A 57,671-nucleotide genomic window follows, 5' to 3' on the forward strand; every position below is an offset into this window, starting at 1 on the left:
TATTGAAAATTTAGTTCAAAAGTACATAGATAATGGAAGATATTTGGATGAGAATCTAAAAGATGTAAAGGGAGTTGAGTTGATTAAATATTACGAAGGAACAGAACCTTCATATTGGTTGTATACTTTGAAAGTTGATAATCGTGATGAGTTTATAAAAATGATGTCTGGAAATGGAATAATGGCTTCTGAACTTCATAAACGAAATGATTTGCATGATTTTTTAAATGATTTTCCGGCTGAATTACCAAATTTAGATTTATTCTATAGCAAGATGGTTCATTTACCATGTGGATGGTGGGTTACTAAAGAAGATCTTGATAAAATGATTTATTTAATAAAACAAGGCTGGTAATGGTACCAATTTATAAACCTTACATGTCGCAAGGGGTTGATTTTGATGTTGTTAAGATACTTTATTCTGGGCAATTAGGATATGGTAAATATGGACGAGAATTTGAAAATAAGCTGCAAAACTTTATTGAATGCAAATATGTACTTTCTGTAAGTTCTTATAACATTGCGATGCTAATTGTTCTTTCAACTTTAGGATTAAAAAATGGTGATGAGATTATTGCTAGTCCAGTAAGTTGTTTGGCGTCGAATCAGCCATTTGCAGTTAAAGATTTAAAAGTTGTTTGGGTTGATATTAATCCTGAAACGGGAGGTATGTGCCCAAAAGACTTAAAATCTAAAATTACAACCAATACAAAGGCTATTTTTCATAATCATTTTTGTGGTTATTTAGGTAATATAGATGAGATAAACACAATTGGAAATTCTTTTGGCATTCCTGTAATTGATGACGGTATAGAAGCTTTTGGTTCTGAATATAAAAATAGAAAATTAGGAAATGTTGGGACAGACATAACCGTCTTTTCTTTTCAAACTGTGAGATTACCTAATACTATAGATGGTGGTGCGATCGTTTTTAAAGATAAAGAGCTTTATGAAAAAGCCTTGATGATAAGAGATTACGGAATCGATAGAACAAAGTTTAGGACTAATAATGGAGAAATTAATCCTGAGTGCGATATTAAATTAGAGGGCTACGGTGGATTAATGAGTGAATTGAATTCATATTTGGGAACAAAACAGATGGATGATGTTGAAAAATTGCTTGTACATCAAAAGAAAAATGCATTAGTTTGGGATCAAAAAATTATGGAGATGAAAAATTTTAGCTCTCTAAAATTAACAGTAAATTGCGTACCTAACTATTGGGTATATGGGATTTTATGTGATAATAAAGAATTGGCCATTAATTATTTTAAAGAAAATGGCTATTATGCAACTGGAGTTCATATAAATAATAATGTATATTCAGTTTTTAATAATAAGGACTATTTAAAAGGCGTAAATGAATTCATGAACCGATTTTTAGCAATTCCTTCTGGTTGGTGGTTTGAGAATAAATAATTTATAAATGAATACAAATCAAATAGACAGTTCAGCAAAAATACATCCAAATGTTGTTTTGGGTCAATATAATAAAATTGGAAAAAATGTTATTATTGAGATTTTAGGGAATAATCCTAAGGCTATTGCAAATATAGGTGACAACAATATTATAAACGACAATACTAGAATTTTTATTCATGGTGAATTTATAGTTGGAGATTGGAATGTTTTTCACAATGATATGTTAATTATGCCAGAAGATTCGATGCGAATTGGACATAATTGCTGGTTTGGACAAAATACTATCTTAGATGGGGCAGGAGGATTAGAAATTGGAAATGGTGTAAGAGTAGGGATGTATTCTCAAATCTGGACACATGTAGCTAGTGGTGAACAAATCGAGGGATGTATTCTTTATGCAAAGAGAAAAACTATTATAAATGATGATGTTTGGTTAGTTGGTAGTTGTGTTGTTGGTTCAGGAATTGTTCTAGGAAAAAGAAGTACAGCCTTAATTAATTCTGTAATTACAAAAGATACATTACCAGATAGAGCATATTCAGGTAGTCCAGCGAAAATTATGGAACATGTCAAATTCTATTTACCAAAAACTATAGATGAAAAGTTTGATATGTTAAAAATTTGGATGGAGGAATTCATTAAAATCAATAATGAAACTTTTAAATTAGAAGTCAATGAAAATGAATTGGTTCTTTTTAATTTAAAAGAAAATGAGAACGTGATCTTAACAAAATCTGAAACAAAGAAGTTAGATTCAACACAGAGCATTTTTTATTTATTTGATAAAACATTCAATAAAACCAATTCGATAAGCGAAAGAACAATTTATAAGTTTTTGTACAATAATAAAGCAAGATTTATTCCTATCCTGAAACAAGGATTATAGGTTTTGCCATAATTAGTATATAAATTTATTTTCTAAGAATTTAATTAAAAAATGGGAGCAGTTATAACAAATATAGAATATGTTTTTCCTGAACAAAAAATAAGTAATGTTGATTTAGCTAATCGCTTTCCTGATTATGATTTTGGGAAATTTGAGGAAAAAGTAGGCATAATAAATAGATATTGGGTTGAGGATAATGAGACTGCATTTGATTTAGCAAAAAAAGCATGTGAAAAATTATTAAAAAAAATAAACAAGGAAGAAATAGATTATATTTTATACTGTACTCAAAGTCCAGAATATTTTCTACCAACTACAGCTTGTGTTTTACAAAACCATTTGAAATTAAGAAAAGACATAGGTGCTCTTGACTTTAATTTAGGTTGTTCAGGTTACGTTTATGGAGTTAGTATAGCAAAAGGATTAATTAATTCTGGTCAAGCAAAGAAGGTCTTATTAGTAACTGCAGAAACCTATTCTAAATATTTGCATCCAAATGACCGTTCCAATAGAGCAATTTTTGGCGATGCAGCTGCGGCGACATTAATTTCAAATTCAGATAAAGAGTGTATTGGAGAATTTTTATTTGGGACAGACGGTGCGGGATATGATAAATTAATTGTGAAAAATGGATGTAGTAAATCTCCATTTGATCCAGAAGCAAAAGAAGTGAATTATGGATCAAATAACATTTACACGGATAATCATTTGTATATGAATGGTCCTGAAGTTTTTAATTTTACGAGTGAAGTTATCCCTAATTTTACTAAAGAAGTTCTGATAAAAAACAAGAAAGAAATAAGTGATATAAATCAATTTGTTTTTCATCAAGCCAATTCGTTTATGTTAAATTTTATGCGCAAGCGACTAAAAATTGATAGTGAAAAGTTTTATATAAATTTGGAAGATGGTGGGAATACAGTTTCTTGTACTATACCTATAGCACTTAAGAACTATTCAGAGAATATGATCCTTAAAGATCAGGAAATTGCGATCGTAGGTTTTGGAGTAGGGTTGTCGTGGGCTGGAGGATTAATAACAATAAATAATAAATTATAAAATATTTTAATTATGAATAAAAAAGATTTTTTTCTAAGACTGCAAGAAGATTTAGAATTAGAAATAGAAGTTAATGGTGAAACAAATATCAAAGATTTAGACGAGTGGGATTCTATGGCAGCGATGGTTTTAATCGGATTAGTTAATGAAGAGTTCTCTATAACCTTAAATTCAGACGATATCGAAAATATAACAACAGTAAATTCTCTAATTGAAAGAATTGGAATAAATAAGTTTAATTAAAGAGTTTTTAATAATAAGTTATGAACATTCTTTTAACAGGCGCAACATCGGGTATAGGTTTCGAAACTTTAAAGCAATTAATTGCTGATGAACATACTGTTTATGCAATTGGCAGAGATTTTTCGAAAATAGATTCGTTTTTGCAGATTCATAAATCACAAGTTTTTGATTTTAATTTTGATTTTAATAATGTCGATCAAATTGATCAGTTATTTATAAACTTCAATTTAGAAGATAAAAAATTTGATGGGTTAATACATTGTGCAGGAATTGAAGAAACACTTCCTTTGTCGTTATATTCTACAAATAAGATTAGAAGCATATTTGATATAAATGTATTTTCTGGGATTGAATTATTAAGACATTTTACGAAAAAGAAGTATTGTAATGATGGGGCCAGTGTTGTTTTTTTGTCATCTGTAATGGGAACACTTGGACAGCCTGGAAAAGTTGGATATTGTGCAACGAAGTCTGCTTTATTAGGATTAGTAAAAGCTAGCGCTTTAGAATTTGCTAAAAGGAAAATTAGAATTAATGCAGTTTTACCAGGTATTATTAACACGCCAATGACTCAAAAACTGTTTACTCAAATAAATCAGAACCAAATTAAGGAAATTGAAAATATGCATCCTCTTGGTTTTGGTGAAGTTCAAGATGTTGTACCGACCATATTATTCCTTATATCTGAGAATGCAAAATGGATTACAGGACAAAGTATTATTATTGATGGGGGATATTCCATTCAATAATTTTTAAGAGATTTATATTTAAAATATGTTTAAAAACATAATAGCCAACTATGTTGGTAAAATTTGGGGAATTGTATCTGTATTTGTTTTTATACCATTTTACATAAAATTATTAGGAATAGAATCCTATGCTGTAATTAATTTCTACACTGTTATTTTAACAATTATGTACTTCGCGGATGGAGGCTTATCTGCTACTCTTAATAGAGAAGTTGCTAGAAATACAAATAAACAGTATATTGGTAATATGCTTTTTACAATTGAAAGAGTATATATGGCAGTTTGCTTGTTTATAATAATCATTGTTTTTTTATTTTCTAAAATTATTGCCGCTAACTGGTTAAATTCGAATACATTCTCTAATGAAGATTTATCTCTTTACATTAGTTTAATGGGGATTAGTGTTGCTTTCCAATTATTCACTACTTTACAAAGTAGTGGTTTAACAGGTTTAGAAAAACAAGTTTTGTCTAATGGAATTCAAGTGTCGAGCAGTTTTTTTCGATCAGGAGTTGTTCTTTTACCCCTGTTTTTTTTTCCAACATTACTTACATTTTTCATTTGGCAAGTATCTATAAATATAATTTTCTTTTTTGTTACAAGATACAATTTATGGAGATATATAAAAACTGATGTTAAATATACATTTGATAGAGAGATATTAAAAACGGTTGGTCGTTTTGCTGGAGGAATGATGTTGATGTCAATAATTTCTTCATTAAATACACAGATTGATAAACTAGTTATAAGTAAATTATTGTCATTAAAAGAGTTTGGTTATTATGCTCTTGCAGGAACTCTTTCACAAGTGCCAGAGCTAATAATAACCCCAATTGCTGTTGCAATATTACCGAGAATGGTCAAGTATTCTGAGAATAATGAAAAAGATAAAATAAAAAAATTGTTTCATATTAATACTTTTATTCTGTCAACGTTAGCTGTTACAGGAGGGATGCTTCTTTTTCTCTTTACAAAAGACTTTTTACTTATTTGGACTCATGATATTGTTATTGCCAATAAAATCGAAAATGTCACAAAAATTCTTTTAGTTGGAGCAGTATTTTTATCTTTTCAGTTTATGCCATATTACCTTGCTATTGCGAATGGACATACAAGTGTAAATGTCAGACTAGGAATTGCAGCTATAATTTGTATAATACCTGCTTTGATCTTTTTTGTTAAGCAATATGGACTAATAGGAGCAACTTACACATGGTTAATTATGAATGTGTTTGCATATTTTTATCTCGGTTATTTTATAATTTCAAAGTTTTTAAAAGGTGAATTTAAAAGATGGCTAATAAATGGTACAATGATTCCATTAATAATAACTGCTATTATTGGTTTTGTAAGTTATCTGCTTACAATAAATTTACAAAAGGGATATTTTGTGTTTTTATACTCCATAATTATTGGATTAATTTCATTGTATATAAACTTAACAATTTTTAATAAAATGAATCCTGGATATAGAATTAATATACTACAATTAAGAGATGATGAAAAAATATGAAAATTTACTTTCTATAATTATCCCTACTAAAAATAGATATTCAACGCTTTTACCCGTTTTAGATTCTATTGTAGATAATTTAAGTAATGATTATGATTATGAGATAGTTGTGCAGGATAATTCTGATGATAATGAAGTTTGTATAAACTATCTTTTACACAAAAACGATTCTCGAATAAAGTATTTTTACAATAAAGAATCCATTCCTATTGCTGATAATACAGAATTAGCAATAACCAATACAAATGGTAAGTATTTGATTTTTATTGGAGATGATGATTTTATTTGCCCAGATATACTTGAAATTGTAAATATATTAGATAAAAGATCTATCAGTTGTTTAATATATAGCCCTGGCTCATATTGGTGGGAATCAGTGATATTTAAAAAGGAAAATTATTATCATAAATCTGCAAATCTTTGGTTGCCTAAAATGCCTAATAAATTGGAGTTTATAAAAATGAATCCAATATTTGAATTAGATAAAACTTTATCAAAAGGGGCAATGGCATACGATATGCTGCCAAGGTTTTATCACGGAATTGTATTAAGGTCTGAGCTTGAAAAACTAAAGTCAAAGATTGGTCGTTATATAGTAGGTTCTTGTCCTGATATTGATTTTGCAATGTCTTTAGCTATAAACATTGATGAATATTATTATGTAAATTATCCAGTAAGTATTTTTGGTGCTTCCAAGAATAGCGGTGGAGGGTGGACCGCATTAAAAAAACATTTTGGAGATGTTGATAAATTACCTTTTCTTAGACCAGAAATTAGAAATAATTGGAACCCACTTATTCCCAGAATTTGGTCAGAAAAAACTATCTATCCCCAAACAACTAGTGAAGTATTAATAGGATATAATGTTGATAAAAAACTAAATCTAGCTGCTTTACATGCAGCAATGTTGGTTTATGAGCCATTTTTAGAACCTAAGATATTAAAATACATTATAAAGAATTGTGGTGCTAATCCGCTAAATTATTTGAAATTTGGGATTGAATTCTGTAAAAAAATAGCTGGACTAATTGTACAAACGACGAAATATAATTTTAAGTTGTTGCCTGTGAGGGTTTTTGAAAATGTTAAGCATACAGAAGTAATAACAGTTTTAAAAAATAACTTCAAAAGTATTGTATGAGTGGATTTTCATATAGAAATATAATCTTGTATATACTCTTAATCATTGCAAATTCTTTAACACATGAAAAAATTACAGGTATTTTTGTTTCTTTTCCAGAAATAATTACAGTAATTTATTTTCTTTTTAGAGGAAAAACTGAAAAAGCCTTTTTTTTTCATATAGTTTTTACAATAACATGTTTAGCTATACCATTTTCGCAGATAACCAATCCGGAGGATAGTCATTATGGATTGTTTAATTACTCTAAATTAAAATTACTTGGACCTATAGGTGTTTATCATTTAATAATGTTTAGTTTTTTTATTAGAACTATACGTTTAAAAAAACAAATTCCAGTAAAATCTACTTTTTACTCACTTTATAAGACGATAATTTATATTGGAGCTTCAGGAATCTTAGTTGGAGTATTCGGTTTAATATTTATGGGATATTATGTTGAATACTTTATTTTATATACGTCCTATATTCTGACATTATTTTTCACCGCATTCGTTTTGATTAGGATGCCCTTTTTTTCGTTTGTAGGTAAATTATATAAAATGTTGTTAGAAATAATGATTGCAGCACCAATAGCAGCATTGTTTGTATATATTCTAGGATTTACATCACAATATGGAGAAGAGGATGTATCTATTATAATTGAAGTTGTTTATTTTAGTATGGCTTTAATTTTTGCGTATTATCATTTAAAAAGCTACATTTTACCTTTGTTTTCTTTCTTAATAACTGTTTTTCTCCTAATGGATGGAGGAATGGGAGGAAAAGGGATAATATTTATGGGTGTCGTTTTAATAATGTTTATATTAACTGCTTTTAATAAAAATACGACAGGTATAGATATTGTTAAGCGAAAACAAAGACTTCGTTTTATGATGATTCCAATAGTGTTATTTGTAATTATCAAGTTTACATCTTATGTCCAAGATTCTGAATATAATTTATTTTTATATAAATTAGAAAATGTAACATTATTGGTTAATGTTTTCCAAGGATTAGATGGTATTAATTTGATTCCCGAATCACCAAGAGTTCGAATCATTGAAATTATGAGTATTTTTAATGAACTTTTTAGTAATCCAATATATTTACTTTTTGGGAAAGGATATGGTTCTTACTTTTCAGATGATTTTAAGTTATTGTCTGGCTTAGATTTAGTAAATGCTTATAAAGCTGTAGAGATAAGTAATAATAAGTATGGAGGTGTGCACGATTCTTTTTCTAGTATACCGTTAGCAAACGGTTTGATAGGGCTTTTTTTAATTTTTAGACTTACTGTCAAATATGCCAAAATGATAAAACATAATTTCATGGCATATGCGGCTATACCATGGTTGGCATTTACTTTTTACTATAATGTCCAATTTGGTATTATTGCGATGTTTCTTCTTTTTAGCTCAGAATTTTATTCAAAATTTAAATATGAATAAGCATAATAAAATTTTATACATTGATCCTTTATTACAAAAAGGACATGTTAATTTTAATAATATATATATTAAAAGTTTAATCAAAGCTGGATATAATTTAGAGTTTGTTTTTGTTAAAGACTATGAAGAACAATTAGATATTGATAAATCTAAGGTTATATATTCTCTACCTAACACTTTATTTAAAAGAAACTATGGTAAATTGTTTAACAGGCTTGCTTATTTAATTGGATTATTTTTTATAAGATTCTCTGTTAACTTTAAGAAATATGATTTTGTAATTTTTTCTAGTTTTGAGGAAATATCTTTTGCATTATCAGGAATAAAAAAAAGCTATTTAATTAATCATATTAATGTTAGTAATTCTTATGAAAGCAGGATCAAATTTTTCTTTTTAGATCGTATTCTAATGGCTAATTCTTTAATCGTTTTAGATGATAAAACAAAAGAATATTTATCTGCGAGAGGAGATTATGACTTATTTATGGTTCCACATGGACTCCCAAATTCAAAAGTGTTAAATGAAGAATTAAAAGAAGATTTTCATTCTAATATATTGGATGAGTTAAAAAAATATAGAAAGGTTATCTTCTCTCCTTCTGAAAGTAGTTCTGATAAGATCTTTATAAATAATTTAATAGAATCTAATGAGTTTCTAAAGTATCTTGAAGATGAAAAAATATTATTTATTTACAAAAATGATATTCAAAATGATAAGCCTAATGTAATGGCAATCAAAGGTTATTTAAGCCAAGAAGCCTACGATTACTTGTTTTTAAAGTCAGATGTTATATTGATAGCCTATCCTGAAAGGTTTAAATATAGAGTTAGCGGAGTTCTGTTAGAGTGTATCGCTAATAATAAACTATGCGCAATTTCTAGAATTGAGATGTTAGAATCTTTTAATAATTTTTTTAATTACGATCCTTTTTTTTCAAGTATAGAAGAATTAATTCGACTTATCAATAGTTTGGTGAATTATAAAGATGATAATTATTTCAAGAATCTAAATTTACTTGAACCAGATTTTCATGATTTTTTTAATTAAGGATTTAATATTATGTTGCAGAATAAATTAAAAGGTAAGCATATTATCTATATCGGGAGGGAATTAAATTCAATAGATGGCGGATCAATTGTTTCAAAAAGGAATGTTGAAATATTAAAGAAAATGAGCGATGAGAAAATTATTGAATTTTATTTGTCTGATAAAACAATTGCTCATAAATTTTTAAATATCATTTTTGGTAATCCCTGGGGCTATTCTCGTGAAGTTTATAATAAAATAAAAAAAGCTCTATTGCTAAATGAAATTTCTTATATATTTATCGATCATTCTTTGTTAGGAGGGTTTTCAAGTATTTTAAAAAAATTTAATGTTGAAATAGTTGTTTTTTTTCACAACATTGAGGTTAAATATTATAAAGATAAAGCTTCTGTAGATGGTTTTATAAATAAACTAATGGTAAATTATGCAAGGAGAAATGAAAAAAAAATAGTTAAATATGCAGACAAAATAATCTGTCTTACAAATATTGATAGTAATCTTCTCAAATCAATTTATGGAAGAAATGCAGACCTAATCATTCCAATCACAATTGAAGATAAATTTAAAAGTTTGGATAATTTAGAAAATAATAGTAGCTATCACCTATTTGTAGGAAGCTCTTTTTTTGCAAATATTGATGCTATAAAGTGGTATATTAAAAATGTTTTGCCTTTTATTAGTTCAAAATTGATTATAATAGGTACTGGTATGGAGGTGTTGATTGAACAGTATGGCCAAAATTTAAACTTAGAGATTCATGGTTTTGTGGATGACTTAACTCCATATTATCAAGGGGCAGATTTTGTTATAAATCCAGTTAGATTAGGATCAGGAATGAAAACAAAAACGATTGAAGCTTTAATGTATGGGAAAATAATATTAGGTACTCAAGAAGCTTTCTCAGGAATAGAAGATATAGAGAAGCATGAAGCTGGTTACATTTGTAACCAACCAGAAGAATTCATAAAAAAAATAGAGAATTTAGATAGTAAAAAGTTTAACCTAAAATCTCGAGATTATTATTTAAGCAATTTTTCAGCTGAATTTGGGTATAATAAATTGGAAGATTTTTTAGCTTCCTAAAATGTAATTTTTCATCATAATTCATATTACTTCAATGCAATCTAATAAAGTATCAATTATTACTCCACTATATAATTCCGAAAGTTTTATTGCGGAAACAATTCAATCAGTAATCGCACAAACATATAAGGATTGGGAAATGTTAATTGTTGATGACTGTTCAACTGATAATTCTAAATCTATTATTGAAGAATTTATAAAACTCGATTCTAGAATAAAGTATTTTCGAACAAATGCTCCCTCAGGTTCTCCAACTACTCCTAGAAATATTGGAATTGAAATGGCTTCTGGGAGATTTATAGCTTTTTTGGATAGTGATGACTTATGGAAGTGTAATAAACTTCAATTACAAATACCTCTATTTCAAGATAGAAAAGTTGGCATTGTTTTTTCAAATTACGAGAAAATAAATGAAAATGGAGAGTCTAATGAAAGATTTATAATTGCTCCATCTCAAGTTAACTATAAAAAATTATTAAAAGGCAATGTTATAGCATGTTTGACAGCAGTTTATGATAGGGAGAAATTAGGTAAAGTATATTTTACCAAGCAGGGACATGAAGATTATGCTTTTTGGTTAAGCATATTAAAAAGAGGGTATGTTGGAAAAAATGCAGAAAGTGTTTTAGCTAAATATCGTGTTCGAAAATCTTCAGTGTCTTCTAATAAGTTCAAGGTTATAAATTGGTATTATAAGATTTATAGACAAAACGAAAAATTATCTGCAATAATATCACTCTACTATGTAAGTATTGCGTTATTTAAATCATTTTTTAAATACGTTAAATGAAAAGATATCTAAAATAAATAAAGTGAAAATTTTACTAACAGGAGCGACTGGATTTCTTGGAAAAATTATTTCTGACGAACTTAATAAAGATCATGAAATTATAAAATTGTCTAGAACATCAGCAGATTATAATGTGTTATTGGATGAGGAGACTGTAGAATTTAAAGAGTCTTTTGATATGGTAATTCATTCTGCAGGGAAAGCTCATTTTTCTCCAAAAACAGAAATTGAAAACAAAAGTTTTCATAATGTAAATGTTATCGGCACAAAAAATTTATTAAAAAGTTTAGAAAGAGTAGGAGCTCCAAGAGAATTTGTTTTTATTAGTTCAGTTTCAGTCTATGGACAGGATGTTGGCATAGAAATAAATGAGGAATTTCCTTTGAAAGCTTGTGAACCTTACGGATTAAGTAAGATTGAGGCAGAAAAAATAGTAATTAAATGGTGTCAAGAACATAAAGTCGTTTGTACAATTTTAAGATTACCTTTATTGGTAGGTAAAAATCCTCCGGGAAACTTAGGAGCTATGCTGAAAGCGATCAGAAAAGGTTATTATTTCAATATTGATGGGGGTAAAGCGAGAAAAAGTATGGTTTTAGCGAAAGATGTACCATCTTTTATTTTGTTGAGTTGTTCAGCAGGAGGTGTTTATAATCTTACTGATGGTGTGCATCCCAGTTTTACTGAATTAAGTTACGCTATTTCAGATAAATTGTTTTTCAGTTTGCCGTTAAAAATTGCTAGATGTATAAGTAGAATTGGAGATTCTTTGGGTGATAAGGCCCCTCTTAATTCAAATAAATTAAAAAAAATAACTTCAGATTTAACTTTTGACGATTCGAAAGCGAGAGAAATTATAGGATGGAAGCCAGAATCAGTTTTAGAATATTTGAAAAGAGAAAAATTATTATAATTTGATGCATAAATTTTAAAGATATATATGGAATATTGTGTACTTGGCCTACTTTTAATGATTATTATGCTTCTTTATTTTAAAGTAGCAGATAGATTTAATATTATAGATAAACCAAATCAACGAAGTTCACATACTGAAATAACTTTAAGGGGCGGCGGAATCATTTTTTGGTTTTCGGCACTACTTTATTTTGTGCAAAATATTCAAAGTAACTATTTTTTCTTTACTGGAATAACTTTAGTGAGTTTAGTTAGTTTTTGGGATGATATTCAAAATCTATCAAATAAAATTAGAATTTCGATTCATTTTCTTTCGATTACTTTAATTTTTTATAATCTAAATTTATTTCAATTGATGCCTGTTTGGGGAATTGTAGTTTCTTACGTTTTGGCAATTGGACTAATAAATGCCTATAATTTTATGGATGGGATTAATGGTATTACGGGGCTTTATACATTAGTAGTTATGGGGTCTTTATTATATGTCAATAAAAAAATCCAGTTTTTTGCAGATGGAGTGTTTATAAAATATGCAATACTTGCAAGTTTAGTTTTTCTATTTTTTAATTACAGAAAGAAAGCGAAATGCTTTGCTGGTGATGTTGGAAGTATTGCGATAGCTTTTTGGATAATTTATTTAGTATTAAAACTTATTCTAGTAACAGAATCACTTATTTGGTTATTGTTTTTAGCAGTATATGGAGTTGATTCAGTTTGTACAATCTTGCACAGACTTTACCTTAAGCAAAATATTTTTGAAGCACATAGATTACACTTTTATCAAATACTGAGTAATGAATATAAAATACAGCATCGATTGGTATCTCTTTTTTATGGATTAGCTCAGACGGGAATTTCTTTATTAGTTATTTTTCTTTATCATAAAGTTCAAGATGCAATGATTTTCGTAATTGTTATTCTGCCTTTGTTGTTAATTTATTCATCAAAATTTTATTTATTAAACAAAAATAATTTACGATTGGATCATGGAGCCTAAAATAATTCAGGGAGGAAAATTTTCAGATCATCGAGGAAGTATATCATATGTAAACGGTTTTAGTTTTGCAAATATTGAAAGGTTTTATATTATAAGTAATTCTCAAGAAAATCCTATTCGCGCTTGGCAAGGACATAAATTAGATGCTAAAAATTTTTATTGCTTTTCAGGATCTTTTAAAATTCATTTTATAAAGATTGATAATTGGGAGAATCCTTCAAAGAATTTGGTTATTGAGACTGTTTTGGTTTCTGAATCAGACAGCAAAATTGTTCACATACCAGCAGGTTATGCAAATGCTATAGAATCTCTAGAAGTAAATTCAAAATTAGCGTCCTTTTCTACATTACCCTTAGGTAAAGTAAGCGAGGACGATGTTCGTTATCCATCAGATTATTGGATTATTAATAATGGACAGTAAGAGAATCTTTTTGTCGTTATCTCAAGAAAGTGGATTTGAGCAAAAATATATTCAAAGAGCCTTTGAAACAAATTGGATTACTTCTGGTGGTCCAAATGTTGATGAGTTTGAAAATGAACTTCAGAGTTATTTTGAGAATCAAAATTTTGCTATAGCAACAAATTCAGGGACATCAGCGATACATTTAGCATTAATTTTATTGGGTGTGAAAGCTGAAGATGAGGTAATTTGTCAAAGTATGACTTTTTCAGCTTCTGCTAATCCAATTTTATATCAGAACGCTAATCCAATATTTATAGATAGCGAAAGAGATACTTGGAATATTTGTCCAGAGAATCTTGAAATTGCAATAAAAGATAGAATCGGAAAAGGGAAAAAGCCTAAAGCCATTATAGCTGTTCATTTGTATGGAATGCCTTATAAAGTAGATGAAGTACATGCAATTGCTGATAGATACGAAATACCAATTATTGAAGATAGTGCAGAAGCTTTTGGAAGTAGTTATAAAGGGAAAAAATGTGGAAGTTTAGGTACTTTTGGAATTCTTTCTTTTAACGGGAATAAAATTATTACGACTTCAAGCGGTGGAGCGTTAATTACGAATTATAAATACTCAAAAGAGAGAGCAATTTTTTATGCTACTCAATCAAAAGATATAGCAGTGCATTATCAGCATAGCGAAATAGGGTACAATTATAGGATGAGTAATATTTGTGCAGGAATTGGTCTTGGACAAATGAAAATTTTGGAACAAAATATACATTTAAGACAGAATAATCATCTGTTTTATAAAGATGTTTTTAAAGATATTAAAGGTGTACAACTATTTGATAGTCAAAGCGATAATTTTGTTTCTAATTATTGGTTAAATACAATATTATTAGAAACAAAGAAAGAAAGAGAAAGGTTGAGAGTTGCTCTTGAGGAAGTTAATATAGAGAGCCGCCCACTATGGAAGCCAATGCATCTTCAGCCCCTTTTTGAAAAATATGTTTATTATGGAGGGAATATTGCTGAAGAATTGTTTGAGAAAGGATTGTGTCTGCCGTCGGGGTCTAATTTAAGGGTTGAAGAGAAAAGCAGAATAAAAGAGGTTATTATTAATTTCTTTAAATGAATATAAATTTAAAAGATGAAAATCGAAGAAACGTTTATAAAAGACTTGGTAATTGTAGAGCCGATAGTATTTGGTGATGAAAGGGGATACTTTTTTGAGTCTTATAGTAAAACTAAATTTGAAGATCTAGGAATTAATATTGAATTTGTTCAAGATAACCAATCCTTTTCAAAAAAGGGAACTTTGAGAGGTTTGCATTATCAAAATCCTCCCTTTGCTCAAACAAAATTAGTTCGCGTTTTAGAAGGCGAAATTATTGATGTTGCAGTTGATTTGAGAAAAGATTCTCCAACATTTGGAAAATCATTTAGTATTTTACTGTCAGCCGAGAATAAAAAACAGTTGTTAGTTCCTCAAGGATTTGCACATGGCTTTTCGGTTATAAGTGAAACGGCCTCTGTTATGTATAAATGCGATCAGTTTTATAATAAAGCTTCTGAAGGAGGAATTAAATTTGATGATCCATCTCTAAACATTGATTGGGGAATGAATTTAGATGAAGCAATTGTTTCAGAAAAAGATCAAGTTCTTCCATTTATTGATAATTGTAATAGTTTATTTTAATGAAAAAAATTCTAGTAACTGGGAAAACAGGGCAATTAGGATCTGAACTTTCAGTTTTAGTACCTGCTTATCCTCAGTACGAATGGGTATTTGCCGATCGTAATAAAGCAACATTACACAATTTAAAATTGCTTCAATCTCAATTGGAAGATATTAATCCTGATATTATATTTAACTGTGGGGCGTATACGGCAGTTGATAAAGCTGAATCTGAAAGGGATTTAGCTTTTAGAATAAATCAGGAAGCGGTAGAATTAATTGCAAAATATTCTGCAGAAAACAATGTCAAATTAATTCATATTTCAACAGATTATGTATTTGATGGTTCTTCGTCCATTGCTTTAAATGAAGAAGCTAAAACTAACCCTATAAATGTTTATGGAGAGAGTAAGTTGACTGGGGAAATTGCTTGTTTAAAAGAAAATCGTGAATCGATTATTATTAGAACTTCTTGGGTTTACAGTAAGTTTGGAAATAACTTTGTTAAAACGATGCAAAGATTAATGCAGGAAAGAGATGAAATTAATGTTGTAAATGATCAGATTGGTTCACCAACTTATGCTGCAGATCTTGCACAAGTAATGATTGACATAGTTGAATCTCCAAAATGGATTCCTGGAATTTATAATTATTCAAACGAAGGGGAAATTAGTTGGTATGAATTTGCATTAAGTATTAAAGAACTTGGAAATTACAATTGCAGAGTCGGGGGAGTTCCATCCTCATCGTATCCAACTCCAGCAAGAAGACCAAGATTTTCATTATTAAATAAGGAAAAAATAAAGAAAGTTTATAATGTAGATATTCCTCATTATAAAGAAAGTTTAAAAAAAATGTTTATTTAAAAACCTAAGATCAGAATTTTAGAAAACTTGAGAACTCTAAAAATCTAAAATTAATTTTATGAAAGGGATTATATTAGCTGGAGGTTCTGGCACAAGATTGCACCCATTGACATTAGCTGTAAGCAAGCAATTAATGCCTGTCTATGATAAGCCAATGATATATTATCCATTGTCAACTTTAATGATGGCAGGAATTAATGAGATTTTAATTATATCTACTCCACATGATTTGCCACATTTTAAAAAGCTTTTAGGAGATGGTAATACAATTGGTTGTAAATTTAGTTATGCAGAACAACCAGATCCAAATGGTTTAGCACAAGCTTTTGTAATTGGGGAGGAGTTTATAGGTAAAGATAAGGTTGCTTTGGTGCTTGGGGATAATATTTTCTTTGGTACTAATATGCCACAACTTTTAAAAGATAATGCAGATCCTGAAGGAGGAGTTGTTTTTGCTTATCACGTTGCGGATCCAGAAAGATATGGAGTGGTGGAATTTGATGAACATAAAAATGCTATTTCTATTGAAGAAAAACCATTAGAGCCAAAATCTAATTACGCTGTTCCAGGCTTATACTTCTATGATAATTCTGTCGTAGAAATTGCAAAAAATATTAAACCAAGTGCTCGTGGTGAATACGAAATTACAGATGTCAATAAAGTATATCTCGAAAAAGGGAAATTAAAAGTCGCTATATTAAGTAGAGGAACTGCTTGGCTAGATACAGGAACTTTTAACAGTTTGATGCAAGCAGGGCAATTTGTCCAAGTTCTTGAAGAAAGACAGGGTTTAAAAGTAGGCTGTATTGAAGAAATTGCTTGGAGACAAGGATTTATTGATAATGCAAGACTTGAAGAGTTGGCCCAGCCATTACTTAAATCAGGTTATGGAACATATCTTCTAGAGTTTTTGAAACAAAAGAAAAAAGGTGTTAAAGTTTAATTTGCATCACCAAGTAGTTATTTAAAACCTTTAATTTGTATTTTTGTATAAAGTTCAAATTTTACTGACTTAAAAAATGCTAAATTGAATACAGAAAAACCAAATAATATAACCTCGTTACTTTATAAAACCTTTTCTCCAAGAAATCTTAGAGCAAATATTAATAATTTAAGTTATTTGCCTCGATGGATTATCGTTGCTATTGATGTAATGGTTTTGTTCTTTTCATTTTCTTTTACTTATTTGCTTTTTGATGGTACAGCTATAGGATATATTATAACACCGCATGATTTTTATTTTGTAACAAGTTTAATAACTGTCAATATATTTTTCTTTTGGCTTTTTAGAACTTATTCAGGTATTATTAGGCACTCCTCATACATTGATGCGATAAAACTGCTTTTTTCTCAAATGTCAGTTTTAGTGTTTTTCTTATTTGTTAATTTAGTTTTTGAGTTGTATACAGGTCATAAAGCATTTTTAAATACTGCTCTTTTTATCAATTTAGTTTTGTCTTTTTGTGGATTATTTTTATATCGTGTTATTGTAAAACAGACTTTCGAAATGTATTTTTCTGAGAAAGCGACCACAAAGCTTGTTAGAACAGTTATTTATGGTACAGATGCAAATGCAATTTCAGTGGCAAATGCCTTAAAATTTGAAACACCTTCACGATTCAAAATAGTTGGTTTTGTAGATAAGAATAATCAGAATGCATCCAAACGTATGTTGGATTTGCCAATTTTAATCTTAAGAAAGAAGCTTCCTGCTCTTATGAGATCTGTTGCTGCAGAAGGAGTAATTATTGCGGATAAAAGTTTGACAAAAGATGAACAGCTTATTATTGTAGATCAATGTCTAGAGTTTAATTACAGAGTGTATACCGTTCCATTGATTTCTGATTGGGAAAACCAAAAAGAGATTTCGCAAAAAGTAAAAAATATACAGATTGAAGATTTGTTAGAAAGGAAACCCATAGTTCTAGATAGTAAATCAATTTCTAAACAGTTAAAAGATAAAACAATTCTTATTACTGGAGCGGCTGGATCGATAGGTAGCGAGATTGTGAGGCAGGTCCTTAATTTTAATCCAAAGAATGTAATTGTTTTAGATCATGCTGAAACACCTCTGCACAATTTGTGTTTAGAGACACAAGCTATGAATGTCGATACTAAAATTGTAGCTGTAATTGCTGACGTAAGAAGTAAAAAGGCATTAGAGAAAGTTTTTAAAAATTACAATCCTCATGTTGTTTTTCATGCAGCAGCATATAAACATGTGCCTTTGATGGAAGAAAATCCAGCTCAGGCTATTCAGACGAATATAAAGGGAACTAAAAACCTAGCGGATTTAGCTTGTAAATATCGAGTTAAAAAGTTTGTAATGGTTTCTACAGATAAAGCTGTGAATCCGAGCAATGTAATGGGGGCTAGTAAACGTATTGCAGAAAAATATGTACAGTCTTTATTCTTGAAAAATCAAAGAGAAAATGTAGAAGGTGGTACTAAGTTTATCACAACTCGCTTCGGAAATGTTTTAGGTTCAAATGGTTCTGTTGTGCCATTATTTACTAAACAAATTGCAGAAGGAGGTCCAGTAACAATTACACATCAGGATATTATTCGATATTTTATGACCATTCCAGAAGCTTGTCAATTGGTATTAGAGGCGGGAGCAATGGGTAATGGAGGTGAAATCTACATTTTTGATATGGGTAAGCCAGTTAGAATTATAGATTTAGCTCGAAAAATGATTAAGCTAGCTGGTTTTATTCCAGATAAAGAAATCAAAATTAAAATTGTTGGTTTAAGGCCGGGAGAAAAACTTTATGAAGAATTATTAAATGATACTTCAAAGACTCTTCCAACATATCATAATAAGATTATGATTGCACAAGAAATTCAGGATGAGTATGAAACTCTTCATAATGATGTTGATGAATTAATTGGAATAGCTGATTTCTACGAAAACGATGATATTGTAGCTAAAATGAAAAAAATAGTACCAGAATTTAAGAGCATGAATTCTACTTTTGAAGTTTTAGACAAATAAATTAAGTAAAAATATAAATTCAAATATAATCAAAAGGTGTTTTTTAAAAACGCCTTTTGACATTTTTAAACAAATTCTAAAATGTTAAAAATCTTGTTAATTTTTTAAAATAGGATTTTTCAGTTTTTTTTAATGGATTCTAAAAACACAAACGATTGGCTGTTTGAAATAACACCCAAGAATAAATTTTTCTCTCTGAATTTTAAGGAGATTTGGCAGTACAGAGATTTATTAATGCTCTTTGTAAAAAGAGATATAATTACAGTTTATAAGCAGACGGTTTTAGGGCCGCTTTGGTATTTAATACAGCCTTTATTTACTTCTATCACTTTTACTATTATTTTTAATAACGTTGCAGGTATTAAAACAGGCTCCATTCCTCCATTCTTATTTAATTTGGCAGGAATAATGGTTTGGAATTATTTTACAGCATGTTTAAACGGAACTTCAGATACATTTAAATCTAATGCCAGTATATTTGGGAAAGTCTATTTTCCAAGAATTATTACTCCTCTATCTATCGTGATTTCCAATTTAATTAAGTTTGGAATTCAATTTTGCATATTTATTTTCTTTTATATTTTTTTTTATTTTCAAGGAGCTGACCTTAGCTTTAACGGGGCAATATTATTTTTCCCTATTCTAATCGCATTTATGGGAATTTTGGGGTTAGGTTTAGGTATGATGATTTCATCAATGGTTACAAAATATAGAGATTTAAATAATTTAGTTGGCTTTGGAGTACAATTGTTAATGTATATATCTGCAGTAATGTATCCGATGGAATTAATAAAAGAAAAACTTCCCAGATTAGGTTGGATTGTACAGTATAATCCTTTAGCTTATGTAATAGAGACTTCCCGTTACATGCTTTTAAATATTGGTAGCATATCAATTTTAGGTTTAGTGTACGCAATGGCAATTACATTAATTGTATTTTTTGTCGGATTATTGATTTTTAATCGCACTGAAAAAAGTTTTATAGACACTGTATAAATGAAGGACATTATTTTAAAAGCCGAAAATATTTCTAAACAATACCGTTTAGGTGAAGTTGGAACAGGAACTTTAAGTCATGACTTTAACCGCTGGTGGCATAAAATTCGAGGAAAAGAAAATCCATATTTAAAAATTGGTGATATTAACGATCGCTCTACAAAAGGAACTTCAGATTATGTTTGGGCTCTACAAGATATTAATTTTGAGGTTCAGAGAGGAGAGGTCTTAGGAATTATAGGAAAGAACGGCGCAGGAAAGTCTACACTTTTAAAAATACTTTCAAAAGTAACCGCTCCTACAACAGGAAGTATTAAATCTCGAGGGCGTATTGCTTCGTTATTAGAAGTTGGAACTGGATTTAATGGTGAAATGACAGGAAGAGAAAATATTTTTCTTAATGGAGCTATTTTAGGAATGACCAAAAAAGAAATCACATCAAAGCTTGATGAGATTATTGAATTTTCAGGATGTGAACGCTATATAGACACGCCAGTAAAAAGATATAGTTCTGGAATGACAGTTCGTTTAGCGTTTGCCGTTGCAGCTTTTTTAGAACCTGAAATTTTGGTTGTAGATGAGGTTTTAGCGGTTGGTGATGCTGAATTTCAGAAAAAGGCTATTGGTAAAATGCAGGATATTTCTAGAGGAGAGGGAAGGACAGTTTTATTTGTGAGTCATAATATGGCGGCAGTTAAAAGTCTGTGCACTAGAGGGATAGTTTTGGAGCATGGAACTATAAAGTTTGATGGGAATATTGATGAAGCATTGGATGTTTATAATTTAAACTCAAATGAGATTGTTACAGATTTAAAATGGGAAATTGAAGAGGCTCCTGGTAATGAAAATGCAAAGATAACGAGCATAAAACTTAGATCAGACAAACCGTTTTTTTACATTGAAAATCCAATAGAAATGGAAATTGAGTTTGTAAATTTTGTTAAAAATCAAATAATTAATTGCTCTATTTCGATTTTTGACAGTAATGATAACTACGTATTGGCTTCTCCAAATTTGGAAAGAGATCCTTTGGCAGAAGGGACTTATAAAAGTGTTTGTACAATTCCTGAGAATCTTTTAAATAAAGGACAATATTTTTTTACAATAATATTGGTTGGAAATAATTTTGAGATAATTGCGCAGTTAGATAAAATAGTTTCAATTGAACTTGATGAACAGGGGCTATATAGAAAAGAATATTTTGGGTATTGGGGAGGTATCGTAAGACCATATTTGAAATGGAAAAAAATGAAAATAGATTTATAAAAATGGTTTTAAGAAAAATTAAAAAAGTTTTAATTCTCGTTAAGCGTATTTTTTATAAAGATTATTTTATTCTTTTTAAGGGGATAAATAAAAGTGATATACTGATTTTTGATGATATTTTTCCTCACCCCATTTCAGGGTTTAGACTAGAAGAATTTACTATAATACTTAATTATTTTAAATATTCAAAAATTGTTGTAGAACCAACAGCCTATAAAATTGTTAACACTTCAATTGAAAAACATCAAGAGCATATTAAAGAATTTGAAACTCAAAATAAATCAGAGGGCAAAATAAAGCTGAGGAAAGGATTTGTAAATATCAATACAAAGCTTTTTTATTGCATATTTCTAAATAACATTTCGCAAAATTTAGTGTGGTTGGAAAAATACAATATTCCTTTTGTATTTACTCTTTATCCGGGTGGAGGATTTAGCTTAAACGAAATTATTAGTGATAATAAATTAAAAAAAGTTTTAGCTTCTCACATGTTTCGCAAAGTTATAGTAACTCAAAAAATAACTCACGATTATTTGCTTGACAAAAAACTTTGTAATCCTGAAAATATAGAATTCATTTTTGGCGGGGTTGTGCCTCAAATTTCATTGAATAAAGATATAAGAAATAAAAAAAGTTATTTAGTTAATAAGTCTACATTCGATATTTGTTTTTGTGCGGCTAAATATAGTTCAAAAGGCGAAGATAAAGGTTATGATACATTTATTGAGTTTACGAAGATTATTGCGCATAAATATGATTTTATTAATTTTCATGTGGTAGGAGGTTTTAATAAAAATGATATAGATGTTTCTGAAATTAAAGAGAGGATAAAATTTTATGGATATCAGAATTTTGAAGCTCTAGGTGAAATTTATCAAAATATGGATGTTTTAATTTCGCCAAATAAAGCATTTGTTTTGGGCAAAGGAGCATTTGATGGATTTCCTTTAGGGACAGTGGTAGAAGCCGTTTTAAATGGAGTTGTAGCTTTAGTTACTGACGAGTTTGAGCAGAATACTGCTTTTATTTCAAATGAAGATTTAATTATAATAGACAGTAATTCAGGTTCGATTTTGAGTCATGTTGTAAGCTTAATAGAAAATCCTCAAAAACTATATTCAATTTCTCGCAAGGGAAAACAAAAAATCATGGAAGTCTATTCTAATAAAGTTCAAATGGATCCAAGAATCAACTTATTAAAAAATGAAATAGCCAAAATAGAATAATGATAAATGTAACCAAAACGTATCTTCCTCCTTTAGAAGAATACAATAAAATTATTCAACGTGCTTGGAGCAATGAATGGTTGACAAATAGAGGAGAACTTGTATTAGAACTTGAAGAAAAATTAAAAAGTTATTTGAAGGTTTCGAATATAATTATCACCAATAACGGAACTGTGCCACTGCAAATAGCAATTAAGTTATTGGGCGAAAATGGAGAAATTATAACAACACCATTTAGTTATGTGGCTACTACAGCAGCAATAGTTTGGGAAAATTGCACTCCAGTTTTTGTAGATATACATCCCGAATATTTAACTATTGATGAATCTAAAATAGAATCGGCTATTACACCCAAAACTAAAGCTATATTAGCTACACATGTTTTTGGAAACCCATGTAATGTTGATGAGATTGAATTAATTGCAAAAAAACATAACCTAAAGGTTATTTATGATGCTGCACATTGCTTTGGTGTAAAATTCGATAATAAATCTATATTTGATTATGGTGATCTCAGTACTTGCAGTTTCCATGCAACAAAGTTATTTCATACTGGAGAAGGTGGCGCAATGTTTGCTAATGATGTAGATTTACAACATAAGCTGTTTTTTTCTCATAATTTTGGTCACAATGGCCCATTAGCTTTTCATGGCTTAGGTATAAATGGAAAGATATCTGAATTGCAGGCTGCAATGGGTTTAGCTGTTTTTCCATACATGAATAAAATAATTAATGAGAGAAAAAAGGTAGTTGACTTTTATAATAATAAACTGAATTTTTCAAAACTGCAAAGCTTAAAAATACGAGATAATACGCAGTGGAATTATAGTTATTATCCAGTGATTTTTAATACTGAAGAACAATTGTTAGAAGTTCAAAAGGAATTAAATAAAAATCAAATTTTCCCAAGACGCTATTTTTATCCGTCGTTAAACACAATTGAATACACAGAAGGTGATGAAATGCCGATTTCAGAAAGCATTGCTTCAAGAATATTGTGTTTGCCACTTTATGCAGAGTTACAATTAGAGGAATTAGAAAAAATTGTTTTACTTATTAATACTATTTTATGTTGATTATTGGCGGCAAAGGTTTTGCAAAAGAAGTTTTAGAAGTACTCCATCAATTAAACCAATTAGATAACTTGGCATTTTATGATGATGTTAATGAAGACGTATGCGGAAATTTATATAATAAATTCCCCATTCTGAAAAATATTGATGATGCTTCAGCTTATTTTAAAACAATTGATAATAGATTTACGATCGGAATTGGCAATCCAATTTTAAGAAAAAAACTTTATGATAAATTCATTGAAATAGGTGGCGTTTTCTCTTCGACAGTTAGTCCATATGCACATATTGGTAGTTTCGGTAACGAAATTCAAAAAGGATGTAATATTATGACGGGAACAGTTATCACATCAGATGTTATTATAAAACAAGGTTCTTTAATCAATTTAAATTGTACAGTAGGACATGACTCTATAATAGGTGAATTTGTAGAGTTATCTCCGGGGGTAAGTATTTCTGGTAATTGTATAGTTGGAAATTATAGTGTTTTAGGAACCAATGCAACTGTATTGCCTAAAGTTAAAATTGGTAAGAATGTAATTATTGGTGCTGGATCTGTGGTAACAAAAGATGTTCCTGATAATTCTCTAGTTGTTGGCATACCAGGTAAAGTTCTTAAAGAATTAGAGCCTTTAGATTTCTAGACATGCAAAATACTGTGAAAGTAAGTGTTTGTATGATTACCTATGGGCATGAAAAATACATTCATCAAGCCATAGAAGGCGTATTAATGCAAGAATGTGATTTTGAAATAGAATTGATTATTGCCAACGATAGCTCTCCAGATCAAACAGATAAAGTTATTGAGGAGATTTTAAGGAGTAATCCCAAAGCCTCAAAAATAAAATATTTTAAGCAGGAGAAAAATATCGGAATGATGCCTAATTTTATTTTTGCTCTCAAACAATGTTCAGGTACTTACATAGCTTTGTGTGAAGGGGACGATTATTGGACAGACTCCCTAAAACTACAAAAACAAGTTGATTTTTTAGAGAACAATTTAGATTATGTAGTGTGCTATCATGATTGTTCTGTAGTTGACCAATTTAATAACTTTAAAGTTAAATCATTTCTACAAAGTTATAAAAGTGATTACAACGAAAATGACTTGAAAAAAGGAGCTTGGCTTCCAACACTAACAAGGTGTTTTAGGAATGTGATAAAAGAATTTCCTTCTTTTTATGACAAAGTTAATTGTGGCGATTTGTTTTTAACCTCTTTTTTAGGAAGTTGTGGTAAAGCAAAATATTTAGATTTTAACGGAGCTTGTTATCGAGAACACAGTGGTGGAGTATGGAGTAAAATTGATGAGGATTTAAAGACCAAAAAAATGATTTCTGATTACAGATATTTCTGCGATTTTTATAAAAATCAAGATAAAGAGATTTATAAATTTTACAAGAACAGCCTCAATAAAAGTTTTTTAAAAGATTTTAAAGCTGGTTTATCAATTGGAAATATGTTTTCTAATCTTAAAAAATTTAAATTCTATTATTTAGCATTTTTATTTTGGGTAATTAAAAATAAAATAAAAAGTATATTTTGATCAAAGTCGGTTATCTCGTTTCTTATGATTATTACATGTTTTTAACATCAGTTAAGCAATTGTATAATTATGTAGATAAAATTGTTGTTGGTATAGATAGTGATTATAAAACATGGAGCGGGAATCCTTTTGAAATTCCTGATTCTTTTTTTCAGGAAGTTAAAGCTTTTGACATCCGAAATATAATAGAATTTTATTTCGATACTTTTTACATCCCTTCTTTGACTCCAATGGAGTGTGAATCCAGAGAAAGAAATATGGTTTTGAAAAAATTAGGAAAGGGTTGGAAATTACAATTAGATGTAGATGAATACATATTTGATTTTAAAAAAACATCTAAATATTTAAATAAATATTGGTACTTAAATATTTTTCCTACTGTTACGCCTATTTGCTTAAGAGGAGAATTGATTACTTTATTTAAAGAATTGTCAGATGGGTATTTGTATATAGAAAGTAATGAAAGGTTTCCTTTCATTACGAATCAAAAGATTAATACCAATACAAGAAGAAATGACAATATTAGAAATCATTTTTCTAATATAAAGGTCATTCATCAGTCTTGGGCTAGAAATGAAGATCAAATCCATTTTAAAATTAAAAATTGGGGGCATAGAGATGATTTTGATACTGAAGAATATTTCCAATTTTGGAGATCTTTGGATAGTATTAATCACATCAATTTTAAAAATATTCACCCTATTGAACCAACAGTATGGAAAGAATTAAAATTTATGTCTTCAAAATCTATTGATGAGTTTATAGAAAGATTTGCAATTAATAACAAGCAAAATCTAAACAATATATCAGTTAAGAAGATTATTAAAGATTTCATTAAAAAAATAATTAGGAAGAAATAAATGCTGGCAATAGTTATTCCATATTATAAACTTACTTTCTTTGAAGAGACATTACAATCATTGGCAAACCAGACAGATAAAAGGTTTGTGGTTTATATTGGTGACGATGCAAGTTATGAATCTCCACATCATTTACTGGAAAAATTCAAAGAAACACTAAATTTTAACTATTATCGATTTGAAAAAAATTTAGGCAGTACTTCTTTAGTAAAACAATGGCAGAGATGCATTGATTTGTCAAAAGAAGAAGAATGGATAATGATTTTAGGAGATGATGATTTTCTATCTAATAATGTTGTAGAAGAGTTTTATTTGAATCTACAAGAATTTCAGAGTAAAACCAATGTTGTGCGATTTGCATCTAAAACATTTTCTGAAGGTGCTAAGAAAACTTCAGAAAAATTTGAGCATCAAAAATGGGAAACAGCTTTCGAATTTTATTATAAACGTTACAGCGGAATAACAAGAAGCTCTCTGTCGGAATACATTTTTACTAAAAAATCGTATTTAAAACATGGATTTAGAGAATACCCTTTGGCATGGCATAGTGATGATATGGCTTGGATAGATTTTAGCGAAAATGGACAGATATATGCAATTAATAACTCTTATGTTATTGTTAGACTTTCTGAAATAAATATTACGGGTAAGAAAGATAATTATGAACTTAAAAATAAGGCAGAACAATTGTTTTTTACAGATATAGTTCGTGAAAAATTAAAATTTTTTAATTCTATCCAGAGAAATAAGTTGTTAATGAATTATGAAATTGTCATTAAAAAAAATAGAAAAGTAACTTTTGAGGAATGGATTTTTTTATTAAAAGAATATTTCAAAAATTGCAAAATAGTACCTTTCTTAAAATGTATTCGTAGATTTTTTAAGGATAATTTGACCGTATGAAATCTTTAATTTCCATAATAATTCCAACATATAATAGGGCACATTTAATTCTTGAAACATTAGATAGCATATTATTGCAAAGTTATCAAAACTGGGAATGTATAATAATCGATGATGGTTCGACAGATGAAACTGATGTGGTTTTGAGAAAGTACATTCAGCAAGATTCTAGATTTCAATATTTTAAAAGACCTGATGGAATTCTAAAAGGCCCGAACTCATGTAGAAATTATGGATTTGATTTAAGTAACGGTAATTATATTAAATGGTTTGATAGTGATGATATTTTACTGCCAAATGCTCTTGAGTATATTAGTAATAATTTTTCAAATAGCCCTGATTTAATTGTTTCATCATTACAATATGTTGACTTCAATAAAAATGTACTGAAGAAAAAACATGTTTTCTTATCTAAAGATGTACTTCATGATTATTTTAAAGGAAAAATTGCATACTATATATGTACTCCAACATGGAAAAAAAGTTTTTTAGAAAAGCAGTCTTATTTATTTGATGAAACAATTACAAATTTAGACGATTGGGATTTTAATCTCCGAATGCTGTATAAAGAACCGACAGTAATTTATTTGGATGAGGAACTTATTCAATATCGTATACATGATAGCTCTTTGTCTCATGAAATAGGTAAACTAAATTTCGATGAAATAAAATCAGAATTTAAAGCTATTAAAAAGCATATATCCATAATTGAAAAAAATAAAAAACTAAGTCCGAATATTTTAAAAGAACATTTAAAAGTGCGTTGTAAATTTATTCTCAGGCAAGCTTTAGTTGAAAATAATAAGTATAAAGTTTATTATTTTGTAGAACTTTTGAGTATACAACTTAAGCTTTTTAAATTTTCAGAAGCTATAAAAACAACAATTGGATTTACAATTTATAGTATTTTTAAAAAAGGATATAGACTGTTATAGATTTATTTTAAACAAATTAGCTATCAGAGGAATAAAAGATAAAACCATGCAAATTGCTAGTAAATTATTCAAAAGTCTGATTTAAGAAAAAAAATAAGAATTATGAAAATTCTGCTAATTTCAATGCCATCTATTCATATACTAAGATGGATGGAAAACTTGCAAGATAGTGATTTCGAGTTATATTGGTTTGATGTTTTAGGAAGAGGAAAGCTAGAAACTTTTGATTCTGTAAAGCAGTTTGTTGGATGGAAAAAAAGAAAAACGCCTTATATCAAAGGAGAATTTTTTTTGAGTAAAAATTATCCCAATTTATACGAAAAAATTCTTCCTTATTTAGAAGTGACAGCAAACGAAGCCCTAGAGAAAATAATTTTAGAAATAAAACCAGATGTAATTCATAGTTTTGAAATGCATAGTTCTTCATATCCTATTTTGAAAACAATGAAGAAGTTTCCAAAAGCAAAATGGCTGTATTCTTGTTGGGGTAGTGATATTTTTTACTTTATGAACTTTAAAGCGTATAATTATAAAATCAGGAATGTTTTAAAAAGGGTTGATTTTCTGCATACAGATTGTAAAAGAGATTTTGACCTGGCTGTCCAGTTAAACTTTTCCGGAAAATTTTTAGGTGTAATTCCTGGCGGGACAGGTTATAAAATGCAAGAGGTGGAAACTTTAAAACTACCCGTTTCTGAAAGAAAAATTATTTTAGTTAAAGGATATGAACATCATTTAGGTAGAGGTCTAAATATTGTAAAGGCATTGCAATCTATAGAAACACAAATACAAGGATATCAAGTGGTTGTTTTTGGTTCACACTCAAAGGTGAAAGAATATATAAAAAATAATCAGTTAAATTTTAGTTCTTTTGATAGACATGAGCTTTCGCATAGCGAATTGATTGAGCTAATGGGAAAATCTTTAATTTATATAGGAAATAGTATCTCCGATGGAATGCCAAATACATTATTAGAAGCAATTCTTATGGGGGCTTTCCCAATACAATCAAATCCTGGTGGTGTTACGGAAGAGGTAATTTCAAATAATGAAAATGGGTTTTTAATTCAAAATCCAGAATCTATCGAAGAAATTAAAGAAAATATTCTAAAAGCAATTTCAAATTTAAATTTGCTTGAAAATGCATCATTAAAAAACCAACAAATAGCAAATGAAAGATTGGATTATTTTGAGAACAAATTGAAAGTTGTTCAAATGTATAAAACTATAATGAAATGAGATTAGGTTTTAATCCGAACAAAGATCAGGAAACGGCTAGTTTGACATATTCTCATCAAATTATTATTCCAGTTTATATTCCAAACCAAAATGATTATTTTAAAAATAGTCTGGCTATTCTTAAGCTATGTTTAGAGTCTTTATTTCATACGGTTCATAAAAAAACTTTTATAACCGTTGTCAATAATGGAAGTTGTGATGAGGTGAAGAATTATTTGCAGGAATTGTACTCGGAGAAAAAAATCCATGAAATTTTAGAAACAACAAACATTGGAAAATTAAATGCGATTTTAAAAGGTATAGTTGGGCATAATTTTCCATTAATTACAATTACAGATTCAGATGTGTTATTTCTGAATGGCTGGCAAAAAGCGACGTATTCTATTTTTGAAAATTTTCCTAAAGCTGGAGTAGTTTGCCCTACACCATCATCTCGCTCATTAAGAACCCATACTTCCAATATTTATTGGGATAATTTTTTTTCAAAAAAACTGGCTTTTTCAAAAGTTAAAACCCCGTCAGCTTTAAAAAACTTTGCCATTAGTGTTGGAAATCCTGATTTTTACAATAGAGCTCATTTAGAAAAATATTTTACATTGTCGAGTAACAGCAATAAAGCTGTTATTGGAGCTGGACATTTTGTAGGAACATATAGGGGAGAAATTTTTGACAGCTTGGAAGCAAAATATTCTAATTATAAATTAGGAGGAGACAGCGAAAGTAAAATCTTAGATATTCCGGTGGTACAAAATGGTTTTTGGCGTTTATCTACGGAAGATAATTATGCTTTTCATATGGGGAATGTCGTAGAAGAATGGATGTATGATGAAGTGTCGAAATTAAAAAAAGATTCCTCAGAAATTGATTTTAAACTCAAATCAATAGAGCCTAGCTCAAAATGGCTTTATATTATAAAAAGTAAAATCTTTGGAAAAATCATTTTAAATAAAAAATTGATGAGGTATTTTTTAAGATGGAAAGGACTTTCAAAAGAGGAAGCTAGCAATTATTTGATTTAAAATAGATATGCAAAATAAAATTAAAATCGCTTATCTCATAACGGCTTATCATGATTATGAGCATTTAAAAAGATTGATAGCTGCTTTAAATGACAAGAATGTTTATTTTTTCATTCATATTGATAAAAATTCTTTAATGCCTACAAACTTGAATGAATTTGAAAATATTAAATTCATCAAAAGGCATAAAGTTTGGTGGGGAGGCTGGTCACACCAAAAAGCCATTCTTAATTTAATGGCAGAAGCGCTTAAAGGAAGTTATGATTATTACGCTTTAATTAGCGGAAGCGATTACCCAATAAAAAACAATGATTTTCTGTATTCATTATTAAACGAGGGCGGAGAGTTTGTGAGTATAAAAGAAGGATTTCCTGCCGAATTTAAAAAAGGTTGGATAACCAATTTTTATTTTGATCTGTTTTACAGAAGAAAACCGAACAAACCCGTTTGGATAAAAGTCTTATTGCGTTTGGAGAAAAAAATCAGTTTATATTTTCCTAAAAAAAACTTTCCTTTTGAGAGAGTTTTTTTTGGTCCTACATGGTGGGTTTTAACACATTCAACCGTTAATTATATTTTAGACTTTTTAGAAGATAATCCAAAATATGAGAGATTTTTTAAAAATTCATTTTGTAGTGAAGAGATCCTAATACCTACAATTATTGGGAATTCGGATATTAAAAATCTGAAAGGAAACTTAACTTATGTTGATTGGAGAATTGCTCCCGGTCCTGCTTTTATTTCAAAGAAACATCGTGAGATTTTTGAAAATAGTATTGTGAATAATGAATATGGTGACAATTGTGCATTTTTTGCTAGAAAGTTTAAAAATGAAAATTCAGAAATTTTGAAATATATTGACAATTATCTTAGAATTTAATTTATGATCACTATAATTTATCCATATAGAAATAGAGAGTCTGAGAGGGTTAAGCGTTCTTTAGATTCACTTAAGGAGCAGACAAATTCTGAGTTTGAAGTTCTTTTAGTAGATTATGGTTCAGATTCACTCTCGGCATCTATTATTAAGGAATTAGTTTCTAATTATAAATTTGTAAAATATATTTATAATTACTCTGAATTTCAGCCTTGGTCAAGGGCTAAAGCAATTAACATAGGATTGAAAAATGTTACCACAGAATACATTTTTACAGCTGATGTTGATATGATTTTTAGCTCAAATTTTATTTCTAAACTTTATGAATTAAAAAATCCAATTAAAGGTTATTATTTTAAAGTTGGTTTTCTCAATGAAAAAGAATCTAAGTCGGATAAGAAATTTGAAGATTTTAAAATTGATTTCAGTAGTGAAGTTGGAGCACAGGGATTATCATTATTTAATCTGGAAAGTTTAAAAGCAGTAACTGCATACGATGAATTTTTGCATTTTTGGGGCGCAGAAGACATCGATGTACACAATCGATTAGAAAAAAATGGAACTGAAAGTGTTTTTTATTCCGAAGAAATTTTAATGCTTCATCAATGGCATACTAGTTATAGAAAAGCTGAAAAAAAAGTTCTTACAAAAGATTTGCAATTGACAGATATTGTGAGAATTAATTATCAAAAGCTATTAGGAAATATTCAAAATAAAAGAGCAGAGGTAAATAATTCAAATTGGGGAATAGGTATTTCAGAAAATGATTTTGAAGACTTAAAAAAGGATGACAAAGAAATATTAATGTTTAATAAAAAGGAAATTATCACTCATTTTCTGTTTAGTGAATTGCCTAATTTTAAAGATGGAATTTTAAATCTTCGTTTTATAAAAGATCCTTTCCAAAATTCATTGAAATATAAAATGAAGAAACTTTTAGGTAAGAAAGTCCCTAAATATTACACTTTAAAAGAAATTAATGATTTGCTGTTGTTGCATACTATTTCATTTTATCATACACTTCCATATTTTTTAGAGGTTAGTGATGATTTGAATAGTATTTCATTCAAAATAAAAAAATAAGAAAGATAACAAAGTCCCAAAATGTCAAAAGTAATTCTGATTTCCCAAATTCCATTACCTTACTCTCATATTGGGAGCTGGACAACCCTATATCATAATTATTTAAGCAGTAATCATGCTATTGATTATATTATTTGTGAGAAGCCTGAAACTTTATACAATGGAATAGATTATGGCTTGGTTAAAAATAATAATCTATTAAAAGTTCGAAAGAAATTTTTTAAGAATCCTTACTTAGGATATTTTAATGTGCTTGAAAAAATTCTTGAAAAGAATGACAAGTGTATAATTCAAATCATTGATAATTTTGGAATTGTAAAACCGTTACTTGAATTTTTAAAAATTAAAAAAAAAAAGAATCAATGTTATTTGCAATTCTTTTACCATGGGTTTCCTCCATTTTATGAGAATTTTTTAGGGAGATGGTTTTTTGAAGGGATAGATGAAATGGTTTTGTTGACTCATGATTCATATAAAGCACATAAAAAATATTATACTGTTCTACCCACAAAATTTTCAGTTTTACACAACGGAATTGATACCTCTAAATTTCATAAAGTAACTTTTGAAGAAAAAGAAAATATAAGGAAACAGTTAAATATTACAAACAAAAAAGTATTTATCTGGTGTTCTCAAGATCGCCCGAAAAAAGGATTAGATTTTATTTTAGACGTTTGGAAAAGAATTAATGCAGCCAAGAATGACGCTATTCTTTTAGTAATTGGTGCAAATCGAGATGTAAAAATAGAAGGGGTGTCTTTTTTAGGAAGAATACCCAATAATGATTTGCCAAAGTATTATCAATTAGCAGATTGTTATTTGTTTCCAACGCTTTGGCATGAAGGTTTTGGATTGAGTTTAATTGAAGCTTTACATTGTGGCTGTTATTGCATTGCTTCTGCAAATGGAGGAGTTCCGGAAGTTTTACAGTATGGAAAATTAGGAAAACTGATTGAAAACCCTAATTTTATTGAAGATTGGGTACAAGCCATAGAATCATTTTTAGAGGAAAAAGAAACACCTACAATTTCAATTCCTGAAAATTTATATTCTACAAAAAGCTGGAATGAAGGAATGAATACCATTATCGAAAACGCAAAATTGAATTTTAGTTAATGAAAACTATTGCAATAATACCTGCGCGAGGAGGCTCTAAACGATTGCCAGAAAAAAACACCAAATTTCTTGGTGAAATTCCTCTTTTGGCTCATTCAATTTTATATGCAAAAAAAAATAATGAAATAATTGATGAGATTTATGTTTCAACAAACGATGATAAAATCAAGAAAATTGCATTAGAATACGGTGTAAAAGTAATTGATCGCCCAGAATCATTATCAGGAGATTTGGAACCGACAGTGACAGCATTAAAGCATGTATTAGAATCAATTGGAGAAGAAGTAAAAAATGTAATTTTATTACAGCCAACAAATCCGTTACGTCCAGAAAACTTGCTTGAAGATGCATTTGATCTTTATTTAAAAGGAAATTATGACAGCTTATTTACAGTTTCCCAGAATCATCAGAAATTTGGAAAAATAACTGATGGTAAGTTCGTTCCATTTAATTATGAGATAGGACAAAGAAGCCAAGATCTTGAACCACTTTTCTTTGAAAACGGCTTACTTTATATTACAAAATCTGAAAAAATTTTAAATAATATAATTATATCAAAAGATGCTTGCCCATTTGAGATAAATCATATTTTTGCCACCGTTGATATCGATACGCAAGAAGATTTTGACTATGCTCAATATTTATTAAAAACAAATAAAAAATGAATCCATATATAGAAATAGCAGGCCGTAAAATTGGCCCAGATTACCCGCCATTAGTGATTGCCGAAATCGGAATTAATCATGAAGGATCTCTTCAAGTTGCTAAAGAAATGGTAGATGCGGCTAAGAGAGCTGGTGTAGAAGTTGTAAAACATCAAACGCATATCGTGGAAGACGAAATGACTGGTGCAGCAAAAAAAGTCATTCCAGGAAATGCTGATGTCTCTATTTATGAAATTATGGAACGCTGTTCGCTTAACGAAGCAGAGGAGTTAGAACTTAAAAATTATGTAGAAAGCAAAGGCATGATTTTTATTTCGACACCATTTTCTCGTGCAGCAGCCGAAAGACTAAAAAAGTTTGATATTCCAGCTTACAAAATAGGATCTGGTGAATGCAATAATTATCCGCTTTTAGAGCATATTGCTTCTTTTGGAAAACCTGTCATTTTAAGTACAGGAATGAATACAATTGAAAGCATTCAAAAAGCAGTAGCGGTATTTGATAAATATAATGTTCCAGTTGCTTTATTGCACACTACAAATTTATATCCAACACCAATTCATTTAGTTCGTTTTGGAGCTATGGTCGAATTGAATCAAGCTTTTCCAAATAAAGTTTTCGGTTTAAGCGATCATACTTTAAATAACAATGCTTGTTTGGGAGCCGTTGCTTTAGGAGCAAGTATTTTAGAAAGACATTTTACAGACCACATGCAACGTACAGGACCAGATATTGTGTGCAGTATGGATGAAAATGCTTGTCGCGAATTAATCATTTCAAGTGCAGAAATTGCCCAAATGCGTGGAGGTTCCAAAATACCTGCAGATGAAGAGCAAGTAACTATAGACTTTGCTTTTGCAACAGTTTGTTCTATTGCTTCAATTAAAAAAGGAAAAGTTTTTACCAAAGAAAATATCTGGGTAAAAAGACCTGGAACCGGAAAAATTTTGGCTGAAAGTTTTAATGATATAATCGGCAAGATGGCAACAAGAGATATTGAGAATGATGAACAATTAACTTGGGAAGATATTCAATAATATCGATGAAAAAAATCCTTTTTTTAACGGGTACCAGAGCCGATTTTGGGAAAATAAAATCCCTAATCACAATTCTTGAAAAACAGCAAGAATTTGAAGTCTTTGTATTTGTAACAGGTATGCATTTGCAAGAAGAGTACGGGTACACCCTAATTGAAATTGAACGATGCAATTTTAAAAACATTCATACCTTCGTGAATCATACTCATGAAACCACAATGGATCTCACTCTTGCAAAAACTATAGAAGGATTTTCAAGCTATTGCAATACTATAAAGCCAGATATGATAGTCGTTCATGGAGATCGTGTTGAGACTTTGGCAGGAGCAATAGTTGGATCTCTTAACAATATTCTTGTAGCACATATTGAAGGAGGCGAAGTTTCGGGAACTGTTGACGAATTAATAAGGCATAGTGTAAGCAAATTGAGTCATATACATTTTGCATCTAATGCTGAAGCAAAGAAAAGACTCATCCAAATGGGTGAAATAAAAGAATCTGTCTTTACAATTGGTTCTCCAGATATTGATATCATGTTTTCGGAAAAACTGCCAGATTTAGTAACGGTAAAAGAGTATTATAAAATTCCATATGCCGATTTTTCAATTGTAATGTTTCATCCTGTTACAACAGAAATAAATGCAATGAAACAATATGCAGAAAATTTTGTTTCTGCCTTGCTAAATGATAATCACAATTATGTGGTCATTTATCCAAACAATGATTTAGGAAGCCAATTTATTTTGGATAACTACGAGAAGTTAAAAAATAATGTACGATTTAAAATTTTTCCATCACTTCGTTTTGAGTACTTTTTGACTCTTTTAAAAAACAGCAAATTTATTATTGGAAACAGCAGCGCAGGTATTCGCGAAGCGCCTTATTACGGCATTCCAATTATCAATATTGGTACTAGACAACAAAATAGAGCAATACATGCTGATATAATAAATGTGGATTATTCTGAAAGAGAAATCGAAGGAGCTCTTTCAATTATAGACTCTCATCGAGTGCAAAAAACAGAGAATGATTTTGGTCAAGGAAATAGTGCAGAATTATTTCTTAGTTGTCTTCAGAAATCGGATATTTGGCAACTTAATCACCAAAAACAATTCAAAGACAGCTAATGCCTAAAAAGATTTTTATTTTATTGCCAGACGGAGTTGGACTTAGAAATTTTGCTTTTTCTAATTTTTATAAAATTGGATTAGAGAAAAATTTTGATATAACGTATTGGAATAATACGCCATTTGATTTAAAAAAAATCGGTTTTGAAGAAATCAAAATTAAAAATGCTAAGCCAAATCCTCTAACAGATAGTTACAAAAATGCTCGAAAGCATATTGAGCTAAATCTTAGTATAAAAAAAGAAAAAGATACTGTTTACGATTCTTATCGTTTTCCTTTTTCTTTTAAAAGTATAAAAGGTACAGTTAAAAGTTGTTTTGCAAAATTCTTCATCTCAATAAATAATTCCGAAAAAGGCTTAGAAAAAGTTAGAGAGAAGATAAAAAAGCAAGAAAGGGAAACGGAGTTTTACAAAGGTTGTTTAGAAACGCTTCGAAAGGAAAAACCAGACTTTGTATTTTGTACCAACCAGCGTCCTGTTTTGGCAATAGCTCCTTTATTAGCGGCCAACGAACTTAAGATACCAACAGGAACTTTTATTTTTTCGTGGGATAATTTGCCAAAAGCAACAATGGTGGTTGAAACGGATTATTATTTTGTATGGAGCGAACACATGAAGTCTGAACTTCAAAAGTATTATCCATATATAAACGAAAACCAGATTTTTGTTGTAGGAACACCACAATTTGAAAGTCATTTTGATCAAGACATTATTGAAGATAGGGCTCAATTCTTTGGCAGGCATAAGATGGATTTAAGTAAAAAATACATCTGCTATTCTGGAGATGATGCTGTTACTTGTCCAGATGATCCAAAATATTTATCTGATTTTGCCAATGCAGTGCGAAAATTAAACGAAGAGAAGAATCATTCATTAGGCATTATATTTAGACGTTGTCCCGTTGATTTTTCAGGGAGATATGATGAGGTTTTAGCTAAGAATAAAGATTTAATTGTTTCAATTGATCCGAGTTGGGAAAAAATAGGAGAAGGTTGGAATACTGTTTTGCCAACTCAGGATGATGTTAAGTTGCTTGTCAATACCATTTTTCATACAGAAATGGTTGTAAATTTAGGATCTTCAATGGCGTTTGATTATGCTTGTTTGAAAAAGCCATGTGCTTATTTAAATTACGATGTCTCAAATAAAGTTGATCCAGATTTTTCTGTTTCTAAAATCTATAACTACGTGCATTTTCGATCAATGCCAGATCAGAAAGCTGTTATCTGGTTAAATTCTGCAGACGAAATTGCTGCTAAAATTAAGGATGGATTGGAGAAAAACGAGACTTTAGAAAGTGTCGAAAAGTGGTTCGAAATTATCAATCAACACCCGCCTCAATTAGCTTCTCAACGTACTTGGGAAGCAATAATGCAAATAGTAAAATGAAAAATTTTTTACGAAAAATAGCGTGGAAAGTCCTCGGGAATGAATACTATACATTCTTAAAAGGACAAAATAAACATTATTTGCATCTTGCTAAAAATGTTTCTATAGGATACAAAACCTATCATAATGGAGCATTTGTTTGGCAGTGGCACAACAATTCTGAACTAGAAATAGGAAAATATTGCTCTATTGCTAACGATGTCAATTTTATATTAGATTCAGGACACCATCAAGTTAGTGAGATTACTACTTTTCCGCATTTTAATCATTTGAGAAATGACAGTGTGTTTTTGAATGAAGAATCAAAAAATAAAATAAAACAAAACATCGTTACTCCAGAAAGTAAAACTATAATTGGAAATGACGTTTGGATCGGTATGAATGTTATTATTTTACCAAACGTTAAAATAGGAAATGGAGTTACAATTTTGGCCGGTTCGGTTGTGTCAAAAGATGTTCCTGATTATGCTATTGTAGGCGGAATTCCAGGAACAGTAATAAAGATGAAATACAATCCTGAGATCATTAGTAAACTGCAGCAAATCGCATGGTGGAATTGGGAACCTGAAAAAGTGGAGGAAAATGTTCAAGATTTTTATCTTCCAATTCAGGAATTCATTAACAAATGGTATAGCTAAATGATCGAGAGACTTTTGCTGTGTTTTATTTAAGCAGATCTTAAATTTATGTTTTTCAACTCTTTGGCTTTTGCCATATTTTTGCCAATAGTTTTTTTCTTGTATTGGTTTGTCTTCAATAAAACCAAAAGCACACAAAATGCTTTATTAATTGTTGCGAGTTATTATTTTTATTCCTGTTGGGACTGGAGATTTTTATTTCTGCTAGTTTTTTCTACATTTTTAGATTATTTCACAGGAATTCAAATCGAGAAAAGCAATTCAGATAAAAGGCGAAAATTCTGGTTTTGGCTTAGTATTTTAGTGAATTTAGGATTTTTAGGAATCTTTAAATATTATAATTTCTTTGCCAGTTCATTTGCAGAAATGCTTTCTTCTTTTGGCTTTAAGGTAAGTCCGATGTTATTAAATGTGATTCTTCCTGTTGGAATCTCATTTTACACTTTCCACGGATTATCTTATGTAATTGATATTTATAATAAAAGAATTAAAGCAGAATACAATTTTGTAGATTATTCTTTGTTTGTAAGCTACTTTCCGCTTCTAGTTGCAGGGCCGATAGAAAGAGCAACACATTTATTGCCTCAAGTAAAAGTAAAAAGAGAATTTAATTTTGAAAAAGCCAAAGAAGGACTTTCTCAAATTGTTTGGGGGATATTTAAAAAAGTAGTCATTGCAGACAATTGTGCTGTTTTTGCAAATAAAATATTTGATAATTATGCCGCAATGGATTCGTTTTCATTGATTTTAGGATCAGTTTATTTTGCTTTTCAGATTTATGGAGACTTCTCAGGTTATTCAGATATTGCCTTAGGCGTTTCAAAATTGTTTGGTATTGATTTATTGCGCAACTTTAATTATCCTTATTTTTCGAGAGATATTGCAGAATTTTGGCGTCGTTGGCACATTTCGCTTTCCTCTTGGTTTCGAGATTATTTATACATTCCACTTGGAGGAAGTAAAGGCTCAAAACTAAAACAAGTGCGAAATGTTTTTGTTATTTTTCTAGTCAGCGGTTTTTGGCATGGAGCAAATTGGACTTATATCGCTTGGGGATTTATTAATGCACTTTACTTTTTGCCTTTATTACTTCTAAAAATAAATCGAAATAATTTAGAAGAAACAGCTCTTTCATGGAATAGTTCTTCATTTAAAGTACTTGCAAGTATGTTATTTACTTTTGCATTGACTTGTTTTGCTTGGATTTTTTTTAGATCAGAAAATATACAAATGGCATTAGATTATATTAAAAGAATAGTCTCATTTACTTTTAATATAAGCGATTTAAAAAACCAAGTAAGCTATATTATTGTGATTGTTTTGTCTTATTTGATTTTATTGGAATGGATGAATAGAAAAGAAGAATGTCCTTTATTTAATCAATTCTCGAGAGTCAAAATAATAATAACAGTTTTGCTAATTCTATTGTTTGGACAGTTCGATATTCAAAGTAAGTTTATTTATTTTCAGTTTTAATACAAGTTTTTAATGAAGGCTTTTTTGAAATATATTATTGAAATTATTGTAGTAATTTTTATAGTTGCTTTTGGTATTCAATATTTTTTAGACAACGGTTTACGTAATCTAAAAAATACTCAAATTAATGATTGGAAAAATATTTTAGATGGAAAAATAAATAGTGATATTATAATTAATGGTTCTTCAAGAGGTTTCGTGGGTTATAATTCTAATATTATTGGAGAAAAACTAAAATCTAGTTGTTTCAATTTAAGTTTCAATGCGGGTGGCTATAATTTACAGCAGGACAAATTTGATATCTATATTAAAAAGAATAAAATTCCTAAAGTAGTAATTCAAAATATTGATTTAGCCTATTTTATAAAAAACAATGCAATTCCAGAGGAGTGGCAGTTTTATCCCTTTTTGTATAATAAAGATTTAGAATCTTTAACTTCAAAATTTGATACTAAATTTAATTATTTTAAAATTTTCCCATTACTTAAATACAATCAAAATTTTGGTTTAATAAAAGAAGGGATGATGGCTAATTTCTCAAATCAAGTAAAGAAAAATGCTAAAACTTTAAATGGGTTTTGTCCTCAAAATAGAGCCTTTAAAGTGGATGACCATAACTTGAAAAGATTTCAAAACCAAGAAGTAAAATCTAACAATGAAAAAGAAATAAAACTTTTGCATCAAATGATAGCGTTTTATAGATCAAGATTAAAATTTGATTCAAAAATTATATTGGTTTGGATGCCTGAGCATAAATTGAGATTAACAGAAAACTATAATCAGCAAAGAAAATTTATAGTTAATGAATTAAATTTGCTGCAAAAAAAGGATAAGAACATATTATTTATCGATATGGCTTATGATGATATTTCAAATTTTGATGATAATTATTACGATACATTTCATTTAACTGAAAAAGGGGCTAATGAATTCTCAAAGAAAATAGCAGTAAGAATTAATAATTTTTTAAATTAAGTTATGTTTTTTAACTCTTTGGCTTTTGCCATATTCTTACCAATCGTTTTTTTTCTGTATTGGTTTGTCTTCAATAAAACTAAAAGCACGCAAAATGCTTTGTTAATTGTTGCGAGTTATTATTTTTATTCCTGTTGGGACTGGAGATTTCTATTTCTGCTCGTTTTTTCTACATTTTTAGATTATTTCACTGGGATCCAAATTGAAAAAAGCGACTCAGAAAAAAAGCGTAAATTTTGGTTTTGGCTTAGTGTTTTGGTGAATTTAGGATTCTTAGGAATTTTTAAATACTATAACTTCTTTGCAACTTCATTTGCAGAAATGTTTACTTCATTTGGGTTTAAAGTAAATCCATTTTTGTTAAATGTAATTTTACCAGTCGGAATTTCATTCTATACTTTCCACGGATTATCATATGTAATTGATATTTACTATAAAAGAATAAAAGCTGAATACAACTTTATAGACTACTCCCTTTTTGTGAGCTATTTTCCACTTTTAGTTGCAGGACCAATAGAAAGAGCAACGCATTTATTGCCTGAGTTAAAAGAAAAACGTGAATTTAATTTAGAGAAAGCAAAAGAAGGAGTCTATCAAATTGTTTGGGGACTGGTAAAAAAGGTGGTCATTGCGGATACTTGCGCCGTTTATGCGAACGCCATTTTTGATCATTATTCTTCAATGAATTCCTTTTCATTGATTTTGGGAGCAATTTATTTTGCATTTCAGATTTATGGAGATTTTTCGGGATATTCAGATATTGCGTTAGGGGTTTCTAAATTATTTGGTTTAGATCTGTTGAGGAATTTCAATTACCCTTATTTCTCAAGAGATATTGCCGAGTTTTGGCGCCGCTGGCATATTTCGCTTTCTTCTTGGTTTAGAGATTATTTGTACATTCCGTTAGGAGGTAGTAAAGGCGGACTTTGGATGAAAATTAGAAATACGTTCATCATTTTCATCGTAAGCGGATTTTGGCATGGTGCCAATTGGACTTACATTGTTTGGGGATTTATAAATGCGGTTTATTTCCTTCCTTTACTGTTGTCTAATAGCAATCGGAACAATATGGATTCTATTACTTTAAAATGGAATTTCGATTCTGTAAAAGTACTTTTTAGCATTCTCACTACTTTTTTATTGACTTGTGTAGCATGGGTATTTTTTAGAGCACGTACCATCACAGATGCCGTTTTATATCTAAAAAGAATATTTACTAATGGAGAATTCAGTTCTCAATATTTAGATAATGAAAGGTATAATTATGAATTATTATTGATGATTGGCTTATTTGTTTTAGTTGAATGGAATAATAAAACTAAAGTTGAGCCAATTTCAGGAAAAAGAAGCATGTTAAAAATGGCTCTCGCTATTATCGCTATTATTGCTTTTGGAACTTATTCAGATTATAAAGAATTTATTTATTTTCAATTTTAATGAAGAAGTTTTTATTATACATATTAGGAATTTTTCTTTTAATAGTTTTGGTCGCGGTTGTTTTTGACGGATTGTATACTTATGTTTTTATGCAGTCCAGAAATCGTGGAAAAATCGAAACTGTTTTTAATTCTACAGCAAAAAAATATGATGTAGTGATTTTAGGTTCTTCAAGAGCAAATAATCATTTTGTGTCACAAATGTTTGAAAACAAAGGGTTAACGACATTTAACTATGGAATGAGCGGAGGACATTTGTTTGAAGCTTCATTAATGTTGAAATTGATGATCGAAAGAAAATATGAAATCAAAAATGTAATTCTAGAAGCAGATCTAAATCTTTCTAATGATCAAGAATCTGAAGGGGTAGCAGCCAAGTTTTTACCTTACATGCATTGCTCAAAGGTTATTAAAGATCATTTTTCGACAGAAGAAAATTTTGAAGAGTTATATTATATACCTTTTTATAGATATGTGAAATTTGATTCTAAGATTGGTTTTCGCGAAATCTATAAAATAGCATCAAAAGAAAAAACCAATGCTTTAGATAATTTAGGATATTATCCTTTAGAAAAACATAAAAATGGCAATATGAAAAATAATATTGTCAATTTAAATCCTTTGCCACATAATAAATACTACGAAGAGATTAAAGAAATTTGCAAAAAAAATAAAATCAATTTTATTGCTGTTACAACTCCTATGTGCGAAAATGTTGTGGGGATGAATTATTTTGATAAAATAAAAAAAGCATATCCAGAAATTCATAATTACGAGAATACAGTTATCGAAAATAAATATTTTTCTTCATGTGGACATATGACAGATGAAGGGGCAAGATTATTTACAGCAAGAATTATTAAAGATTTTTTTAATAAATAATAGTTCTTTTCAACATTAAAGATGATAACATTTAGTAAAATAGGGAAGAAAGGTAATTTGGGAAATCAGCTTTTTCAAATAGCCTCGACTATTGGTTTAGCGACCAGAAATAATCATGAATTCTCTTTTTTAGAATGGAAACATCAAAACGCCTTTAAAAATGGACTGCCTCTTTTGTCTTTAGATCAATCTTTGTTTAATCAGATTGAAGAAAAAGAATACCATTATCATCAATGGACTTTTGGAACTAATCATTATGATATTATTGGCTGGCTGCAAACAGAAAAATATTTTGATATTGAATTGACAAAACACTATTTCGAGTTTTCAGATTCTTTAAAAGAAAAAATAAAGAAAAGATATAGCGAAGCTTTTAAAAAGCGTACAATTTTAATTTCTATTCGCAGAGGAGATTTTGTAAACCACAAAGACTATTTTCAGCTTCCGATAAATTATTACTTGAATAGCTTAGCAATATTTTTTCCTGAATGGGATTCTTGTAATCTTATTGTTTTGAGCGACGACATCAATTATTGCAAATATCATTTTTCATTTTTAGAAAATGCATTTTTTGGAAATGATTTAAATGAAACAGAACAACTTTGTTTAGGAGCAATGTGCGATGATTTTATAATTAGTAATTCTACTTTTTCTTGGTGGACAGCGTGGCTGGGAGAAAAAAGTGACTCAAAAATTATAAGGCCATTCAAAAATTTTGATGGAGAAAAAAGCAAAGAGCTTAATGATAAAGATTATTATCCTGAAAGGTGGACAAAATACAATCATTTAGATGAAAAACTTAAGTTTTCCGATTTAGCTTTTTCTATAAATATGGACAGGAATAATGATGAAATAAAAACATATTTGTCAAATTATTTTGAGGCTGAATTTGTTTCAAATGAGAACAATCTTGAGCCTTCAAAAAATATTTATTTCATAAATAAAGATTATTTTTTGCCTCCGCTTTTAGTTTATTTCTCTTTCTTAAAGCTTAAAAAAACTAAGATAGACTTGGTTATTAATAATGCTGTGGAAGTATTTGGGGTATCAAAAGTATTAAACTATAAAGAATTTGTTGAACAAAAAGATTTTGGTTTTTTTTCAAAAATCTTTTCATTCTCCAAAAGAGAGAAGAAAAAGAAAAATTTTAAACAGGAGATTTATTTAAAGAAAAGCGTTGCTTTAAATTCGAATAAGAGTGCCGAAAATGAGTTTTTACTATGTTTTTCCGCAGGTAGATTTCTTACTATTGGAGGTTACAAATTTAGTTTTAAAAGATTTTTAAAAACAAAAGAGAGACAGTTAAAACGCAGCGTGAAGAAAAAATTGAACAAAATAAAAAAATGAAACCAAATCTACATGTTGCTTACATTGTTTCTCATTATCCTCATAATGCCTTTGGTCACGATGGAGGAATTGGTACAAGTGTTTTTACTTTGGCCGAAAAGCTAAAAGAATTTAATGTGCAAGTTTCTGTTTTTGTATATGGGCAAAAAGAAGAATTTGTTATTAAAGAAGAGAATGCTACAATTTATAGTTTGAATAATAGAAAAGGAAAATTCTTTAACTTTTATTGGAATAGAAAAAAGATAAATAAATTCATTAATAAAATTATTCTCCAAGAAAAAATTGACATCATTGAAGCTCCAGATTGGACAGGAATTACAGCATTTATGGGTTTTAAAATTCCGTTGATAATTCGTTTTCATGGAAGTGATGCTTATTTCTGCTATTTGGAAAATAGAAAACAAAAGCTTAAGAATTTCTGGTTTGAAAAATTAGCAATCAATAACGCAGATGCATTTATTGCCCCAACAAAATTTGCGGGAGAAGTTTCGAGTAAGCTTTTTAAGATAAAAGCAAAAGAAATTAAAACAATTCATAATGGTTTGAATCTTCAAAACTTTGAAAACGAAAAACCAGAAGAATTTGAAAAAAACCTGATTTTATATGCTGGAACTTTAGTTAGAAAAAAAGGAGTTTTAGAGCTTCCTGAAATTTTTAAGGATGTGCGCAAAGATTTTCCTGATGCAAAATTAATTTTAATTGGCGGCGATGCTCCAGATATAAAAACAAACTCTAAATCAACTTGGGAGTTAATGAAAACGTTATTTACCGTAGATGATTTGAAGAATGTAAATTATCTAGGTAAAATTCCATACAGCGAAATTCAAAATTACATAAAGAAAGCAAACGTCTGTGTGTTTCCAACTTTTGCAGAAACACTCGGGATGGTAACAATTGAATCTATGGCCATGCAAAAAGTAGTTGTCAATAGTAATATTGGCTGGTCTGAAGAATTGATTATAGATGGAGAGAGTGGTTTTTTGGCACATCCTTCAAATCATGATTTATACGCTAGACGAATTAAAGAGATTTTTGAAGATAAGCAACTAGCCAAAAAAATAGGTGAAGGTGCACGGAGTCGAATAGAAGAAAAATTTGATATAAGTAAACTGCTATTTGAGAATATTGATTTTTACCAAAAAATGATAAACTTTAAAAAACTATAAAGTGGTAATTATTTATCATCAGAATAATAAAATTGTAGAAGTAAGCTCTAAAGGAGAAAATGTTGTATTTTCTGAAAAAAGTATGACTTCCAATTTATTTCAAATCGCAGAGCAATATCCCGATAGTCTCATCGTGTGGTGCCATTTAGATTTAAAATCAAATTTAAATTATACCAAACTTGAAGAAATTTTTCACCATAAAAAAATAATGGCATCTTATAATTTGTCATCAAATTCTTTTTTTTCAGAAGCGATTGGATATTCAGATCTATCTCTATTCTTAAATATTAAAAAAGGAGTTAGTTATCCAACTTGGATTATGAGTAGCCATATCGGCGGAATTCATGCAGAGGTTTTAAATACTTTAAATAATCAAATTTATAAAGATTCAAACTTTGATTATTTATTGCATTCAATAGCAAAATTGGCTATGCCATTAGGGTTATATTGTTACTCTGAACCTAGTTTGCTTGAAAAAACTGATGTAATATTCCCAAAATTTAAAAATGATAATTTTCTTTTATTTCGATTTATTAAGCAACATTATAAAGTAAGTTGGATATTTTTGTTGTTTATAAATTTATTCCTTTACGAAAGAAAGTTTGCTCTTTTACCTCTTTTTTTCTCGCTATTCTACAGTAAACGATATTTAAAAGATGACTTATTACAAGTTGTAGAAAACCAATCGCAAAAAAAAGTAATAGTAGAAGGGACTCTAGATGTCATAATTCCGACAATTGGGCGCAAAAAATACTTGTACGATTTCTTAAAAGATTTAGCATTGCAAACATATTTGCCAAAAAATGTTATAATAGTAGAGCAAAATCCTGCTACTGGTTCCGTTTCAGAATTTGATTTTATTGAAAGTGGCAATTGGCCATTTTACATAAAGCATATTTTTACGCATAAAACAGGAGCGTGTAATGCGAGAAATTTAGCTCTTGTAGAAATAGACAGCGAATGGGTATTTATGGCAGATGATGATATCCGAATTGATAAGAATTTTTTAGAAGAAGCTTTTGAGGTAATAAAAAAAGATGGATTAGAACAAGTAACATTTGGATGTTATGCACCCGATTATGCTGAAAATAAAAAAATCAAGTTTAGATTTCAATCAAGTAATTTTGGCTCTGGATGTAGTATTGTAAAATCAAAAAACATAGAATCTGTATCTTACAACGCAAGTTTTGAATTTGGTTATGGAGAAGATAGTGACTATGGAATGCAACTTAGAAACCAAGGTTCTGATGTAATATTTTCTCCCAAACCAGATATAATTCATCTCAAAGCGCCAATTGGAGGTTTCAGAGAAAAGCATATTTTAGCTTGGTCCAATGATTTAATTCAGCCTAAACCATCTCCAACAGTTATGTTGTACAATCTTTTAAATCTAACCAAACAACAATTAAAAGGTTATAAAACGACTCTGTTCTTTAAGTTCTACAGTGTTCAAAAAATTAAAAATCCTATTAGATATTACAGCAATTACAACATTCAATGGGACAGAAGCTTATATTGGGCGAACAAATTATACAACAAAAAATGAGAGTTTCTTTAATAATCTGCACTTATATGAGGGCTGAGCCTTTGCAGAGACTGCTTGAGTCGGTTAAAATCCAAGAAAATTATCCAAATGAAATTTTAATTATTGACGGATCTATTAATGACCAGACTAGACTAATTTTGCAACAATATGAATATGATAATTTAAAGTATTTCAAAGTTTCGGATCAAGATAGAGGCCTAACGAAACAGAGGAATTTCGGAATTTCAAAAATAGATCCAGAATCTGAAATTGTTTGTTTTTTGGATGATGATACTGTATTAACACCTTCGTATTTTAAGGAAATTTGCAATTCATTTCAGAACGATGCTGATGTTGTTGGTGTTGGAGGAATTGCAATTAATGAAAATAAATGGAAGCCTCAAGAGAAGAACAGAAATTACAATAAAAAGAAGTTCTATTTGTTTGAAGGATATTTTTATAAAGAAGGTTTAAGAAACATTGCAAGAAATTTTCTTGGTTTAGCTTCAAACTTAGGACCAAGTAGAATGCCACTTTATTCGCATGGAAGAACTTGTGGTTTTCCTTTTACGGGTAAAACTTATGAAGTGGATTTGCTGATTGGCATGTCGATGTCCTTTAAAAAGCACATACTTGATAAAATTAAATTTTCAAAATTTTTTGAAGGATATGGTTTGTATGAAGATGCTGATTTTAGTTTAAGAGCTTTGCAATTTGGCAAAAATGTAATTAATACAAATGCCAAGTTGTATCATTATCATGATCCATCAGGGAGACCAAATCAATATAAGTATGGGAAAATGGTAGTTAAAAATGGTTGGTATGTTTGGAGAATTAAAAATCCAAATCCAAAATTCATTGATCGTTTTAAATGGAATGCTATTACTATTGTATTGGCTTTAATTCGGTTTGTTAATGTCTTGACTGAGAAAAATAAGAAAGTTCCATTAACAGAAGCGATTGGAAGGATGGTAGGCTATTTCAGTTTGATTTTTGCTAAACCTGTTTTGCCAATTTCTGATAATTAGAAAATAGAGAATTCTAACGATTGTAAAAAACAAAGATTGAAGTCAATTAAATTTGTTATCATAACCCACGTATCTCATGTTTATAAAAACAATGAATATTTGGGATATTCACCTTATGTTCAAGAAATGAATATTTGGTTGAAGTATGTTGATGAGGTTATTATTGTTGCTCCATTAACAAAACGAGAAATAACTCCAATAGATATTTCGTATCAACATAATAATATAAAATTTAAGACAGCCCCTAATTTTAATTTTATTAGTGTGAAAAATATTTTGGCTTCAGTTTTTAAATTGCCATTTATTTTTTGGAAGATATTTTTGGGAATGAAAGAAGCAGATCACATTCATTTAAGATGTCCTGGAAATATGGGGTTAATTGGTTGTTTTGTTCAAATTCTTTTTCCAAATAAAATTAAAACAGCAAAATATGCCGGAAATTGGGATCCTAAAAGCAAACAGCCTTGGAGCTATCGTTTGCAAAAATGGATTCTTAATAATGCATTTCTAACAAGGAATATGCAGGTGTTGGTATATGGAGATTGGGAAAATCAATCAAAAAATATAAAATCATTTTTCACAGCAACTTATTCAGAATCTGAAAAAGAAAATATTGAAAAAACGGATTTTAAGGATGGAATTGAGTTCATTTTTGTTGGAAGTTTAGTGTCTGGTAAGAATCCTTTATATAGTGTAAAATTAGTTGAGAAATTAATGATAAAGGGGCATAATGTGACATTAGATTTGTATGGGGATGGTGTAGAAAGAGATTCCTTAGAAAATTATGTTCAAATGAATAAATTGGAGAAATATATAATTTTAAAAGGAAATCAGAATAAGGAAACTTTAAAGAAAGCTTATCAACAAAGCCATTTTGTAATTTTGCCTTCAAAAAGTGAAGGATGGCCAAAAGCTATAGCAGAGGGTATGTTTTGGGGATCTATTCCAATAGCAACAAAAGTATCATGTGTTCCTTATATGTTAGATTCAGGTAAACGCGGGAAACTGCTTGAAATGGATTTGGACAAAGATGCTAAGCAGATTGAAGATTTAATAATAAACCAAAGTATTTTTTTTAAAAAAAGTCAAATAGCGATGGAATGGTCACGCAATTTTACAACAGATGTTTTTGAAAAAGAAATCGCAGAATTGCTGATAAAATGAGAATTGTACAGATTATAGATTCGTTAGAAGTTGGCGGTGCAGAACGTATGGCTGTAAACTATGCAAATTCACTTGCTAATAAAATTGAATTTTCAGGATTAGTTGCGACAAGATGTGAAGGTTTGCTTTTAGATTATGTAAATCAAAGAGTCAATTATGCATTCTTAGCAAAAAAATCTGCTCTAGATATAAGTGCAATTTTTAGATTAAGAAGTTACATTAAGAAAAATAAAGTTGAGTTTGTCCATGCACATAGCTCTTCATTCTTTATTGCGGTTTTAGTGAAACTAGCAATGCCAAAGATTAAAATAATTTGGCATGATCATTATGGAATTTCACAGAATCTTTCAGCACGAAAAAATTTGATCTTAAAACTCTCATCTTTTTTCTTTTTAGGAATTATTTCTGTCAACGAAGCTCTAAAAAAGTGGGCGCAAAATTATCTGAATTGCCCCAACGTTATATATTTCCCTAATTTTATAATCGAGTCTACGGCTTCTTTAAACACCTTTAAATTAGAAGGAAAAGATGGTAAAAGAATAATTTGTGTTGCAAATTTGCGGCCTCAAAAAAACCATGAATTGTTAATTAATGGGGCAAAGGAAATTCAAAAAAAAAATCCGGAATGGACTTTTCATTTGATAGGGAAAGATTTTAATGATTCGTATAGTGCTAATCTATTGCAACAGGTTAAAGATAAAGGGTTGTCTGAAGATGTATTTTTTTATGGAGCAGTAAATAATGTCACCGATTTGCTAAAACAGTGCGAAATTGCAGTTTTGACTTCGTTCTCGGAAGGTCTTCCTCTTGCCGTTTTGGAATATGGATTTGCAAGTCTACCAGTTGTTGCAACAAATGTTGGTGAAATTTCAAAAGTTATTCCTTCAGCTAATGAAGGTTTGGTAATTGATTCGAATAATTTAGATCAGTTTGTAACCTCTGTTCAAAAATTGATTGGAGAGCAGGATACCCGAAAATTATTGGGTAATCGTTTGAATTTTTTTGTGAATCAAAATTTTAGCGAAAAAGCAATTTTAGAAGAGTACAGTACATGGTTAGAATCTTTGATTACTTTTGCAGAATAAATATTTTAAAATGAAAAACACAAAACTTACCTATTTAACCATAATTGTTTTTCATGCATTGCTAGCATTAGTTGTATTTGTTCTTCCTTTTATATCCAAGATATATGCTTTACTTATTATTATTATAGGATTTACAATTGTTTATAAACGTAAAAATAAAAACAATGAAGTACTTTTTGTAAGTGCTTATTTAGTAGGAGCAGAGGTTCTTTTACGAATGACAGGAGGAAATTTAAACAATGAATTTGTAAAGTTTTCCGTCATATTCTTCATGATTTGTGGAATGATTTATAGTAATTTTTCGAAAAATGGATTAATATATTTAGTGTTTCTATTACTATTAGTTCCGGCTATTTTCGTTACGATATCCGAAGCTGGGATTGATATTGATATAAAAAAAGTTTTAGTTTTTAATTTATCAGGTCCATTGTGCATAGCTATTTGTGCGATTTATATGTACAATAGAAGAATTACATTTGATACGCTTGGTAAAGTTTTAATAGCAATGGGATTCCCAATAATTTCCATAACTATATATCTATTTTTATATACACCAAGTATTAAAGATGTTGTGACTGGTACACAATCAAATTTTGAAACATCAGGAGGTTTTGGGCCAAATCAGGTTTCTACCATTCTGGGACTTGGAATGTTTATCTTCTTTACACAGTTGATTCTATTCTCAAAATCTAAATTAGAGTTATTAGTAAATTCGATATTATTTATTTTTATCAGTTATCGAGGCATTGTTACTTTTTCGAGAGGTGGAATTATGACAGCAGCGGCAATGATTGTGTGTCTTTTGCTTTTACTCTATTATTTTTCTAATGCAAAAGGAAAAAAGAAATTAAGTTTAGTATTTATTTTAACAGGAATCCTAAGTATTGGGGTCTGGACATATAGTTCTTCCCAAACAAAAGGACTTATTGAGAAACGTTATGCGAATAAAGATGCTTTAGGGCGTGAGAAAAAAGATCGTTTAGGAGGAAGAGAAGAGATTATGGATATAGAAATAAAGCTTTTTACCGATAATCCTATTTTTGGGGTTGGGGCAGGACTGAGTAAATCAAAGAGAGTAGAAGAATTAGGAGCAGAAGTGGCTTCACATAACGAGATAACGAGACTGCTGGCCGAGCATGGAATTTTTGGAGGAATAGCTTTTTTAATTCTTTTAATAGTACCATTCTTTCTATATTTACATAATAAACAGCACTTATATTTTTTTTCCTTCTTTACTTTTTGGCTCTTAACAATAAACCATGCCGCAATGCGAACGGCGGCACCAGCTTTTATATACGCCCTATGTCTCCTCTCTATACAGGTAAAAATTCCTGAAGAAACAGAAAATTAATAGATTAGTTATATTTTTTTACGATACATTTGCTTTGCCCAAATTAAAAACCTACAAGTGATGTTATCAAAAAAGAAAATGCATTTTGAGATTTCGGAACGGAGGATATTGCTTCTTTCTTTCGATGCTATTTTTACTTTAGCTGCTTTGTGTCTCTTAAGCTCAATATTCGACTATCATTATTTTGATTTTCATGTGCGCAATGCATTGAGCACTCTTTTGCTAATAGCCTACCTCTACATTTTCGGAGTAATATTCGAAATTTATAATCTACAGGTAGCAAGCAATCAGCTTCATATTCTGCAGAATGTTTTTTTTACTGCAACAGCGACTGTTCTGGCTTACTTATTTACGCCTATTCTTTCTCCTGTTTTGCCAAAACAGCGACTCGTTATCCTTATATTTTATTTTACGATTTTATTTACATTGCTTTTATGGCGATTGTTTTACTGCTATTTTTTGGCTTCACATCGATTTTCGCAAAATGCGGTTTTAATTTGCGATCAGAGCGAAGTTGAAAAATTGGTTTTAGAATTGGAAAATGTAGATCCACATTACAAAATTATTGGGTTCGTAAATTCCGATTCTATTGCAGATGAAAACTTAGATTTTCATTATGTAAAAGAAATAAAGAAGGATGATTTGGAACATTTTGTATCGACAAATCATGTTTCAGAAATTGTTATTGCTTCGCAAAAAACAGATGGTATTACTTCAGATCTATATCAACAATTGCTTCATTTATTAGAAAAAGGAGCTATTATTCGAGAGTATGCGCAGGTTTACGAAAATAAAATACAACGAATTCCGGTTCATCATATCGAAAGGGATTTTTATAGATTTTTTCCTTTCAGCAGAAGTAATAGCAATAAGCTTTATTTGTCTTTTGTTCGGCTTATAGAACTTGTGTTTTCTATATTTGGTCTTTTAATCTCTTTAGTATTTATTCCGATAATTTTTCTTTGCAATCTCTTTGCAAACAAAGGGAGTCTTTTTTATACACAAGAAAGAGTTGGTAAAAACGGAGTTGTTTTTAAAATTTATAAATTCAGAACCATGACCGAAAATTCGGAAACCAATGGAGCTGTTTTTGCAACTCACAATGACAAAAGAGTTACTCCGTTTGGTAAATTTATGCGAAAGTCAAGAATAGACGAACTTCCACAGTTTATTAATATTCTAAAAGGAGATATGGGCGTAATTGGCCCAAGACCTGAGCGACCATTTTTTGTTGAAGAAATCGCAGCTGTAATGCCTTTTTATGAAACACGCCATGTAATTAAACCTGGACTTACGGGTTGGGCGCAGGTAAATTATTCCTACGGAGAATCAATAGATGAGAGTTTGGTTAAACTTCAATACGATTTGTATTATATCAAACACAGAAGTGTTTTTCTGGATTTAAGTATCACCTTCAAAACCATTACCACAGTTTTGTTCTATAGAGGACAGTAATATTTTAGATTATAATCGGGATTGGTTTTTTGTTGCGAATTGCGGTTCGCACTAAAACCACTCCGCTTGTAATGATTAAAGGTAAAGTGATGAAAAAATGTGCTTTGTTAATCAAAAACAAAAAGTAAATCACTAAAAGTACAAAGTTGATTAGCGAAAATCTATAAGTCCATAATTTGTTTTTGAAAATTGAAAACAAAACTAAAACCAGTAAAAGTGGACTAAATAACAACACATTATAATTCATCGCCAGTTCTTGGTGAAAAGAATAAAATCCCATTATAACAAAGAATATTCCAATTAAAGAGAGAATCGAAAAATAGATTTTGTCAACTGTTTTGTTTCTGGCAAAGATTACAAAAAGCAAAATAAAGAGATAGGTATAGATGTTATTCCACCGAGAAGATGGAGTTTCTTTTGTAAACTCTAATAACGTTTTGCTTTTTGCAGCTAGAGGCTTGTTTTGGAAAGTTGTTTTGTCTAAACTGTTCTTCAATTCAAAAGGAAGAAAAATTCGTGTTCCCATTTGATCGACTTTAGTTCCAAAAATGATACTTGTTCCTAACTGATCGTAGAAATGACCATCAAAGTAAGGAAATAGAATAGAACGATAGGTTTTGTCTGTATCTTCTTTTTTAGTAATTACATTTTCTCCCAGTGATTTGTTGATTACATCTACAACCATAGAAGTGCAGTTTTTATCAATAAATTTATAAGTATACGATCTTTCGTCAGAGAAAAGAGCTTTGTTTAGGTTGTCAAATATAGTCTGCTTTAACGGAGTAGAAATTTGAAGTTCTTGCTCGTAAACACTTCTTTTGTCATAATTATAATCATTTAGAAAATCAGAAAAAGAATGTGTAATAATAAAATATTGTAAATCACCTTTTGCAAACTTTGCTACAAAATTTGGTGTTCTAAAATCAAAAGCACCATAATTGTAAACAAGATCAATATTATTTGCGGGATCGGCTACTCGAATCGCCGTATGTCCAAAATACGAATACGTTTCGTTTCCAAGTCCGCATGTCAAAACGCTTATTTTAGCATCTTTCGATAAAGCCAAACTTTGGCTGAAACCAATAAAACTTGCTAAGAATAATACAATAAAAAATGCTTTTTTTGACATGACAGTTTTCATGATTTAAAATTTTAAATGTTTTATGGGTTTTAATTATCTAAAGATACCCAAATCTACTTTCAACGAAAAAATATTAGAATACAGTGCTGTGCTTTGGTTTCCTAGATCGGTTAAAGCATAATCAATCTGTATGCCTTTGTATCTAAAACCTAAACCAATATTAGGCTGAAAGTTTACTTTTTCAGTATTGTCCAATTGTGTTACATTCTGAAAATTTCCTGCACCAGCTCGTACGAAAACCAAATCGGTATAACCAAACTCAAACCCTAGAGCTGGGTCTATACTTATAGCTTTTGTTGAAATAATATCGTTTGTTTGTTCGAATCGCATATTTAAATTTGCAGAAGTAACAAGACTGCATTCGTTATGGAAATCAAATCTTTTTGAAACTCCCAATTGCGCTTTAGGCAATGTTATTTCCGTACTTTCTGGCAATTCGTTGTTTTCTCCCGGAATCGCATTAGCAATTTTAGCATATTCTTTTTCGTCAATATTCCAAACGTTGTAAGTTGTAGTAATATCGCGAAGCATTAAGCCAAATTTCCAGTCATTTCTTTCAAACTGAAGTCCGACATCAAATCCAAAACCCCATGAATTGGCAAATTTTCCAATTATTCTTCGAATTACTTTTGCATTCACTCCATACTGAAATCCGTCTACAGGCAATTTTCGAGCATAAGAAAAAGTAAAACCATAATCTGCAGTAGAGAACAGGCTAATTCTGTTGTAATCTATATTTCCTTGATTATCTATTAACTGCGTGGTGTCCATAATGTCGTCAACTCCAAAACGAATCATCGAAATTCCCCAAGCACTTCTGTCATCAATTGGACTTGCATAACCAATATAATCGTATTGTGCAATATTGGCAAAATAGCTGGCATGCATTAAAGCGATCTGGTGATCTTCTAGATGTGTCAGACCTGCTGGATTCCAGTAAACCGCATTTACATCATTTGAAGAAGCGGTTACGGCACTTGCCATTCCAAGAGCTGCGGCATCGACCCCAATATTCATAAATTCATTCGAATATTTTCGAACGGTTTGCGCATATTGAAAAGTACAACTCCAAAAGAATAAAAACACTAAATATTTCTTCAACGTATATGTTTTTGCAGATCGAGGCCTGTTTTAAAATTTTTATCAAAAATATGATATTTTACTCATCTAATAAGTTCCTTTAGTTAAATATTCCCAAAGTCATACTTCGAATTAAAAAACTCTCGAAAAAACTCGTTTTGCATCCAGTTATTATGCTAAATTTGTTCTCTGCCATTATCAAAATTTTAAACTATGAATATTAAAAAACATATCCCAAACCTAATTACATTAATTAATCTTTTCTGCGGTTGTGTCGCAATTGTCTTTGTTTCCGAAAATAATTATCTAATGGCTTTTTACATGGTTTGTTTGGGGATCTTTTTTGATTTTTTTGACGGTTTTTTTGCCAGATTATTTAAAGTTTCAAGTCCGCTCGGACTGCAACTAGATTCTCTTGCAGATATGGTAACAAGCGGTGTAACGCCAGGATATGTTATGTGTAGCATGTTCACCAATAGCGCACACGAATTAGGAACACATCCAGCAATTCCATTCTTAGGATTTATCATTACTTTAGGATCTTGCTATCGCTTGGCTAATTTTAATATCGATACTCGCCAGACAGATTCTTTCATCGGATTGCCAACTCCGGCAAATGCATTATTTATTTTAAGCCTTCCTTTGGTTATTTCATTTTCAGACTCCTTGATGGTTCTGGAAATTTTAACCAATCAATGGGTTTTGCTAGTTATAACATTATGCAGCGCTTATATTTTGAATGCCGAAATCCCGTTGTTTGCGTTAAAAATTAAAAAATTCAGTTTTAAAGAAAATGCTCTTCAGATTGTGTTTCTGATTATTTCGGTATTAATGATTATTTTGCTTCAATACATCGCAATTCCATTAATTATTGCTTTTTATGTATTGTTGTCTATTATCAATAATCTGTTTTTGAAAAAGTAATTCTTTTTAATGGCAAGAAAAACGACTTATCGTAAAACATATTCAAGAAAGCCCGCTGGAAGATCTTTTCTAAGTAGGCTTTTTCGTTCATTGTTATTGATTTTTTTCGGACTTTTATTCATTGGGATAATTTATCATTATCGCAAAGGACTTGCTTATTATTTAGGTTTTAAAACAGAAAAAGTTTTAGATGAAGATGAGGTAGACAAACATCTTTCTGACGTACGAAATATTCGTGTTCTCGAAAATCATAAAGGGAAAGTAATCGGAATTGACGTGTCTGAATTTCAAGGAAAAGTCGATTGGGAAGAAGTCGAAATTCTGGACGAAAAATATCCCGTTCAATTTGTTTTTATTCGTGCCACTGCCGGAAATGACCGAGTTGATAGACAATTTAAAAAAAACTGGGAAGGTGCAAAAGAGAATAAAATCATGCGTGGCGCTTATCATTATTATCGTCCCAACGAAAATTCTATAGAACAAGCCGATCTTTTTATTAAAACTGTAAAATTGCAGAAGGGAGATCTTCCGCCAGTTTTGGATATCGAAAAATTGCCTAAAAACCAGCCTTTAGACAGTTTGAAAAAAGGTTTAAAACGTTGGTTGAATAAAGTTGAAAAACATTACCAAGTTCGCCCAATAATTTACTCGGGTGAAAGATATTATTCAGATTTTTTGAAGGAAGAGTTTAGCGAATATCTTTTCTGGATTGCCAATTATAATTTCTATAGAGAAAAAATTGAAGATGATTGGCTGTTTTGGCAATTTACAGAAAAAGCTTCTTTGCCAGGAATTAAACATCGTGTTGATGTTAATATTTACAATGGTGACTTAGAACAATTGCACTTTATTACAGTAGAATAGGAGTATTCAGTGTTCAGTTTTAAGTAATCAGTAAAACTGAACATTAAAAAAAACTGAACACTGATCACTTTTTTAAAATTCCAATTTCTTCTTGCGAAGTTCGAAGTTTTGCCCAAGGTAAACGCGACGAACCATTTCGTCTTCTACCAATTCTTCTGGAACTCCTGCTTTAAGAATTCCACCTTCGAACATTAAGTATGTTTTATCGGTAATCGCTAAGGTCTCCTGAACGTTGTGGTCGGTAATTAAGATTCCGATATTTTTATTTTTTAATTGTGCTACAATTCGCTGAATATCCTCAACCGCAACAGGGTCAACTCCTGCAAAAGGCTCATCCAACAAAATAAACTTTGGATCGGTGGCCAACGCACGTGCAATCTCTGTACGACGACGCTCACCTCCAGAAAGTAAATCGCCTCGGTTGGTGCGAATGTGCTCCAAGCTGAATTCTTCAATTAAACTTTCCATTTTAGCAATCTGCGCTTCTTTAGAAAGTTTGGTCAATTGTAGTACACTTAGAATATTATCTTCGATGCTTAATTTTCTAAATACAGAAG

At 29.7% G+C, this 57,671-nt stretch carries 56 protein-coding genes (2 of these 56 cut by a window edge); 53 read left to right on the plus strand and 3 right to left on the minus strand.

Going from position 1 to position 57,671, the window contains the following annotated elements; genetic code table 11:
- The 51 genes from J7574_RS17505 to J7574_RS17755 all read left to right on the plus strand — a co-directional run.
- On the plus strand, positions 1-355 hold the final stretch of the coding sequence (locus tag J7574_RS17505) for a DegT/DnrJ/EryC1/StrS aminotransferase family protein (RefSeq protein WP_290971527.1). It extends 734 nt beyond the left edge of the window; only the last 355 of its 1,089 coding nucleotides appear in the window; its start codon lies beyond the left edge, outside the window; the stop codon is at positions 353-355.
- A complete protein-coding gene (locus tag J7574_RS17510) occupies positions 355-1,419 on the plus strand; it encodes a DegT/DnrJ/EryC1/StrS aminotransferase family protein (RefSeq protein WP_290971530.1) in 1,065 nt (354 codons plus the stop codon). Before J7574_RS17505 ends, J7574_RS17510 begins: the two co-directional genes overlap by 1 nt.
- Before the next feature lie 7 nt (positions 1,420-1,426).
- The gene (locus tag J7574_RS17515) at positions 1,427-2,308 is read left to right on the plus strand and encodes a hypothetical protein (protein WP_290971533.1); all 882 of its coding nucleotides are present in this window, start codon (positions 1,427-1,429) and stop codon (positions 2,306-2,308) included.
- A 51-nt stretch (positions 2,309-2,359) separates the two neighbouring features.
- A complete protein-coding gene (locus J7574_RS17520) occupies positions 2,360-3,367 on the plus strand; it encodes a 3-oxoacyl-ACP synthase III family protein (RefSeq protein ID WP_290971536.1) in 1,008 nt (335 codons plus the stop codon).
- A 12-nt stretch (positions 3,368-3,379) separates the two neighbouring features.
- Positions 3,380-3,610 (plus strand): acyl carrier protein, encoded by a 231-nt coding sequence (locus tag J7574_RS17525; RefSeq protein ID WP_290971539.1) that lies wholly within the window; start codon positions 3,380-3,382, stop codon positions 3,608-3,610.
- A gap of 20 nt (positions 3,611-3,630) precedes the next feature.
- Entirely contained in the window at positions 3,631-4,359 is a 729-nt protein-coding gene (locus J7574_RS17530; RefSeq protein ID WP_290971542.1) for an SDR family NAD(P)-dependent oxidoreductase, read from the plus strand.
- 25 nt (positions 4,360-4,384) lie between these two features.
- Complete coding sequence (locus J7574_RS17535; RefSeq protein ID WP_290971546.1) at positions 4,385-5,872, plus strand: oligosaccharide flippase family protein; 1,488 nt, start codon at positions 4,385-4,387, stop codon at positions 5,870-5,872.
- On the plus strand, positions 5,859-7,013 hold the full coding sequence (locus J7574_RS17540; protein ID WP_290971549.1) for a glycosyltransferase: 1,155 nt from the start codon (positions 5,859-5,861) through the stop codon (positions 7,011-7,013). The genes J7574_RS17535 and J7574_RS17540 overlap by 14 nt, the downstream gene beginning before the upstream one ends.
- Complete coding sequence (locus J7574_RS17545) at positions 7,010-8,443, plus strand: hypothetical protein (protein WP_290971552.1); 1,434 nt, start codon at positions 7,010-7,012, stop codon at positions 8,441-8,443. The genes J7574_RS17540 and J7574_RS17545 overlap by 4 nt, the downstream gene beginning before the upstream one ends.
- Complete coding sequence (locus tag J7574_RS17550; protein ID WP_290971555.1) at positions 8,436-9,491, plus strand: hypothetical protein; 1,056 nt, start codon at positions 8,436-8,438, stop codon at positions 9,489-9,491. Before J7574_RS17545 ends, J7574_RS17550 begins: the two co-directional genes overlap by 8 nt.
- Before the next feature lie 12 nt (positions 9,492-9,503).
- Positions 9,504-10,574, plus strand: coding sequence for a glycosyltransferase (locus J7574_RS17555; protein ID WP_290971558.1), 1,071 nt, complete (start codon positions 9,504-9,506; stop codon positions 10,572-10,574).
- A gap of 34 nt (positions 10,575-10,608) precedes the next feature.
- Positions 10,609-11,364 carry a glycosyltransferase family 2 protein gene (locus J7574_RS17560; RefSeq protein WP_290971560.1) on the plus strand — a complete coding sequence of 252 codons (756 nt, stop codon included), beginning with the start codon at positions 10,609-10,611 and terminating at the stop codon, positions 11,362-11,364.
- 22 nt (positions 11,365-11,386) lie between these two features.
- Complete coding sequence (locus tag J7574_RS17565) at positions 11,387-12,277, plus strand: NAD(P)-dependent oxidoreductase (protein ID WP_290971562.1); 891 nt, start codon at positions 11,387-11,389, stop codon at positions 12,275-12,277.
- 27 nt (positions 12,278-12,304) lie between these two features.
- Positions 12,305-13,276, plus strand: a complete 972-nt coding sequence (locus tag J7574_RS17570; protein ID WP_290971564.1) for a glycosyltransferase family 4 protein — start codon at positions 12,305-12,307, stop codon at positions 13,274-13,276.
- Entirely contained in the window at positions 13,266-13,697 is a 432-nt protein-coding gene (locus tag J7574_RS17575; protein ID WP_290971567.1) for a WxcM-like domain-containing protein, read from the plus strand. The genes J7574_RS17570 and J7574_RS17575 overlap by 11 nt, the downstream gene beginning before the upstream one ends.
- Positions 13,687-14,814: an aminotransferase class I/II-fold pyridoxal phosphate-dependent enzyme gene (locus J7574_RS17580; RefSeq protein ID WP_290971568.1), complete on the plus strand. Its 1,128-nt coding sequence runs from the start codon at positions 13,687-13,689 to the stop codon at positions 14,812-14,814. Before J7574_RS17575 ends, J7574_RS17580 begins: the two co-directional genes overlap by 11 nt.
- Before the next feature lie 15 nt (positions 14,815-14,829).
- Complete coding sequence (gene rfbC, locus J7574_RS17585) at positions 14,830-15,378, plus strand: dTDP-4-dehydrorhamnose 3,5-epimerase (RefSeq protein WP_290971571.1); 549 nt, start codon at positions 14,830-14,832, stop codon at positions 15,376-15,378.
- A complete protein-coding gene (gene rfbD, locus J7574_RS17590; protein ID WP_290971574.1) occupies positions 15,378-16,223 on the plus strand; it encodes a dTDP-4-dehydrorhamnose reductase in 846 nt (281 codons plus the stop codon). Before rfbC ends, rfbD begins: the two co-directional genes overlap by 1 nt.
- 58 nt (positions 16,224-16,281) lie before the next feature.
- The gene (gene rfbA / locus J7574_RS17595) at positions 16,282-17,166 is read left to right on the plus strand and encodes a glucose-1-phosphate thymidylyltransferase RfbA (RefSeq protein ID WP_290971576.1); all 885 of its coding nucleotides are present in this window, start codon (positions 16,282-16,284) and stop codon (positions 17,164-17,166) included.
- Positions 17,167-17,250: 84 nt separating this feature from the next.
- The gene (locus J7574_RS17600; RefSeq protein WP_290971579.1) at positions 17,251-19,218 is read left to right on the plus strand and encodes a nucleoside-diphosphate sugar epimerase/dehydratase; all 1,968 of its coding nucleotides are present in this window, start codon (positions 17,251-17,253) and stop codon (positions 19,216-19,218) included.
- A 132-nt stretch (positions 19,219-19,350) separates the two neighbouring features.
- On the plus strand, positions 19,351-20,214 hold the full coding sequence (locus J7574_RS17605) for an ABC transporter permease (RefSeq protein ID WP_290971582.1): 864 nt from the start codon (positions 19,351-19,353) through the stop codon (positions 20,212-20,214).
- On the plus strand, positions 20,215-21,480 hold the full coding sequence (locus J7574_RS17610) for an ABC transporter ATP-binding protein (protein ID WP_290971585.1): 1,266 nt from the start codon (positions 20,215-20,217) through the stop codon (positions 21,478-21,480). It begins immediately after the preceding gene.
- Positions 21,453-22,706, plus strand: a complete 1,254-nt coding sequence (locus J7574_RS17615; protein ID WP_290971588.1) for a glycosyltransferase — start codon at positions 21,453-21,455, stop codon at positions 22,704-22,706. Before J7574_RS17610 ends, J7574_RS17615 begins: the two co-directional genes overlap by 28 nt.
- On the plus strand, positions 22,706-23,782 hold the full coding sequence (locus J7574_RS17620) for a DegT/DnrJ/EryC1/StrS aminotransferase family protein (protein ID WP_290971591.1): 1,077 nt from the start codon (positions 22,706-22,708) through the stop codon (positions 23,780-23,782). Before J7574_RS17615 ends, J7574_RS17620 begins: the two co-directional genes overlap by 1 nt.
- Positions 23,776-24,423 carry an acetyltransferase gene (locus tag J7574_RS17625; protein WP_290971594.1) on the plus strand — a complete coding sequence of 216 codons (648 nt, stop codon included), beginning with the start codon at positions 23,776-23,778 and terminating at the stop codon, positions 24,421-24,423. The genes J7574_RS17620 and J7574_RS17625 overlap by 7 nt, the downstream gene beginning before the upstream one ends.
- A 2-nt stretch (positions 24,424-24,425) precedes the next feature.
- Positions 24,426-25,325 (plus strand): glycosyltransferase, encoded by a 900-nt coding sequence (locus J7574_RS17630; RefSeq protein ID WP_290971597.1) that lies wholly within the window; start codon positions 24,426-24,428, stop codon positions 25,323-25,325.
- Positions 25,326-25,360: 35 nt separating this feature from the next.
- On the plus strand, positions 25,361-26,185 hold the full coding sequence (locus J7574_RS17635) for a hypothetical protein (RefSeq protein WP_290971600.1): 825 nt from the start codon (positions 25,361-25,363) through the stop codon (positions 26,183-26,185).
- Complete coding sequence (locus J7574_RS17640) at positions 26,186-27,088, plus strand: glycosyltransferase (RefSeq protein ID WP_290971602.1); 903 nt, start codon at positions 26,186-26,188, stop codon at positions 27,086-27,088.
- Positions 27,085-28,023: a glycosyltransferase gene (locus J7574_RS17645; protein WP_290971604.1), complete on the plus strand. Its 939-nt coding sequence runs from the start codon at positions 27,085-27,087 to the stop codon at positions 28,021-28,023. The genes J7574_RS17640 and J7574_RS17645 overlap by 4 nt, the downstream gene beginning before the upstream one ends.
- 102 nt (positions 28,024-28,125) lie before the next feature.
- Positions 28,126-29,262 (plus strand): glycosyltransferase, encoded by a 1,137-nt coding sequence (locus J7574_RS17650; protein WP_290971607.1) that lies wholly within the window; start codon positions 28,126-28,128, stop codon positions 29,260-29,262.
- Positions 29,259-30,281, plus strand: a complete 1,023-nt coding sequence (locus tag J7574_RS17655; protein ID WP_290971610.1) for a glycosyltransferase family A protein — start codon at positions 29,259-29,261, stop codon at positions 30,279-30,281. Before J7574_RS17650 ends, J7574_RS17655 begins: the two co-directional genes overlap by 4 nt.
- 7 nt (positions 30,282-30,288) lie before the next feature.
- On the plus strand, positions 30,289-31,161 hold the full coding sequence (locus J7574_RS17660; protein ID WP_290971613.1) for a beta-1,6-N-acetylglucosaminyltransferase: 873 nt from the start codon (positions 30,289-30,291) through the stop codon (positions 31,159-31,161).
- 3 nt (positions 31,162-31,164) lie between these two features.
- Positions 31,165-32,241: a glycosyltransferase family 2 protein gene (locus J7574_RS17665; protein ID WP_290971616.1), complete on the plus strand. Its 1,077-nt coding sequence runs from the start codon at positions 31,165-31,167 to the stop codon at positions 32,239-32,241.
- Between the two features lie 21 nt (positions 32,242-32,262).
- A complete protein-coding gene (locus J7574_RS17670) occupies positions 32,263-33,357 on the plus strand; it encodes a glycosyltransferase family 4 protein (RefSeq protein ID WP_290971619.1) in 1,095 nt (364 codons plus the stop codon).
- The gene (locus J7574_RS17675; RefSeq protein WP_290971622.1) at positions 33,357-34,022 is read left to right on the plus strand and encodes an acylneuraminate cytidylyltransferase family protein; all 666 of its coding nucleotides are present in this window, start codon (positions 33,357-33,359) and stop codon (positions 34,020-34,022) included. Before J7574_RS17670 ends, J7574_RS17675 begins: the two co-directional genes overlap by 1 nt.
- A complete protein-coding gene (gene neuB / locus J7574_RS17680) occupies positions 34,019-35,059 on the plus strand; it encodes an N-acetylneuraminate synthase (protein WP_290971625.1) in 1,041 nt (346 codons plus the stop codon). The genes J7574_RS17675 and neuB overlap by 4 nt, the downstream gene beginning before the upstream one ends.
- A gap of 5 nt (positions 35,060-35,064) precedes the next feature.
- Entirely contained in the window at positions 35,065-36,186 is a 1,122-nt protein-coding gene (gene neuC, locus J7574_RS17685) for a UDP-N-acetylglucosamine 2-epimerase (protein WP_290971628.1), read from the plus strand.
- On the plus strand, positions 36,186-37,577 hold the full coding sequence (locus tag J7574_RS17690) for a UDP-glycosyltransferase (protein ID WP_290971631.1): 1,392 nt from the start codon (positions 36,186-36,188) through the stop codon (positions 37,575-37,577). Before neuC ends, J7574_RS17690 begins: the two co-directional genes overlap by 1 nt.
- Positions 37,574-38,215, plus strand: coding sequence for a CatB-related O-acetyltransferase (locus J7574_RS17695; protein WP_290971635.1), 642 nt, complete (start codon positions 37,574-37,576; stop codon positions 38,213-38,215). Before J7574_RS17690 ends, J7574_RS17695 begins: the two co-directional genes overlap by 4 nt.
- A gap of 48 nt (positions 38,216-38,263) precedes the next feature.
- The gene (locus tag J7574_RS17700) at positions 38,264-39,691 is read left to right on the plus strand and encodes an MBOAT family protein (protein WP_290971637.1); all 1,428 of its coding nucleotides are present in this window, start codon (positions 38,264-38,266) and stop codon (positions 39,689-39,691) included.
- Positions 39,692-39,703: 12 nt separating this feature from the next.
- Positions 39,704-40,666 (plus strand): hypothetical protein, encoded by a 963-nt coding sequence (locus tag J7574_RS17705; RefSeq protein WP_290971639.1) that lies wholly within the window; start codon positions 39,704-39,706, stop codon positions 40,664-40,666.
- Between the two features lie 3 nt (positions 40,667-40,669).
- Positions 40,670-42,103, plus strand: a complete 1,434-nt coding sequence (locus J7574_RS17710) for an MBOAT family protein (RefSeq protein WP_290971641.1) — start codon at positions 40,670-40,672, stop codon at positions 42,101-42,103.
- Entirely contained in the window at positions 42,103-42,984 is an 882-nt protein-coding gene (locus tag J7574_RS17715; RefSeq protein WP_290971643.1) for a hypothetical protein, read from the plus strand. Before J7574_RS17710 ends, J7574_RS17715 begins: the two co-directional genes overlap by 1 nt.
- 21 nt (positions 42,985-43,005) lie before the next feature.
- Positions 43,006-44,331 (plus strand): alpha-1,2-fucosyltransferase, encoded by a 1,326-nt coding sequence (locus J7574_RS17720; RefSeq protein WP_290971645.1) that lies wholly within the window; start codon positions 43,006-43,008, stop codon positions 44,329-44,331.
- Positions 44,328-45,497 carry a glycosyltransferase family 4 protein gene (locus tag J7574_RS17725; RefSeq protein ID WP_290971647.1) on the plus strand — a complete coding sequence of 390 codons (1,170 nt, stop codon included), beginning with the start codon at positions 44,328-44,330 and terminating at the stop codon, positions 45,495-45,497. The genes J7574_RS17720 and J7574_RS17725 overlap by 4 nt, the downstream gene beginning before the upstream one ends.
- Position 45,498: 1 nt before the next feature.
- Positions 45,499-47,043, plus strand: a complete 1,545-nt coding sequence (locus J7574_RS17730; protein WP_290971649.1) for a glycosyltransferase family 2 protein — start codon at positions 45,499-45,501, stop codon at positions 47,041-47,043.
- Complete coding sequence (locus J7574_RS17735) at positions 47,040-48,050, plus strand: glycosyltransferase family 2 protein (protein ID WP_290971651.1); 1,011 nt, start codon at positions 47,040-47,042, stop codon at positions 48,048-48,050. Before J7574_RS17730 ends, J7574_RS17735 begins: the two co-directional genes overlap by 4 nt.
- Before the next feature lie 99 nt (positions 48,051-48,149).
- On the plus strand, positions 48,150-49,214 hold the full coding sequence (locus tag J7574_RS17740) for a glycosyltransferase (protein ID WP_367272608.1): 1,065 nt from the start codon (positions 48,150-48,152) through the stop codon (positions 49,212-49,214).
- Complete coding sequence (locus tag J7574_RS17745; protein WP_290971653.1) at positions 49,211-50,299, plus strand: glycosyltransferase; 1,089 nt, start codon at positions 49,211-49,213, stop codon at positions 50,297-50,299. The genes J7574_RS17740 and J7574_RS17745 overlap by 4 nt, the downstream gene beginning before the upstream one ends.
- A 10-nt stretch (positions 50,300-50,309) precedes the next feature.
- A complete protein-coding gene (locus J7574_RS17750) occupies positions 50,310-51,650 on the plus strand; it encodes an O-antigen ligase (protein WP_290971655.1) in 1,341 nt (446 codons plus the stop codon).
- Positions 51,651-51,710: 60 nt separating this feature from the next.
- Positions 51,711-53,105 (plus strand): sugar transferase, encoded by a 1,395-nt coding sequence (locus J7574_RS17755; protein ID WP_290971657.1) that lies wholly within the window; start codon positions 51,711-51,713, stop codon positions 53,103-53,105.
- 4 nt (positions 53,106-53,109) lie between these two features.
- Here J7574_RS17755 and J7574_RS17760 read toward each other — a convergent pair whose 3' ends face one another.
- Together J7574_RS17760 and J7574_RS17765 are read right to left on the minus strand one after the other, a co-directional pair.
- Positions 53,110-54,246, minus strand: a complete 1,137-nt coding sequence (locus J7574_RS17760; RefSeq protein ID WP_290971659.1) for a DUF4105 domain-containing protein — start codon at positions 54,244-54,246, stop codon at positions 53,110-53,112.
- 33 nt (positions 54,247-54,279) lie between these two features.
- The gene (locus J7574_RS17765) at positions 54,280-55,263 is read right to left on the minus strand and encodes a PorV/PorQ family protein (protein ID WP_290972312.1); all 984 of its coding nucleotides are present in this window, start codon (positions 55,261-55,263) and stop codon (positions 54,280-54,282) included.
- A gap of 276 nt (positions 55,264-55,539) precedes the next feature.
- Here J7574_RS17765 and J7574_RS17770 point away from each other — a divergent pair, with 276 nt between their 5' ends.
- Together J7574_RS17770 and J7574_RS17775 are read left to right on the plus strand one after the other, a co-directional pair.
- The gene (locus J7574_RS17770) at positions 55,540-56,250 is read left to right on the plus strand and encodes a CDP-alcohol phosphatidyltransferase family protein (protein ID WP_290971661.1); all 711 of its coding nucleotides are present in this window, start codon (positions 55,540-55,542) and stop codon (positions 56,248-56,250) included.
- A 9-nt stretch (positions 56,251-56,259) separates the two neighbouring features.
- Complete coding sequence (locus J7574_RS17775) at positions 56,260-57,114, plus strand: glycoside hydrolase family 25 protein (protein WP_290971663.1); 855 nt, start codon at positions 56,260-56,262, stop codon at positions 57,112-57,114.
- Between the two features lie 72 nt (positions 57,115-57,186).
- On the opposite strand, the gene lptB is transcribed toward J7574_RS17775, so the two are convergent.
- On the minus strand, positions 57,187-57,671 hold the 3' portion of the coding sequence (gene lptB / locus J7574_RS17780) for an LPS export ABC transporter ATP-binding protein (protein ID WP_008464443.1). The gene runs 256 nt beyond the window's last position; only the last 485 of its 741 coding nucleotides appear in the window; its start codon lies beyond the right edge, outside the window; the stop codon is at positions 57,187-57,189.

Origin of the sequence: Flavobacterium sp. (genome assembly GCF_017744675.1) — a bacterium.
GTDB lineage: Bacteria > Bacteroidota > Bacteroidia > Flavobacteriales > Flavobacteriaceae > Flavobacterium.

Coding starts and splice junctions, on each gene's coding strand:
- J7574_RS17510 (WP_290971530.1), top strand. CDS start 355: ATGGTACCAATTTATAAACCTTACATGTCGCAAGGGGTTGATTTTGAT.
- J7574_RS17515 (WP_290971533.1), top strand. CDS start 1,427: ATGAATACAAATCAAATAGACAGTTCAGCAAAAATACATCCAAATGTT.
- J7574_RS17520 (WP_290971536.1), top strand. CDS start 2,360: ATGGGAGCAGTTATAACAAATATAGAATATGTTTTTCCTGAACAAAAA.
- J7574_RS17525 (WP_290971539.1), top strand. CDS start 3,380: ATGAATAAAAAAGATTTTTTTCTAAGACTGCAAGAAGATTTAGAATTA.
- J7574_RS17530 (WP_290971542.1), top strand. CDS start 3,631: ATGAACATTCTTTTAACAGGCGCAACATCGGGTATAGGTTTCGAAACT.
- J7574_RS17535 (WP_290971546.1), top strand. CDS start 4,385: ATGTTTAAAAACATAATAGCCAACTATGTTGGTAAAATTTGGGGAATT.
- J7574_RS17540 (WP_290971549.1), top strand. CDS start 5,859: ATGAAAAAATATGAAAATTTACTTTCTATAATTATCCCTACTAAAAAT.
- J7574_RS17545 (WP_290971552.1), top strand. CDS start 7,010: ATGAGTGGATTTTCATATAGAAATATAATCTTGTATATACTCTTAATC.
- J7574_RS17550 (WP_290971555.1), top strand. CDS start 8,436: ATGAATAAGCATAATAAAATTTTATACATTGATCCTTTATTACAAAAA.
- J7574_RS17555 (WP_290971558.1), top strand. CDS start 9,504: ATGTTGCAGAATAAATTAAAAGGTAAGCATATTATCTATATCGGGAGG.
- J7574_RS17560 (WP_290971560.1), top strand. CDS start 10,609: ATGCAATCTAATAAAGTATCAATTATTACTCCACTATATAATTCCGAA.
- J7574_RS17570 (WP_290971564.1), top strand. CDS start 12,305: ATGGAATATTGTGTACTTGGCCTACTTTTAATGATTATTATGCTTCTT.
- J7574_RS17575 (WP_290971567.1), top strand. CDS start 13,266: ATGGAGCCTAAAATAATTCAGGGAGGAAAATTTTCAGATCATCGAGGA.
- J7574_RS17580 (WP_290971568.1), top strand. CDS start 13,687: ATGGACAGTAAGAGAATCTTTTTGTCGTTATCTCAAGAAAGTGGATTT.
- rfbC (WP_290971571.1), top strand. CDS start 14,830: ATGAAAATCGAAGAAACGTTTATAAAAGACTTGGTAATTGTAGAGCCG.
- rfbD (WP_290971574.1), top strand. CDS start 15,378: ATGAAAAAAATTCTAGTAACTGGGAAAACAGGGCAATTAGGATCTGAA.
- rfbA (WP_290971576.1), top strand. CDS start 16,282: ATGAAAGGGATTATATTAGCTGGAGGTTCTGGCACAAGATTGCACCCA.
- J7574_RS17605 (WP_290971582.1), top strand. CDS start 19,351: ATGGATTCTAAAAACACAAACGATTGGCTGTTTGAAATAACACCCAAG.
- J7574_RS17610 (WP_290971585.1), top strand. CDS start 20,215: ATGAAGGACATTATTTTAAAAGCCGAAAATATTTCTAAACAATACCGT.
- J7574_RS17615 (WP_290971588.1), top strand. CDS start 21,453: ATGGAAAAAAATGAAAATAGATTTATAAAAATGGTTTTAAGAAAAATT.
- J7574_RS17620 (WP_290971591.1), top strand. CDS start 22,706: ATGATAAATGTAACCAAAACGTATCTTCCTCCTTTAGAAGAATACAAT.
- J7574_RS17625 (WP_290971594.1), top strand. CDS start 23,776: ATGTTGATTATTGGCGGCAAAGGTTTTGCAAAAGAAGTTTTAGAAGTA.
- J7574_RS17630 (WP_290971597.1), top strand. CDS start 24,426: ATGCAAAATACTGTGAAAGTAAGTGTTTGTATGATTACCTATGGGCAT.
- J7574_RS17635 (WP_290971600.1), top strand. CDS start 25,361: ATGTTTTTAACATCAGTTAAGCAATTGTATAATTATGTAGATAAAATT.
- J7574_RS17640 (WP_290971602.1), top strand. CDS start 26,186: ATGCTGGCAATAGTTATTCCATATTATAAACTTACTTTCTTTGAAGAG.
- J7574_RS17645 (WP_290971604.1), top strand. CDS start 27,085: ATGAAATCTTTAATTTCCATAATAATTCCAACATATAATAGGGCACAT.
- J7574_RS17650 (WP_290971607.1), top strand. CDS start 28,126: ATGAAAATTCTGCTAATTTCAATGCCATCTATTCATATACTAAGATGG.
- J7574_RS17655 (WP_290971610.1), top strand. CDS start 29,259: ATGAGATTAGGTTTTAATCCGAACAAAGATCAGGAAACGGCTAGTTTG.
- J7574_RS17660 (WP_290971613.1), top strand. CDS start 30,289: ATGCAAAATAAAATTAAAATCGCTTATCTCATAACGGCTTATCATGAT.
- J7574_RS17665 (WP_290971616.1), top strand. CDS start 31,165: ATGATCACTATAATTTATCCATATAGAAATAGAGAGTCTGAGAGGGTT.
- J7574_RS17670 (WP_290971619.1), top strand. CDS start 32,263: ATGTCAAAAGTAATTCTGATTTCCCAAATTCCATTACCTTACTCTCAT.
- J7574_RS17675 (WP_290971622.1), top strand. CDS start 33,357: ATGAAAACTATTGCAATAATACCTGCGCGAGGAGGCTCTAAACGATTG.
- neuB (WP_290971625.1), top strand. CDS start 34,019: ATGAATCCATATATAGAAATAGCAGGCCGTAAAATTGGCCCAGATTAC.
- neuC (WP_290971628.1), top strand. CDS start 35,065: ATGAAAAAAATCCTTTTTTTAACGGGTACCAGAGCCGATTTTGGGAAA.
- J7574_RS17690 (WP_290971631.1), top strand. CDS start 36,186: ATGCCTAAAAAGATTTTTATTTTATTGCCAGACGGAGTTGGACTTAGA.
- J7574_RS17695 (WP_290971635.1), top strand. CDS start 37,574: ATGAAAAATTTTTTACGAAAAATAGCGTGGAAAGTCCTCGGGAATGAA.
- J7574_RS17700 (WP_290971637.1), top strand. CDS start 38,264: ATGTTTTTCAACTCTTTGGCTTTTGCCATATTTTTGCCAATAGTTTTT.
- J7574_RS17705 (WP_290971639.1), top strand. CDS start 39,704: ATGAAGGCTTTTTTGAAATATATTATTGAAATTATTGTAGTAATTTTT.
- J7574_RS17710 (WP_290971641.1), top strand. CDS start 40,670: ATGTTTTTTAACTCTTTGGCTTTTGCCATATTCTTACCAATCGTTTTT.
- J7574_RS17715 (WP_290971643.1), top strand. CDS start 42,103: ATGAAGAAGTTTTTATTATACATATTAGGAATTTTTCTTTTAATAGTT.
- J7574_RS17720 (WP_290971645.1), top strand. CDS start 43,006: ATGATAACATTTAGTAAAATAGGGAAGAAAGGTAATTTGGGAAATCAG.
- J7574_RS17725 (WP_290971647.1), top strand. CDS start 44,328: ATGAAACCAAATCTACATGTTGCTTACATTGTTTCTCATTATCCTCAT.
- J7574_RS17735 (WP_290971651.1), top strand. CDS start 47,040: ATGAGAGTTTCTTTAATAATCTGCACTTATATGAGGGCTGAGCCTTTG.
- J7574_RS17745 (WP_290971653.1), top strand. CDS start 49,211: ATGAGAATTGTACAGATTATAGATTCGTTAGAAGTTGGCGGTGCAGAA.
- J7574_RS17750 (WP_290971655.1), top strand. CDS start 50,310: ATGAAAAACACAAAACTTACCTATTTAACCATAATTGTTTTTCATGCA.
- J7574_RS17755 (WP_290971657.1), top strand. CDS start 51,711: ATGTTATCAAAAAAGAAAATGCATTTTGAGATTTCGGAACGGAGGATA.
- J7574_RS17760 (WP_290971659.1), bottom strand. CDS start 54,246: ATGAAAACTGTCATGTCAAAAAAAGCATTTTTTATTGTATTATTCTTA.
- J7574_RS17765 (WP_290972312.1), bottom strand. CDS start 55,263: ATGAATATTGGGGTCGATGCCGCAGCTCTTGGAATGGCAAGTGCCGTA.
- J7574_RS17770 (WP_290971661.1), top strand. CDS start 55,540: ATGAATATTAAAAAACATATCCCAAACCTAATTACATTAATTAATCTT.
- J7574_RS17775 (WP_290971663.1), top strand. CDS start 56,260: ATGGCAAGAAAAACGACTTATCGTAAAACATATTCAAGAAAGCCCGCT.